Origin of the sequence: Pseudomonas chlororaphis (genome assembly GCA_001023535.1) — a bacterium.
GTDB lineage: Bacteria > Pseudomonadota > Gammaproteobacteria > Pseudomonadales > Pseudomonadaceae > Aquipseudomonas > Aquipseudomonas chlororaphis_E.
In genome coordinates this window covers 2,753,368-2,810,527 of the sequence record CP011020.1, presented here as the reverse complement: position 1 = coordinate 2,810,527, position 57,160 = coordinate 2,753,368, and the positions used below count along the sequence as shown (strand labels likewise).

The window sequence follows — 57,160 nt, the reverse complement described above, 5'->3', positions numbered from 1 at the left end:
ATCGCTATCTGTTGAGGGAAAAGCTGATCGCGGTGGACCCGACCCTGCGGGTGGAGATGCCGCAACTGGGGCGCCCGCTGCCTAAGTCCCTGTCGGAAGCCGACGTGGAAGCGTTGCTGGCGGCGCCTGACCTCAGTGAAGCCATCGGCCAGCGCGACCGGGCCATGCTGGAGGTCTTGTATGCCTGCGGCCTGCGCGTCACCGAGCTGATCAGCCTGACCCTGGAACAGGTGAACCTGCGCCAGGGCGTGTTGCGGGTGATGGGCAAGGGCAGCAAGGAACGCCTGGTGCCGATGGGCGAAGAAGCGATTGTCTGGGTCGAGCGCTACCTGCGCGAGGCCCGCCACGAACTGTTGGGCGGGCGTCCCAGTGACGTGCTGTTCCCCAGTCGTAATGGCGACCAGATGACCCGCCAGACCTTCTGGCACCGTATCAAGCATCAGGCCAAGGTCGCCGGCATCGGCAAATCCCTCTCGCCCCACACCTTGCGCCACGCCTTCGCCACGCACCTGCTCAACCACGGCGCTGACCTGCGGGTGGTGCAGATGTTGTTGGGCCACAGCGACCTGTCCACCACCCAGATCTACACTCACGTCGCTCGGGCACGGCTGCAAGACTTGCATGCCAAGCACCATCCGCGGGGTTGAAATCTGCCGCGATGTTGTCAGTGCTGCCGCCATCGCGAGCAAGCTCGCTCCCACAGGGATTGGTGGTGGATGCGTAATTGCGGACCGGCACCGACCAAAGTGTGGGAGCGAGCTTGCTCGCGATGGCGGTGTGTCAGCCTGCATCAATCCTCTAAGCGTCTTGCATCACCGGCATTCGGCCACGCGGGCCTTATGTGGTAGGCTTTGCCGGTTTGCACAGTGGGCGGCTGGAACCCGAATCCAAGGTCGGCGTTTCCCCGTCCCATTTGTTCGCCTCAGGAGTCCTCATGCGCTTGATCCAGATGTTCACCGCCGCCGCCATCGCGCTGGCCAGTACCTTTGCCATCGCCGATGACGCGGCCGACAAGGCTATCCGCAAGAGCCTGGAAAACCTTCAGCTCGAAGTGCCGATCGAAGCCATTTCGGCCAGCCCGATGTCCGGTCTGTATGAAGTCAAGCTCAAGGGCAGCCGCGTGCTCTATGCCAGCGCCGACGGGCAGTACATCGTCCAGGGCAACCTGTTCGAGCTCAAGGACGGCAAGCCGGTCAATCTCACCGAGATCACCGAACGCCAGGGCATCTCCAAGCTGATCAACGGCATTCCGGTTGCGGAAACCGTGGTCTACCCGGCCGTTGGCGAAACCAAGTCCCATATCACCGTGTTCACCGACACCACCTGCCCGTATTGCCATAAGTTGCACGCCGAAGTGCCGGAGCTGAACAAGCGCGGCATCGAAGTGCGCTACGTGGCGTTCCCGCGCCAGGGCTTGGGTTCGCCGGGTGACGAGCAGTTGCAGGCGGTCTGGTGCTCCAAGGACAAGAAGGCGGCCATGGACAAGATGGTCGATGGCAAGGAAATCAAGGCCGCCAAGTGCGAGAACCCGGTTTCCAAACAGTTCGCCCTCGGCCAGTCCATCGGCGTGAACGGCACACCGGCCATCGTTTTGGCCGACGGCCAGGTGATTCCGGGCTACCAGCCGGCGCCACAAGTCGCCAAACTGGCCCTTGGTGCCAAATGATCATGAATGATCCGTTTTTGAAGGTCACGGCTCGGCGAAAACCTTCGTCGGGCCGTTAAACACAAAGCCGCGTTGCTGCGCGGCTGTATTCACGGCCGACCCTTGCGTCGGCCGTTTCATGGGGAGTCAAGAGTGAATCCGGTCAAAGTAGGCATCTGTGGGTTAGGTACCGTCGGTGGCGGCACCTTCAACGTACTTCAGCGCAACGCCGAGGAAATTGCTCGTCGTGCCGGGCGTGGAATCGAAGTGGCACAAATTGCCATGCGCACGCCAAAGCCTCAGTTCCAGACGACCGGTATTGCGATTACCAACGATGTCTTCGAAGTGGCCACGAACCCTGAGATCGACATCGTCGTAGAGCTGGTGGGCGGCTATACCGTTGCCCGCGAGTTGGTACTCAAGGCCATCGAGAATGGCAAGCATGTGGTCACCGCGAACAAGGCGCTCATCGCCGTTCACGGTAATGAAATTTTCGCCAAGGCCCGCGAGAAGGGTGTGATCGTGGCGTTCGAAGCCGCCGTGGCCGGTGGCATCCCGGTAATCAAGGCGATCCGTGAAGGCCTGTCGGCCAACCGTATCAACTGGGTGGCGGGGATCATCAACGGTACCGGCAACTTCATCCTCACCGAGATGCGCGAGAAGGGTCGCACCTTCGAAGACGTCCTGGCCGAGGCCCAGGCCCTGGGTTACGCCGAGGCCGATCCGACCTTCGACGTGGAAGGCATCGACGCCGCGCACAAGCTGACGATCCTGGCGTCCATCGCGTTCGGTATCCCGTTGCAGTTCGACAAGGCCTACACCGAAGGCATCACCAAGCTGACCACCGCTGACGTGAACTACGCCGAAGCGCTGGGCTACCGCATCAAGCACCTGGGCGTGGCACGCAGCACCGCCAGCGGCATCGAGCTGCGCGTGCACCCGACGCTGATCCCGGCCGATCGCCTGATCGCCAACGTCAACGGCGTGATGAACGCGGTGATGGTCAACGGCGACGCGTCCGGTTCGACGCTGTTCTACGGCGCCGGTGCCGGCATGGAGCCGACGGCTTCCTCGGTGGTCGCCGACCTGGTGGACGTGGTCCGCGCCATGACCTCCGACCCGGAAAACCGTGTACCGCACCTGGCCTTCCAGCCGGATTCGTTGTCGGCCCACCCGATTCTTCCGATCGAGGCGTGCGAAAGCTCCTACTACCTACGGATCCAGGCCAAGGACCACCCGGGCGTACTGGCCCAGGTGGCGAGTATCCTGTCCGAGCGGGGGATCAACATCGAGTCGATCATGCAGAAGGAAGTCGAGGAACACGACGGCCTGGTGCCGATGATCCTGCTGACCCACCGTGTGGTCGAGCAGCGCATCAACGACGCGATTGCCGCGCTCGAAGCGCTCCAGGGCGTGGTAGGCCCTGTTGTCCGGATCCGCGTTGAGCATCTGAATTAATCAAAGCTGCAAGCCGCAAGCTGCAAGCTCCAAGTAAAAGCCGATCCGCTGTCAACTTGTAGCTTGCAGCTCGAAGCTCGAAGCTCAAACCAAAGGTTTGCCCCCATGCGCTATATCAGCACCCGCGGCCAGGCACCGGCCCTGAATTTCGAAGATGTCCTGCTGGCCGGCCTGGCCACGGACGGCGGCCTCTATGTGCCGGAAAACCTGCCCCGTTTCACCCAGGAAGAAATCGCCTCCTGGGCCGGCCTGCCGTACCACGAGCTGGCGTTCCGGGTCATGCGCCCGTTCGTCACCGGCAGCATCCCGGACGCCGATTTCAAAAAGATTCTCGAAGAGACCTACGGGGTCTTTTCCCACAACGCTATCGCACCGCTGCGTCAGCTCAACGGTAACGAGTGGGTGATGGAGCTGTTCCACGGCCCGACCCTGGCGTTCAAGGACTTCGCCCTGCAATTGCTCGGCCGCCTGCTGGACTACGTGTTGCAAAAACGTGGCGAGCGCGTGGTGATCGTGGGCGCCACCTCCGGCGACACCGGCTCGGCCGCCATCGAAGGCTGCAAGCATTGCGAGAACGTCGACATCTTCATCCTGCACCCGCACAACCGTGTCTCGGAAGTGCAGCGTCGGCAGATGACGACCATCTTCGGCGATAACATCCACAACATCGCCATCGAAGGCAACTTCGACGACTGCCAGGAAATGGTCAAGGCCAGTTTCGCCGATCAGGGTTTCCTCAAGGGCACCCGGCTGGTGGCGGTGAATTCGATCAACTGGGCACGGATCATGGCCCAGATCGTTTATTACTTCCACGCAGCCCTGCAACTGGGCGGCCCGGCCCGTTCCGTGGCGTTCTCGGTACCCACCGGCAACTTTGGCGATATCTTCGCCGGCTACCTGGCGCGCAACATGGGCCTGCCGATCAACCAGTTGATCGTCGCCACCAACCGCAACGACATCCTGCACCGCTTCATGAGCGGCAACCAGTACGTCAAGGAAACCCTGCACGCCACGTTGTCGCCGTCGATGGACATCATGGTCTCGTCGAACTTCGAACGCTTGCTGTTCGACCTGCACGGTCGCAATGGCGCGGCCATCGCCGGCCTGATGGACAGCTTCAAGCAGGGCGGCGGCTTCAGCGTCGAGCCCGAGCGCTGGACCGAAGCCCGCAAGCTCTTCGATTCCCTGGCCGTGGATGACGCGCAAACCTGCGAAACCATCGCCGAGGTCTTCAGCCAATGCGGCGAGTTGCTCGACCCGCACACCGCCATCGGCGTCAAGGCCGCCCGTGAGTGCCGTCGCAGCCTGGACATCCCGATGGTGGTCCTGGGGACGGCCCATCCGGTCAAGTTCCCGGAAGCCGTGGAGCAAGCGGGTGTAGGAAAAGCGCTGGAACTGCCTGCACATCTTTCTGATTTGTTTGAGAGAGATGAGCGTTGCACCGTGTTGCCCAACGACCTGGCTGCCGTGCAGGCCTTTGTCAGTCAGCATGGCAACCGCGGAAAGCCACTCTGACCGGCTGAACCTGTCACATTTTGAAGCCCGTCTCCTGACGGGCTTTCTTGTTTCTGCATGCCAAACTGATCGGGTTTTCGGCCCTGGGAGGGACGAGCGAGTCATCTCGAAGGAAAGTGCAGATGTTGTTTTTTATCAAATCCGAACCCTTGCGCAGTTGGGTGGCAGGCCTGGCGTTGATGTACTGGGCGCCGTGGGGCGGGGCGACGCCGTTGGCCACCGTCCAGGCGCCACCGCTCAACCCTGGCGAACGGCTGGTACTGGATGCCCGGGAATTGAAGTGGATCAGGGAAAACCCGCGGGTCGTGGTGGCCTCGATGCAGTTTCCGCTGTACCTGTTCAAGAATGAGCTGGGGCAGTGGGACGGCTTGAACCACGACATTCTCCAGCGCATTGCGCTGATGACCGGCCTTGAGTTCGTGCACCGGGAGTCGTTTTCCCCTGGCCAGTTATTGACCATGCTGGAGAATGGCGAGGCGGACATGACCGCTAATCTGGCGATGAATGACGAACGCCGGGACTTCCTCCATTTCAGCCATGCATTTGGCGGCTTCGGCTGGGTATTGGTCGGCCGGGCCGGGGAGACGGTGCTCCATTCGCTGGAGCAGCTCAAGGGCAAGGTCCTGGCGTTGCCCGCCCGGCATGCCCTGGAGGCGGAGATCCGGCGCGACTACCCGACCATCGAGTTGCGCACGGTCAAGACGTATGGGGAGGCGCGGGCGTTGGTGGAAAGCCGGGAGGCCTTCGCCACCATCGAGAACGAAACCAGCGTGCACCTCTACCCGGCGGGGCAGTTGCAGGTCGGCGCCAGCCTTGAGGGGCGCTGGGAACCGGACTACCTGGCGGTGCGCCAGGACCTCACCCCCTTGCTGGGGATCCTGAACAAGGCGCTGGAAGGGTTTCCGGCCGAGGACATGCGCGCACTGCGTGCCAAGTGGCTGACGGGCACGCTCCCCAGCCCTGCGCCTTCGCTGTGGCAGCGCGTGTCGACGTGGGGGTACTGGTGCGTGATCACGGTCGCGCTGTTCGGCCTGTTGTCCGTGCTGTGGAACCGTCGCCTGCAGATCCAGATCGATCAGCGCCTCCAGGCCGAGGCCGTGCTCAAGGACCAGTTGATGTTGCAGCGGGCCTTGATGGACGCGATTCCCGATCCGATCTTCATCCGCGACCTGGAAGGGCGCCTGATCATGTGCAACAAAAGTTACGAAGACCTGTTGGCGACGCGTTTCGAAAAGCTGCGGGGCACGCGATTGACGGATTCCAGCGTTTTCCCCCCGGCCACCGCCGAACAGCTGCATGGCGAAATGATGGAGCAGTTGCGCACCGGACAATCCCGATTTGCCGACCGGCAACTGCTGTTCAATGGCGGTTTGCGCAATATCTACCATTGGTCGGTGCCGTTCTACGGGGCCGATGGGCAGTTGCGCGGGCTGCTGGGCGGCTGGAAGGACGCAGGGCGCCGGTGGTGTCGTTCCGATGGCTTGCTGGCCTGATCCCGCAGCGTTCGCGATGCGCCGGCCTGTTGTTTGCCTGTCACATTGCACGCGCATGCTCGGTTGAACGAGGCCCAGGTGTGCCGCCTCGCTGCGCTGGCGAACTTTCTGTTGCGGCCCACGGTCATTTACTGGGTACACGCAGTTGTTTTCGGACTATTGAAGGGTGAGCGAATGGAAAGTATCAGCCTATTGCTGGGTGAGGCTTTGAGCCCGTATCAGGTCTCGCTGACTCCCTCTGGCGCCAAGGGCGAATGCCTGGTGACGCTGAAGAATGCCTCCGGGGCCATTATGGTCGAACGAGTGTTCAACCAAGCCCAATTGACCGACAAGCGTCAGCTGACGGACGTGGTCGACGGCCTGCACCGCGATGTACTGATTGCCGAGGGGCGCCTGGAGCCCTGTGTGATAGCGGCGCTGCGTAACCTGGCGGGCGACAAGGTCATGGTTGCCCCGAATTGACCCGAGTTCGTGGGAACCTTCCTACGCTTTGGTGAGTCAGACCTTTTACCAACAAGAGCGAGCATTGTGCTCCGGTGCTCGTCGCTTGTTGTACTAACCATGAATGGTTACGTTTAACCCCGAGTTGTCTCCCCACTGCTCGGGGTTTCTTTTTGCCTGGCGTTTGTGTTTTAGCGCGCAACCTTTGTGGGAGCAAGCTTGCTCCCACAACTTGATCTTCAGTGACGGCCCGCTGTGGTGTGTCAAATAGCGCCGTCGGTGCGCAGCTTGGCGATCTGCTGTGCATCGTAGCCAAGCTCGCCGAGCACTTGTGCGTTGTGTTCCCCCAACGTCGGCCCGACCCAGTCGCAAGTGCCCGGCGTGTCCGACAGTTTCGGGACGATACCGGGCATCTTGAACCCCTTGCCGTCTGGCAACTTGGCCTGCAGGAACATTTCCCGGGCGAGGAATTGCGGGTCGTTGAACATGTCCTCGGCGCTGAATATCCGGCTGGCCGGCACGCCGGCCTGGTTCAACTGTTCGATGACGACATCGAGGGGCAGTGAATTGACCCAGCGGTCGATGACGCCATACAACTCGTCACGGCGGGCGTCACGGCCATCGTTGCTGGCCAGTTGCGGGTCATTGGCCAGGTCGTCGCGACCGATGAGCTGCATGAAGCGCTTGAAGATCGCGTCACCGTTGGCGCCGATCTGCACGTGCTTGCCGTCGGCGCTGGTGTGGATCGACGACGGTGTGATGCCGGGCATGATATTGCCGGTGCGCTCACGGATGAAACCGAACACGTCGAACTCCGGCACCATGCTTTCCATCATGGCGAAGATCGCCTCGTACAACGCCACGTCCACCACCTGGCCGGTGCCGCCGTTGACTTCGCGGTGGCGCAGGGCCATGAGCGCGCCGATCACGCCCCAGAGTGCGGCGATGGAGTCGCCGATGGAAATCCCGGTGCGCACGGGCGGACGGTCTTCGAAGCCGGTGATGTAGCGCAGGCCTCCCATGGATTCACCCACCGCGCCAAACCCTGGCTGGTCTTTCATCGGCCCGGTCTGGCCGAAACCCGACAGCCGCACCATCACCAGCCTGGGGTTGAGCGCGTGCAGGACGTCCCAGCCCAGGCCGAGTTTTTCCAGCACGCCGGGCCGGAAGTTCTCGATCAGGATGTCGGCTTCGCCGATCAGTTTTTTCAGGATCTGCAGGCCTTCGGGGTGTTTCAGGTTCAGGGTCAGGGATTGCTTGTTGCGCGCCTGGACGAACCACCACAGGGACGTGCCTTCATACAGCTTGCGCCACTTGCGCAGCGGATCGCCGCCATCCGGCGATTCGACCTTGATCACCTCGGCGCCGAATTCACCGCAGATTCGCGAAGCGAAGGGCCCGGCGATCAGGGTGCCCAGTTCGATGACTTTGACGCCGGCAAGGGGTTTGGCAGTGAGCGACATGGCGGATCCTGTAGGACAAGGCAGAACGAATAGAGCGTTTTATCATAGGCCAGGGTCAGTCGCCGCAGGTTGATGGTCGGCAATTCGTGGATTGCCCGCGTCATCGGTTAGACTTGCCGCCTTTCCCCGTATCAAGAAGCCCTGTTCATGGCCCAGCCGTCCACGACCTACAAGTTTGAACTGAACCTCACCGACCTCGACCGTAATGTCTACGAGAACGTGAAGCAGACCATCGCCCGCCACCCTTCGGAGACCGAGGAACGCATGACCGTGCGTCTGCTGGCCTACGCGCTCTGGTACAACGAGCTGCTGTCTTTTGGACGTGGTCTGTCGGATGTCGATGAGCCAGCGTTGTGGGAAAAAAGCCTGGATGACCGTGTGCTGCACTGGATCGAAGTCGGTCAGCCCGATGCCGATCGCCTGACCTGGTGCTCGCGCCGCACCGAGCGCACCAGCCTGCTGGCCTACGGCAGCTTGCGCGTCTGGGAAGGCAAGGTGATTCCGGCGATCAAGAACCTGAAGAACGTCAACATCGCCGCGGTGCCCCAAGAAGTGCTCGAAACCCTGGCCCAGGACATGCCCCGGGTGATCAAGTGGGACGTGATGATAAGCGAGGGCACGGTGTTCGTGACCGATGACCGCGGTCAGCATGAAGTCCAGTTGCAATGGTTGCTGGGCGAGCGTGGTTGAGCCACCACGGCATCAAGCTCCCTCGCCACAAGTCATCAAAATTCCACAGCTTTATAGAGAAATGTCCGTCACTCCATGCGCATAGAACCCCGCCAGCTACCCGACACCCTGCCGTTTCTGGGGGACCTGCCGCCCTTGTTGACTCGCCTGTACGCCGCCCGTGGCGTGCAGTCCGAGGCCGAGCTGGACAAGAGCCTGGCGCGCCTGATTCCGTTCCAGCAGCTCAAGGGCATCGACGCGGCGGTTGACCTGTTGGTGGTGGCGCTGGAGCAGCGCCAGCGGATCCTGATCGTCGGCGACTTCGACGCCGATGGCGCGACCGCCAGCACCGTCGGCATGCTGGGGCTGCGCCTGCTTGGTGCGGCCCATGTCGACTACCTGGTGCCCAACCGCTTCGAGTATGGCTATGGCCTGACCCCGGAAATCGTCGAAGTCGCGCTGGCTCGCGAGCCGCAGTTGCTGATCACCGTCGACAACGGGATTTCCAGCGTGGAAGGCGTGGCGGCGGCGAAGGCCGCGGGGCTCAAGGTGCTGGTCACCGACCACCACTTGCCGGGCCTCGAACTGCCGGCGGCCGATGCCATCGTCAACCCGAACCAGCCTGGCTGTGAGTTTCCGAGCAAGGCGCTGGCCGGGGTCGGGGTGATCTTCTACGTGCTGATGGCGCTGCGGGCCCGCCTGCGCAGCCTGGGGTGGTACGCCAGCACGCCGCAACCGAACATTGGCGAGTTGCTCGACCTGGTGGCCCTGGGCAGCGTCGCCGACGTGGTGCCCCTGGACGCCAACAACCGCATCCTGGTGCACCAGGGGCTGGAGCGGATTCGTGCCGGGCGCGCCCGCCCAGGCATCAAGGCCATCCTGGAAGTGGCCAAGCGCGACCCTTCGCGCATCACCTCCACGGACCTCGGGTTTATCCTTGGGCCGCGCCTGAATGCGGCGGGGCGCCTGGATGACATGAGCCTGGGCATTGAATGCCTGCTCACCGACGACCCGGCCCTGGCGCGGGAAATGGCCGCGCAACTGGATGGCATGAACCAGGACCGCAAATCCATCGAGCAAGGCATGCAGCGCGAAGCCCTGGCCCAGCTCAAGGAGCTGCCTGTGGAGTCGATGCCGTTCGGCTTGTGCCTGTTCGACCCGCAGTGGCACCAAGGGGTGATCGGGATTCTCGCCTCGCGGATGAAAGAGCGCTATTTCCGACCGACCATCGCCTTTGCCGACGCCGGTGACGGCTTACTCAAGGGCTCGGGACGCTCGGTGCCGGGGTTCCACATTCGCGATGCGCTGAGCGTGGTGGCGGCGCAGCATCCGACCCTGATCAGCAAGTACGGCGGCCACGCCATGGCGGCGGGGCTGACGTTGCCGGAAGCGAATTTCCCGTTGTTTGCCGAGGCGTTCGACGCTGAAGTGCGCAGGCAACTGCGCGACGAAGACCTGACCGGGCGGCTGTTGTCGGACGGCACGTTGGCGGTCGAGGAGTTCCACCTGGAACTGGCCCGGGCGCTGCGTCATGCCGGGCCCTGGGGCCAGCATTTCCCCGAGCCGATGTTCCACGGCGTGTTTCAGTTGGTGGAACAGCGGGTGGTGGGCGAACGGCACTTGAAGGTGGTCCTCAAGAGCGAGTGCGGCTCGGTGAAGCTTGATGGCATCGCCTTTGGCATCGACCGCGAGATCTGGCCCAACCCTACCGTGCGCTGGGTGGAACTGGCCTATAAGCTCGACCTCAACGAGTTCCGCGGCCAGGAAACCGTGCAGTTGATGATTGCTCATATCGAGCCGCGGTAAACACACAGATTCCCAAGGCGATGATCTCCCTGTGGCGAGGGGATTTATCCCCGTTCGGCTGCACAGCAGCCGCAAATTGGCTGACGAGGTATGCCAGGTACACCTCGATGCCAGGTTTTGGGGCTGCTGCGCAGCCCAGCGGGGATAACTCCCCTCGCCACAGTAGCTTGTTTTAGATTCTGAACCCTGCCTTATCCCACGTTGTCGACTAGGCTCTAAGCACTGCTTGATAGCCCTTGTGACGTCTTGTCGATTTTCGTTGCCCGCGGGGGCGGGTGTTGCGCTTTTGTCACTCGTCGACTGTTCAAACAGAACCCTGGAGCCTGCCCACTGATTCGAGAGGTGCCCCATGAGTCTGCTGCTGGAACCCTATACCCTTCGTCAACTGACCCTGCCCAATCGCATCGCGGTCTCACCGATGTGCCAATATTCGAGCGTCGATGGCCTGGCCAACGACTGGCATTTGGTCCACCTGGGAAGCCGCGCCGTTGGTGGCGCCGGCCTGGTGTTCACCGAAGCCACCGCCGTCACGGCTGACGGCCGTATCACCGCCCAGGACCTGGGGCTGTGGAACGATGAACAGATCGAACCGCTGCAACGCATTACCCGTTTCATCACCGCCCAGGGGGCTGTGCCGGGTATCCAGTTGGCCCACGCCGGACGCAAGGCCAGTACCTGGCGCCCCTGGCTGGGCAACCACGGCAGCGTGAAGCCGGCGGATGGCGGCTGGGTGCCGGTCGGTCCGTCGCCGATCGCCTTCGACCCACAACACACCCAGCCGGTCCAGTTGGACGAGGGGCAGATCGCCGGCCTGATCCAGGCGTTCGTCGATTCGGCCAAGCGCGCCCTCACCGCCGGGTTCAAGGTGGTCGAGGTCCACGCCGCCCACGGTTACCTGCTGCATCAATTCCTGTCGCCCTTGAGCAATCAGCGCCGCGATCAATATGGCGGTTCGTTCGAAAACCGCATCCGCCTGGTGCTGCAAGTCACCGAAGCGGTCCGGGCGGTCTGGCCTGAAGAGCTGCCGGTGTTCGTGCGCGTTTCCGCCACCGACTGGGTCGAGGACGGCTGGAACCCGGATGAAACCGTGGAGCTGGCACGGCGCCTCAGGGCGTTGGGGGTGGACCTGATCGACGTGTCCTCGGGTGGCACCGCCGCCAACGCCGAGATCCCCACCGGCCCTGGCTACCAGACCCGCTTTGCCGAACGGGTGCGCAAGGAATCGGAAATCGCCACCGGTACGGTGGGCATGATCACCGAACCGGCCCAGGCCGAACACATCCTGCGGACCTGCCAGGCAGACATCATCTTCCTGGCCCGCGAATTGTTGCGTGATCCGTACTGGGCCTTGCACGCCGACGATGACCTGGGCGGGCGCAAGGCCGTGTGGCCGGCGCAGTACCAGCGGGCGACGCATCGGGACCAGCCGATTCATGAATCGGATTTGCGCGATTGAGTGTTTGGTAAAACAAAAAAGCCCCGGTCGTCATTGGCCGGGGCTTTTTGCTTATCTGAAATCGTGAGTGTTGGTACTGCCGTCTTCGCGAGCAAGCTCGCTCCCACAGTGGATTCGGGTTGTTCACACGTAATCTATGGGAGCGGGCTTGCTCGCGAAGGCGTCATCCCTGACGCAGCAGGGCTCAGGGATACTTGCGCTTGTCCGGCGCTGGCGGGAAGTACTGGTACAGCCAGGTCTCGCTCAAGGTCCGGTCCTTGGTGCGGATGAACAGGCGCATCTGCACCGGGTCGACGCGGTCGTCGGTCGGGTACCAGTCGAAGGTGATGCGGTAGCCCTTGATCGCGTCCAGCACCAGTACGTTGAAATCCTTCACCTCGCCATGGGAGCAGGTCACCACCGGTTCGATGCCAGTGCCCGGTGGCAACTGGTCGAGACCGCCGCCGCTGAAGTCCACGGCGAAGCGGCGGGCCCAGACGGTCGGGTAGTGTTCGCCCGGCGCCCAGCCTTCGATGAAGCCGCCCATGCCCGAACGGGTTGCATCGACATGGGCCAGGTCCGTGCTGACCGGGGGCAGGGCGCTCCAGTAGAGTTTGTAGCCGTAGTTCAGCGAGTCGCCGGCGGCCACCGGTTTCTTCGGTGTCCAGAACGCGACGATGTTATCCAGGGTTTCGCCGGTCGTAGGAATTTCCAGCAGGTCGACCGAGCCCTCGCCCCAGGCCGTCGTCGGCTCGACCCACAGGCTCGGGCGCTTGCTGTACCAGTCCACGGTGTCCTGGTAGCTGGCGAAGTCATGGTCGGTCTGTACCAGGCCGAAACCTTTCGGATTGTTGTCGGCAAAGGCGTTGAATTGCAGGGTGGCGGGGTTGTTCAACGGACGGCAGACCCACTCGCCGTTGCCGCGCCACATGGCCAGCCGGTCGGAGTCATGGATTTGCGGATGGATGGTGTCGCACATGCGCCGCTCGACGGTGCCGCAACTGAACATGCTGGTCATCGGCGCGATACCCAGTTGTTCGATGGCGGTGCGGGCGTTGATGTGCGCATCGATTTCCATCACCACACGGGTCGGTTGACAATCGATGTCGAACCGATAGGCACCGGTGGCGCTGGGGGAGTCGAGCAAGGCGTAGACCACGAAGCGGGTGCTGTTCTTGTCCGGGGTTTCGAACCAGAACTTGGTGAAGTCCGGGAATTCCTCGCGTTTCTTGGCGTAGGTGTCGATGGCCAGGCCGCGAGCCGACAGCCCGTACTGGCCGCTGGCATCGACGGCGCGGAAATAACTGGCCCCCAGGAACGACACGATGTCGTGGCGGGCCAGTTCTGGCGCCTTGAACACGCGAAAGCCGGCGAAGCCCAGGTCACCCGTCAGTTGCGAGGTGTTGACCGTGGTTTTCTCGTAGTTGAACAGCTCCGGGCGGAAGTGCACCTCACGGGCCATGCGGGTCTTCGGGTCGAGGCTGTACATGCGCACTGGCTGCTTGAAGCCCATGCCGACGTGGAAGAACTGCGCGTCCAGTTGCCGACCTTCCAGCTCATTCCACAGGGAGTGATTGGCGTCGTACTGAATGGCGTTGAACTGCAAGGGCGACATCTGCGCCAGGGTCGGCGGCAAGACTTGCTTGGTGTCGACGTAGCGGCTGGCGGCCAGTTTGCGGGCCTGGTCTTTCAGTGAATCGAAATCGAAGGGACGGGCTTCGCCGTCGGCGGTCTGATCAGCAGCCCAGGCGCGCGCGGCCATGAGCCCTGAGGCTGACAGCCCGGTGTAGGCGGCAAAGGCCATGGAGGCCTTGAGCAGGTTCCTGCGGTGCATAAATACAACCTTTCTCGAAACAATCCCGTGCCCATCCTGGCAACAGAAGACTGATGAAGGAGTTCGGACATGCCTTTGGCCAAACGCGACGAACGTTAGAACAGATGCCTGAGAGCTGGATCGGTTCACCGAGGCGCAAAATCATAGGGGATGAGCGGGTGCCGGGAGAACGGAAAGCGGGGCTAAGTCAAAATTTCTTACAGTTATTTCTTTTTTTATAAGGATTGCGGCATTTTTTGACTAATTACTCTAAAACTCCCTTCTCCCGGTTGGAAACCTCCCTATTCTCTAGCGTGACAGGCGATCCACGCCGGGATCCACACGCGCTATCAGTTACATTCGACGTACAGAAGGACATACGCTCATGACGAAAATACAGGGCATCGCTGAAATACTGGGGATCTTTCCAAACCTGACTCATGGGCGCAGGTCGCGGCGCTTGAGCCTGGAAGAACTGAAACTGGTGGAGCGCTATCGGGAACTGTCGGAAAGCGACCGGATCGCCATGCGCTACCTGGTGGATGCAATGAGGAGTGTTTCGAGGTTCTAAGGGCAGGATCGGCGGCCGGAGTGGACGGGCATCACCGATGTCATTCCGGCGACCAGTCCTGTGGACGCTCGTTGCGTTGGTGCAATATCCGCAGAATCTGCACTTGTGCATGCACCATACGGTAGGGGATAACGAACGGGTAGCGTGTCAGCACCAGCTCTCGGATATCGGGTGCGATCGAGGGGCGGCCCGAACCCGGAAAACGCTGCAGGCGTTGCAAGGTTTCCAGGATCGTGATGATGGCGGCATCTGCGCCGTTCTTGCCGAGGGCAGCTTGGTAGTGTTCGTGAATCGAGTCGAGGTCACTCTGTGCTTTGTTGGTCAGTACGATGCTCGGCACGCTTTGCCCACTTAGCCTTCACGGCGTCCAGGTCGGTCAGGTTTCCAGCGTCGGCATCTGCCACGCCTTCGCTGATGGCTTGCAGATGCCAGGATTCGGCCTCCACATATCGGACCAGTGCACGCTTGAGGTGGTATTGACGATCGCGGTCGGTGGCGATGGCCAACAAATCCAGCTGTTGGGCCAGACCTTCTTCCACGCGAAAGGATAAAACGGGCGAGGCCATGGCTGATCTCCTAGGGTGTATACGTTGTAGACACCCTAGGTTCTGCCAGGATTTCCGTCAACCGGCGAACGTGCATCGATCGACGAAAACCTTAGCAGGACCTCGACCCGGCAACCGTGGGCATGTGTTGCCAACGTTGTCTTGACTCAGTGCTTGAACATCACATGGCGCACCACCGTGTAATCCTCCAGCCCATACATGGACATGTCCTTGCCGTAGCCGGAGCGTTTCTGACCGCCATGGGGCATTTCGCTGACGAGCATGAAGTGGGTGTTGACCCAGGTGCAGCCGTATTGCAGGCGTGCCGCCAGGCGATGGGCGCGACCGACGTCGGCGGTCCATACCGAGGATGCCAGGCCGTAGTCCGAATCGTTGGCCCAGGCCAGCACTTGCGCTTCATCGAGGAACGGTGTGACGGAAACCACCGGCCCGAAGACTTCCCGGCGGACGATTTCGTCATCCTGCTGGGCATCGGCCAGCACGGTCGGCTCGAAGAAGAACCCGTTGCCCTCCACGGCCTTGCCGCCGGTGACCAGGCGAATATGCGCCTGGGCGATGGCGCGCTCGACGAACCCGGCCACGCGGTCGCGATGCTGGGCGGTGATCAGCGGGCCCATCTCGGTGTCGGCGGCGGTTTGCAGGCCGTACTTGATGCTGCTGACCGCCGCGCCGAGTTTTTCGACAAAAGTGTCATAGATGCCTTGCTGGGCATAGATACGGCAGGCGGCGGTGCAATCCTGGCCGGCGTTGTAGAAGCCGAAGGTGCGGATGCCTTCCACCGCGGCGTCGATGTCGGCGTCGTCGAAGATGATCACCGGGGCCTTGCCGCCCAGTTCCATGTGCGTGCGCTTGACGCTGTCGGCGGTGCTGGAAATGATGTTCGAGCCGGTGGCAATGGAGCCGGTCAACGAGACCATGCGCACTTTTGGGTGGGTCACCAGGGGCTGGCCAACGGTCGGCCCGCGACCGAACACCACGTTGAGCACGCCGGCCGGGAAGATCTCTGACGCCAGTTGCGCCAGGCGCAACGCCGTCAGCGGGGTCTGTTCCGATGGCTTGAGCACCACGGTATTGCCGGCGGCCAGGGCCGGGGCGATTTTCCAGGCGACCATCATCAGCGGGTAGTTCCACGGTGCGATGGAGGCGACGACGCCCACCGGGTCGCGACGGATCATCGAGGTGTGCCCCGGCAGGTACTCGCCGCCGGCCGAACCGTTCATGCAGCGGCTGGCGCCGGCAAAGAAGCGGAACACGTCGGCGATCGCCGGGATCTCATCGTTCAGCGCGGCGCTCAGGGGCTTGCCGCAATTGTCCGACTCCAGCTTTGCCAGCTCCTCGCCGTGGGCCTCGATGGCGTCGGCCAGCCGAAGCAGCAGCAAGGAGCGGTCCTTGGGGGCCACCTGGGACCAGCTGTCGAACGCACTGTCGGCAGCGCGCACGGCAGCGTCCACCTGGGCTTCGCTGGCCTCGTTGATTTCCACCAGCACCCGGCCCAGCGCAGGGTTGAACACGGCTTGACCAGGCCCTTCGCCGTCCACCAGATGGCCGTTGATCAGTAGTTTGGTTTGCATCTCCCTGTCCTCCTCTCGCTGTTTTGTTTTTTGTGGCAGAGAGCCGATCGCTCCCTCACTGGATAGTCGTCAGTGGCTGATTCATTTTCCCCCGCTGCCCGCCACGCTTTCGCCTCCTCGGGTCAGGTAATAGGCCCCCAGTATCGGCAGCATGGTCACCAGCATCACCAGCATCGCTACCACGTTGGTCACCGGCACGTCGCGGGGCCGGCTGAGTTGATTGAGCAGCCACAGCGGCAGCGTGCGTTCGTGGCCGGCGGTGAAGGTGGTGACGATAATTTCGTCGAACGACAGCGCAAACGCCAGCATTCCGCCGGCCAGCAACGCCGAGCCCAGGTTGGGCAGGATGATGTAGCGGAACGTCTGCCAGCCGTCGGCCCCCAGGTCCATCGACGCCTCGATCAGGCTGTGGGCAGTGCGGCGCAGGCGCGCGATGACATTGTTATAGACGATCACCACGCAAAAGGTTGCATGGCCGACGACGATGGTGAACATCCCCGGCTCGATCCCCAGGCTCTTGAACGTCGCCAGCAACGCGATGCCGGTGATGATCCCCGGCAGGGCGATCGGCAGGATCAGCATCAATGAAATGGCCTGCTTGCCGAAGAATTCACGCCGGTACAGCGCCGCCGAGGCCAACGTGCCAAGCACCATGGCGATCAGCGTGGCGATGGCCGCGACCTGCAGCGACAACTTGATCGCTTCCAGCACGTCGGGGCGTGCGAAGGCGACGCTGAACCACTTCAGGGTCAGGCCCTTGGGCGGAAAGCTGAACGCCGCGTCCTCGGTGTTGAACGCGTAGAGGACGATGATCAGGATCGGAAAGTGCAGGAATACCAGCCCGCCCCATGCCGCAAGACGCAGCCCCCAGGACGCTCGGGACAAGGAGTCAGAGTGCATCGAAAGCCCCCAGGCGCTTGACGATGGACAGGTACACGGCGATCAGCACGATGGGCACCAGCGTGAAGGCGGCCGCCATGGGCATGTTGCCGATGGCCCCTTGCTGGGCGTAGACCATGCTGCCGACGAAGTAGCCCGGCGGCCCCATCAGTTGGGGCACGATGAAATCCCCCAGGGTGAGTGAAAACGTGAAGATCGAGCCGGCGGCGATGCCTGGGATCGACAGCGGCACAATCACCTGCATGAACGTCTGGCGCGGTTTGGCGCCCAGGTCTGCCGAGGCTTGCAGCAGCGACGGCGGCAGGCGTTCGAGGGAGGCCTGGATCGGCAGGATCATGAAGGGCAGCCAGATGTAGACAAACACCAGGAAGCGCCCCAGGTGCGAGGTGGAAAGCGTGCTGCCCCCGACGCCGGGGACGCCAAGCACGAACTGCAGCGACGGTCCCAGGCCCAGTTGCTGGATGAACCACTGCGCCACGCCGCCCTTGGCCAGCAGGAGCGTCCAGGCATAGGCCTTGACGATGTAGCTGGCCCACATCGGCAGCATCACCGCGATGTAGAAAAACGCCTTGGTCTTGCCTCGGGTGTAGCGCGCCATGTAGTAGGCAATCGGGAACGCGACGATCGCGCTGGCGATGGACACGACGATGGCCATGCTCACGGTGCGCAGGATGATGTCGACATTCGAGGGTTGGAACAGGGCGACGAAGTTCGCCAGGGTCAGGTCCGGCGTGACGGCCATGGTGAAGTCGTCGAAGGTGTAGAACCCCTGCCACAACAGGGTCAGCAGCGAACCCAGGTAGACCGCGCCGAACCAGATCAGCGGCGGCACCAGTAACATCGACAGGTAGAGGTTGGGGCGTCGGTACAACAGGTTGGAGAACCGTCGCAGCGAGCCCGATGCGGTGGCGGAGCGCAAGGCCGGTGTGTTCATGTCACGCCTCGCCCGGGACGCTGTCGTGCAGGGGGATCATCGCCTCGCGGGCCCAGCGCACGGCCAGGTGCTGGCCGGCCTGGTGGCGGGTCCCCGGGTCGTCCCATTGGGTGTTGGCCTGGCTGAGGTTCAGGACCTGGCCGTTGGCAAGCTTCAACTCGTAGCGCGTGGCGCTGCCCTGGTACTGGATGTCGTGGAGCAGGCCGTGGACTTCGATCTCATGCGCGGCCAGCGGGCCGTCGGCAAACCGCAGGTGTTCGGGGCGGATCGAGAAGGGCTGTGGATAACCGCTCAGGGTTTGCGCCAGCTCGCCACGGATCACGTTGGAGGTGCCGACGAACTCGGCGACGAAGGTGGTCGCCGGCTTCATGTACAAATTGCGCGGGGTGTCGACCTGTTCGATGCGCCCCTTGTTGAACACCGCCACGCGGTCGGACATCGACAGCGCTTCGGTCTGGTCATGGGTGACGAAGATGAACGTGATGCCCAACTGGCGTTGCAGTTTTTTCAGCTCGCCCTGCATCTGTTCCCGCAGCTTCAGGTCCAGAGCCCCCAGGGGCTCGTCCAGCAGCAGCACCCGCGGGCGATTGACCAGCGCGCGGGCCAGGGCCACGCGTTGGCGCTGGCCGCCGGAGAGCTGGGCCGGCTTGCGCTCGCCGTAGCCGCCCAGGGCGACCATCTCCAGGGCGTCTTCGGCGCGCTTGATGCGCTCGGCCTTGGCCACGCCCTTGACCTTCAAGCCGTAGGCCACGTTGTCGCGCACGTTCATGTGCGGGAAGAGGGCGTAGTCCTGGAACACCGTGTTGACGTCCCGCTGGTAGGGCGCCAGTCCCGTGGCTTCCTCGCCGTGGATGCGGATCGAGCCTTCACTGGGCTGCTCGAACCCGGCGATCAGGCGCAGGCAGGTGGTCTTGCCCGAACCGGAGGGGCCCAGCATGGAAAAGAACTCGCCGTCCTGGATATCGATTGAAACCCGGTCAACGGCTTTCACATCGCCGAACTGACGGGATACCTGGGTGAATTGGACTGCAAGCGTCATGGTGCGGGGCTCCAAAAAGCGGGGCGGGTATGAACCTTCAATGATTGGCACGCGACCCCGTGGCGAGGGAGCTTGCTCCCGCTGGGTGGCGCAGCCGCCCTAAAACCAGGCGATGCGGTGTGTCAGCTAATACCGCGTCGCTCGGTTTTGGGCGCGCTTCGCACGCCAGCGGGAGCAAGCTCCCTCGCCACAGGGGCTGCTCCCATTTATGTACCGGGCCTTATCGCCCACCCATGATCGCAATGTAGTCCTGGGTCCAGCGGCTGTAGGGCACGTACTTGCCCCCCTCGGCCTGCGGGGTTTTCCAGAAGGCGATCTTGTCGAACTGATCGAAGCCGTTGGTCTTGCAGCCTTCGGCGCCGAGCAGTTCGCTGCCTTTGCACGCCGCCGGCACCGCCGGCAGGGATCCGAACCAGGCGGCCACGTCACCCTGGACTTTCGGTTGCAGCGACCAGTCCATCCATTTGTAGGCGCAGTTGGGGTGCTTGGCATCGGCGTGGAGCATCGTGGTATCGGCCCAACCGGTGGCGCCTTCTTTCGGGACGGTCGAGGCGATCGGCTGTTTCTCGTTCATCAGGCCGTTGACCTGGTACGGCCAGGCCCCGGACGCCACGACACCCTCGTTCTTGAAGTCACTCATCTGCACGGTGGTGTCGTGCCAGTAGCGGTGGATCAACGGTTGCTGCGCTCGCAGCAATTGCAGCACGGCCTTGTATTGCGCCTCGTCGAGCTGATAAGGGTCCTTGATGCCCAGCTCAGGCTTGGCGGTCTTGAGGTAGAGCGCTGCGTCGGCGATGTAGATCGGACCGTCGTAGGCTTGCACGCGCCCCTTGTTCGGTTTGCCGTCGGGCAGGTCCTGGGCGTTGAACAGCACGCCCCAGCTGGTCGGCGCCTGCTTGAACACCTCGGTGTTGTACATCAGTACGTTCGGGCCCCACTGGTACGGTGTGCCGTAGGTCTGCTGGTTGACCACGTACCACGGCGCATCCTTGAGGCGTGGGTCGAGGTTCTGCCAGTTGGGGATCAGCGCCGTGTTGATCGGCTGCACCCGCTTGCCGGCAATCAAGCGCAGCGAGGCATCGCCCGAGGCGGTGACCAGGTCGTAGCCACCCTTGGTCATCAGGCTGACCATTTCGTCGGAGGTCGCCGCGGTCTTCACGTTCACCTTGCAACCGGTTTCCTGCTCGAAACCGCTCACCCAATCGTAGGCCTTGTCGCTTTCGCCGCGTTCGATGTAGCCCGGCCAGGCCACGATATCCAGCTGGCCTTCGCCAGCGCCAATCGCCTTGGGCAGCTCGGCGGCCTGGAGGCTGACACCGGTCAGCAGCGCCGTGGTCATTGCGCTGAGCAATACGGTCTTGTGCGCGTACATGGGAATCCCTCTTGCTTTAATTGTGGTCGGGGCAGTGTCGGAACGGGGCGATACGCCATGGATGGCTAGCTATTAGCGTAGTCAGGCAACATCTGGAAGCAAACTTGCCGCTGTACAAGGGCACTTTCGATCTAGGCTGGTGGCCTTAATGATCCGGTTAACCCGAATGCGTGGAGGTGGTAAATGAACACCCGTGGATTGCTCGATCAACTCCTCAAGTCTGGCCAGGAGATGTTGCAGAACAAGGCCGGCGGCTCACAAGACAAGGCGTCCGGTGGCTTGGGCGGCTTGCTCGGGGGCTCCGGCAACCTGGGCGCAATGCTCTCCGGCAAGGGGGCCCTGGCCGCCGGGGCCATGGGGCTGCTGCTGGGAAACAAGAAAGCCCGCCACTTCGGCGGCAAGGCCTTGGCCTATGGCGGCTTGGCCGCGCTGGGCGTGATCGCCTACAAGGCCTATGGCAACTGGCAGGCCCAGCAGGGCCGCGCCCCGCAAACCGAACCGCAGACCCTGGACCGCGTGCCCCCGGCGCAGGTCGAGCAGCACAGCCAGGCGATCCTCAAGGCCCTGGTGGCGGCCGCCAAGGCCGACGGCCATGTGGATGAGCGTGAGCGCGAGCTGATCGAAGGCGAGTTCACCAAGCTCGACAACGACCAGGAACTGCAACACTGGCTGCACGCCGAACTCAACAAGCCCCTGGACCCCACCGATGTCGCCCGCGCCGCCGGCACCCCGGAAATCGCCGCGGAAATGTACGTCGCCAGCGTGATGCTGGTGGACGAGGAAAACTTCATGGAGAAGTCCTACCTCGACGAACTGGCCCGCCAGCTCAAGCTGGAGCCGGGATTGAGGGCTGAGCTGGAGAAACAGGTGCGCCAGGCCGCCTGATCCCCCACGCAAATACCCCTTCAGAAAACACCTCCTGTGGGAGCGAGCAGGCTCGCTCCCACAGTTTTTTGCAGGGCGCGCCCATACAGCCGTTCCCCGGCCCTCAGCTATACTCCCCAGCATTTTCAAAGTGCCTGAGGTTTTACTGTGAAGAACTGGACATTGCGCCAACGCATCCTGGCGAGTTTCGCGGTGATCATCGCCATCATGCTGCTCATGGTGGTTGTCTCGTACTCGCGGTTGCTGAAGATCCAGGACAGTGAAGAACGGGTGCGTGCCGATGCGGTGCCGGGGGTGTACTACAGCTCCATGATTCGCGGTGGCTGGGTCGACAACTACGTCCTGACCCAGCAGATCGTCGGCCTTTCCGGAAACCGCGAGCTCACCGCCGAGGACAAGGCCCGCTACCAGGGCTTCGAGCAGCACCTGCGCGAAGAAATAGAGAACTATGAAAAACTGATCCAGAACCCCGCCGACCAGGCGTCTTTCGACGAGTTCGAGGCCAACCACCAGGCGTTCAACCAAGCCATGGCCAAGGTCCTGGACTTGTACCAGCGCAAGGACTACGAAGGCGCGCGGCAGATCCTGGACAAGGAGCTGACGCCGGCCTGGATCGGCGGCCGCGGGCACCTGAACCGCATCATCGAACGCAATCGCGAGCTCGCGCAAAACGCCACCCAGACCATCGGCGATGCGGTGACGGCGGCCAAGGTGGCCATGGGCCTGTCATTTCTCGTCGCGCTCATCATCGCGCTGCTGTGCGGGCTGTTGCTGATGCGCGCGATCATGGCGCCGATGAACCGCATCGTGGAGATCCTAGACGTCATGCGCAGCGGCGACCTGAGCGGACGCCTGAACCTGGCGCGCAAGGACGAATTCGGCGCGGTGGAAACCGGCTTCAACGACATGATGGCCGAACTGACATCGCTGGTGGCCCAGGCCCAGCGTTCGTCGGTGCAGGTCACCACGTCGGTGACCGAGATCGCCGCCACGTCACGGCAGCAACAGGCCACGGCCACTGAAACCGCCGCCACCACCACCGAGATCGGCGCGACGTCCCGGGAAATCGCCGCCACGTCCCGCGACCTGGTGCGCACCATGACCGAGGTTTCCACCGCTGCCGACCAGGCCTCGGTGGCCGCCGGCTCCGGCCAGCAAGGCCTGGCGCGCATGGAAGACACCATGCATTCGGTGATGGGCGCCGCCGACCTGGTGAACGCCAAGCTGGCGATCCTCAACGAGAAGGCTGGCAACATCAATCAGGTGGTGGTGACCATCGTCAAGGTGGCGGACCAGACCAACCTGTTGTCCCTCAACGCCGCCATCGAGGCCGAGAAGGCCGGTGAATACGGGCGCGGCTTCGCCGTGGTGGCCACCGAAGTGCGTCGCCTGGCCGACCAGACCGCCGTGGCGACCTACGACATCGAGCAAATGGTGCGCGAGATCCAGTCCGCCGTATCGGCCGGCGTGATGGGCATGGACAAGTTCTCCGAAGAAGTGCGTCGAGGCATGGCCGAGGTGCAGCAGGTCGGCGAGCAGCTGTCACAGATCATCCATCAGGTCCAGGCGCTGGCACCGCGGGTGTTGATGGTCAACGAAGGCATGCAGGCCCAGGCCACGGGGGCCGAGCAGATCAACCATGCCCTGGTGCAACTGGGCGACGCCAGCAGCCAGACCGTGGAGTCCTTGCGCCAGGCCAGTTCCGCGATCGATGAACTGAGCCAGGTGGCCGTAGGGCTGCGCAGTGGCGTCTCGCGTTTCAAAGTCTGATGGGCGAATTCGAGACCCGGCATGGCACCGCGCCGACGGCCCGCCAGGCGCTGTTCCTGGTGTTTCGCATCGGCAACGAACGTTATGCGTTGCAGGCCATCGATGTGGTGGAGGTACTGCCGCGCCTGCCCCTCAAGCCCATTGCGCGAGCGCCGGCCTGGGTGGCGGGCGTGTTTGCCTGGCGCGGTACGGTGGTGCCGGTGATCGACCTGTGCGCCCTGACATTCGGCCAGGACGCCGAGGCCCGCACCAGCACGCGCTTGGTGCTGGTCCATTACCGGCCCGACAGCGGCCAAGCGGGGCATGTGCTGGGGCTGATCCTGGAACAGGCCACCGACACCTTGCGTTGCGATCCGGCGGACTTCCAACCCTATGGCCTGGAGAACCGGCAGGCGCCGTACCTGGGCCCTGTGCGCGAAGACGCCCAGGGGTTGCTGCAATGGGTGCGGGTCAATGACCTGCTCGACGCGTCGGTTCACGCCATGTTGTTCCCCACTCCGCCGCTCAACCCGCATGATTTCGAGGCGCGGCCATGAGCAGTGACCAACGCTTTTTCGACTTCCTCAAGGCGCGCATCGGCCTCGACGTGACGTCTGTTGGCACCGCCATCATCGAGCGGGCCGTGCGCCAGCGCATCCTGGCCGTGGTAGGACGAACCGCCGATGAATACTGGCAAACCCTGCAGCATTCGACCCAGGAACAGCAGGCGCTGATCGAAGCGGTGATCGTCCCGGAGACCTGGTTCTTTCGCTATCCGGAGTCGTTCGCCACCCTGGCCAGGCTGGCCATCAAACGCCTGGCCGAGATCAACCACCTGCGTGCGTTGCGCGTCCTCAGCCTGCCGTGCTCCACCGGCGAGGAGCCCTATTCCATCGCCATGGCCTTGTTCGACGCGGGCCTCAAGCCCCATCAGTTCAAGGTCGATGGCCTGGACGTCAGCCCGCTGTCGGTGGAGCGGGCCAGGGGGGCGCGCTACTACAGGAACTCCTTCCGTGGGGCGGACTTGGGTTTTCGCGAGCGGTATTTCGTCGCTGAAGATGACGGCTATCGCCTCGACGAACGGGTGCGCGAGCAGGTGCGCCTGCAAGTGGGCAACCTGCTGGATCCGGCGTTGCTGGTGAACGAGGCGCCTTATGACTTTGTGTTTTGCCGCAATCTGCTGATCTATTTCGACCAACCGATCCAGCAGCGGGTGTTCGAGGTGCTCAAGCGCCTGACCCACCAGGACGGCGTGCTGTTTATCGGCCCGGCCGAAGGCAGCCTGCTGGGGCGGCTGGGCATGCGTTCAATCGGCGTGCCCCAATCGTTCGCCTTCAGCCGCCAGGGCGTCGCCGAGCCACAACCGTTGCCGGCCTTGGCGCCGACCCCGCCACCGGTGCGCCAGCCGCCACCGCGGGTTGTCCCCCCGGTGGCGAGGCCCCGGCCGTTCGCCCCAACGGTGGCGCCGGTTGCCGAGCCAGGAAACCGCGAGGCTGACGCCTTGCTGGCGCAGATCGCGGCCCTGGCCAACGGTGGCAAAAGTGCCGAGGCCCGTGCGGCGTGCGAACAGTATCTGCGCAACCACGCGCCGGTGGCCCAGGTGTTCTATTGGCTGGGGTTGCTCAGCGACATGGCCGGCGACGCACTCCAGGCCCAGGGTTTCTACCGCAAGGCGCTTTATCTTGAACCGCAGCACGCCGAGGCCCTGGTGCACCTGGCGGCGCTGCTGGCTTCCCAGGGAGACGCGGCTGGCGCGCGTCGATTGCAGGAACGCGCCGCGCGCAGTGGGCGCGCGGCAGACAGTGAGCGTAAACAATGAGCGGTCCGGCTTCTTACCACGTCATCCATGACGAGGCCCAGGCAATCGACGATTGCTGGAACCGTATCGGGATCCATGGCGACAAGTCCTGCCCGCTATTGGTCGAGCACATCCACTGCCGCAATTGCGCGGTGTATTCGGCCGCCGCTACCCGGCTGCTCGACCGCTACGCCTTGCAGCAGGATGACCGGGCGCGGGTCCAGGCGCCGGTGGACAGCGACCTTGTCACCCGCTCGTTGCTGATGTTTCGCCTGGGTGAAGAGTGGCTGGGCCTGACCACCCGCAGCCTGGTGGAGGTCGCGCCGTTGCAGCCGATCCATTCGTTGCCGCACCAGCGTTCGCGGGCCTTGCTGGGCGTGGCGAACGTGCGCGGGGCGTTGGTGGCCTGCCTGTCGCTGGCGGAGCTGTTGGACCTGGAACCCGGCGGCATCACGGCGTCCGGCGCCCGGAGCCAGCCGCGCATGCTCATCGTCGCCGCCAAGGGCGGGGCGGTGGTGGTACCGGTGGACGAGGTGGACGGTATTCATGCCATCGACGAACGCATCCTGGCGAACGCTTCGCCGTCCGCCGGCAAGTACACCCGTGGCGTGTTGCCCTACAAGGGGCGCAGCCTGCGCTGGCTGGACGAAGAACAGTTGTTGTCTGCCGTGACCCGGAGCCTGTCATGACCCCTGACCAGATGCGCGACGCGTCGCTGCTGGAGTTGTTCAGCCTGGAGGCCGAAGCCCAGACCCAGGTGCTGAGTGCCGGGCTGCTGGCCCTGGAACGTGACCCGACCCAGGCCGATCACCTGGAGTCATGCATGCGCGCCGCGCACTCGCTCAAGGGCGCGGCGCGGATCGTCGGGGTGGACGCCGGGGTCAGCGTGGCCCACGTGATGGAGGATTGCCTGGTCAGCGCCCAGGAACGGCGCCTGGTGCTGACGGCCGAGCACATCGACGCCTTGCTGCAAGGCACCGACCTGCTGACGCGCATCGCCACGCCGGGCAACGACGTGGGCGCCGCGGAGATCGAGGCCTATGTCAGCCTGATGGGGCGTTGGCTGGATCCCAGCGTCGTGCAGGACGCGTTGGTGACGCCGGCCAGGATCGAGGTGCCGGTGGCGCCGGTCCGCGTCGAGTTGCCCGAGCCGCAAGCCCCGCAGCCCGCGGAGCCGGCCACCAAGGGCAAGCGGGTCATCGAAGGTGGCGAGCGGGTCCTGCGGGTGACCGCCGAGCGTCTCAACGGCTTGCTCGACCTGTCGAGCAAGTCCCTGGTGGAAACCCAGCGCCTCAAGCCCTGGCTGGCGACCCTGCAACGGCTCAAGCGCCAACAGGGCAATGGCTTGCGTGCCCTTGAGGCGTTGAACGTGCACCTCAAGGAGCACGCCCTGAGCCTGCAAGCCCAGGAAGCCCTCGACGATGCGCGGCGCTTATTGGCCGAGACCCAGCAACTGTTGGCGCAGAAAACCGCCGAGCTGGACGAATTCGCTTGGCAGGCCGGTCAGCGGGCGCAAGTGCTGTATGACACGGCGCTGGCCTGCCGCATGCGCCCGTTCGCCGATGTGCTCTCCGGCCAGGTGCGCATGGTGCGCGACCTGGGGCGCAGCCTGGGCAAGCAAGTGCGCCTGGAAATCGAAGGCGAGAAAACCCAGGTCGACCGCGATGTGCTGGAGAAGCTCGAGGCGCCGCTGACCCACCTCTTGCGCAACGCCGTGGACCATGGCATCGAAACCCCGGAGCAACGGCAACTGGCCGGCAAGCCCGCCGAAGGCCTGATTCGCCTGCGGGCCTCTCACCAGGCCGGGTTGCTGGTCCTGGAGCTGGCCGACGACGGTGCCGGCGTGGACCTGGAGCGGGTCCGTCGCAGCATCGTCGAGCGCGGCCTGTCCCTTGAGCAGACGGCCGCCAGCCTGAGCGAAGAGGAGCTGCTGACGTTCCTGTTCCTGCCCGGTTTCAGTCTGCGCGACAAAGTCACCGAAGTGTCCGGGCGCGGTGTCGGCCTGGACGCCGTCCAGCACATGGTCCGGCAGTTGCGCGGGTCGGTGGTGCTGGAGCAGACGGCGGGCGAGGGCAGCCGTTTCCACCTCGAAGTGCCGTTGACGCTGTCGGTGGTGCGCAGCCTGGTGGTGGATGTCGGCAACGAGGCCTATGCCTTTCCCCTGGCCCACATCGAGCGGATGTGCGACCTGGCGCCGGAAGACATCGTCCAGGTCGAAGGACGCCAGCATTTCTGGTACGAAGGTCGGCACGTCGGCTTGGTGGCGGCCACCCAATTGCTCAATCGCCCGGCGACGCAGAACAACCAACAGACCCTCAAAGTGGTGGTGATCCGCGAGCGTGAGGCGATCTATGGCGTGGCGGTGGAGCGTTTCATTGGCGAGCGGACCCTGGTGGTCCTGCCCCTGGACGAACGCCTGGGCAAGGTCCAGGACATTTCCGCCGGGGCCCTGCTGGACGACGGCTCGGTGGTGTTGATCGTCGACGTCGAAGACCTGTTGCGTTCGGTGGACAAGCTGCTCGACACCGGGCGCCTGGAGCGCATTGCCCGGCAGGACCAGGCCCAGGCCCCGCGCAAGCGCATCCTGGTGGTGGACGATTCGCTGACCGTGCGCGAGCTGCAACGCAAGCTGCTGCTGGGGCGCGGTTACGACGTGGCGGTGGCGGTGGACGGCATGGACGGCTGGAACGCCTTGCGTTCGGAAGACTTCGACCTGCTGATCACCGACATCGACATGCCGCGCATGGACGGCATCGAGCTGGTCTCCCTGCTGCGGCGCGACAACCGTCTGCAATCGCTGCCGGTGATGGTGGTGTCCTACAAGGACCGCGAAGAAGATCGCCGTCGTGGCCTGGACGCCGGCGCCGACTATTATCTAGCCAAGGCGAGCTTCCATGACGACGCCTTGCTCGACGCCGTGGTCGAATTGATCGGAGGAGCACGCGCTTGAAGGTCGCCATCGTCAATGACATGCCCCTGGCGGTCGAGGCCCTGCGCCGCGCCCTGGCATTAGAACCGGCGCACCAGTTGGTCTGGGTGGCCGCCAATGGCGCCGAGGCGGTGCAGCGCTGCGCCGAATACACCCCGGACCTGATCCTGATGGACCTGTTCATGCCGATCATGGACGGCGTGGAGGCGACCCGGCGGATCATGGCCGACACGCCGTGCGCGATCGTGATCGTCACCGGTGACAGTCAGCAGAACGTCCACCGCGTGTTCGAGGCCATGGGGCACGGGGCGCTGGACGTGGTCGACACGCCGGCCCTGGGCGTCGGCAACCCGGCCGATGCGGCGGCGCCCTTGTTGCGCAAGATCGCCAACATCGGCTGGTTGATCGGTGAGCGCGGCAACCGCGAGCGCTCGGCGCCGGCGTCGCAGCGTGCGGCGGTATCGCGCAAGCGCCTGGTGGCCATCGGCTCGTCGGCCGGCGGCCCGGCGGCCCTGGAGATCCTGCTCAAGGGTTTGCCGCGCGACTTTGCCCCGGCCATCGTGCTGGTCCAGCACGTGGACGAGGTATTTGCCGCGGGCATGGCCGAGTGGCTGAGCAGTGCCTCGGGGCACACCGTTCGCCTGGCCCGGGAAGGCGAGACACCCCAGGGCGGCACGGTGCTGCTGGCCGGGACCAACCATCACCTGCGGCTGTTGAAGGACGGCACCCTGGCCTACACCGCCGAGCCGGTGCACGAGATCTACCGCCCTTCCATCGACGTGTTTTTCGAGAGCGTCGCGCACTTCTGGAGTGGTGACGCAGTGGGTGTATTGCTCACCGGCATGGGGCGCGATGGCGCGCAAGGGCTTAAACTGATGCGCCAGCAGGGTTGCGTGACCATCGCCCAGGACCAGAGCAGCAGCGCGGTCTACGGTATGCCAAAGGCCGCCGCCGCCATCGATGCTGCCGCCCATATACTTGCCCTGGACCGCATAGCGCCAAGGCTGTTGGAGATTTTTGCCCCATGACGACCCCCGGCCGTCTTGCCTCAGGCCGTATTCAGGTAAGCCCCCATGCATGATTTACAGCTCGACGAATTCAAGAGCGACGAGAACGCCGCGATGGTCCTGCTCGTCGACGACCAGGCGATGATCGGCGAGGCGGTGCGGCGCGGGCTATCGAATGAAGAAAACATCGACTTCCACTTCTGCTCGGACCCGCACCAGGCCATCGCCCATGCAATCCGCATCAAGCCGACGGTGATTCTCCAGGATCTGGTGATGCCCGGCCTCGATGGCCTGAGCCTGGTGCGCGAATACCGCAACCATCCGGCCACCCGCGATATCCCGATCATTGTCCTGTCCACCAAGGAAGACCCGCTGGTCAAGAGCGCGGCATTCGCCGCGGGGGCCAACGACTATCTGGTCAAGTTGCCCGACAACATCGAACTGGTGGCGCGCATCCGCTACCACTCGCGCTCCTACATGATGCTGTTGCAACGCGACGCGGCCTATCGCGCCCTGCGCATCAGCCAGCAGCAATTGCTCGACACCAACCTGGTGCTGCAACGGCTGATGAACTCCGACGGCCTGACCGGGCTGTCGAACCGGCGGCATTTCGACGAGTACCTGGAGCTGGAATGGCGCCGGGCGATGCGCGACCAGAGCCAGCTGTCGCTGCTGATGATCGATGTGGATTACTTCAAGTCCTACAACGATAACTTCGGCCACGTGGAGGGCGACGAAGCCCTGCGCAAGGTCGCCACGGCGATCCGCGATGCCTGCAGTCGCCCCTCCGACCTGCCGGCCCGCTACGGTGGCGAAGAATTCGCCCTGGTCCTGCCTGGCACTTCGCCTGGCGGCGCCCGGTTGATGGCCGAAAAGCTGCGCCAGAGCGTGGTCGCCCTGAACATCCCCCACAACACCCCCGACGGCGGCGCGAACCTGACCGTCAGCATCGGCGTCTCCACCGTCACTCCGCAGCAGGGCGGCGACAGCCGGCAACTGATCTCGGCGGCGGACAAGGGCCTGTACATGGCCAAGCACAATGGGCGCAACCGGGTGGGTATCGAATAACGCCCAAGGCAACAGGGGGATTTTTGTGGCGAGGGGATTTATCCCCGTCGGGCTGCGTAGCGGCCCTGTAAGAGCGACTAGCGGGTAAGTCAGGTGAGCCGACTTGGCTGCTTTGGGGCTGCTTCGCAACCCAGCGGGGATAAATCCCCTCGCCACAAGGGCCGGAGTCTGGCCCTTACTCTGAATCTCCTTCCTCCAAAGCCGCCAGGCGGGCTGCCGCTGGCGCGTGATTACGTTATACTCGCCGGCTTTCAAAAGTTCGCCAACGAGTGCTGCCCGCCATGGAAATCAACCCGATCCTGAACACCATCAAGGACCTGTCCGAGCGCTCCGAAACTATTCGGGGGTATCTTTGACTACGATCAAAAGCATGAGCGCCTGACCGAAGTCAATCGCGAGCTTGAAGATCCGAGTGTCTGGAACAAACCTGAATACGCCCAGGAACTGGGTCGCGAGCGTTCTGCGCTGGCGCAGATCGTCGAGACCCTGGACGAACTGGCCAGCGGCCTGAGCGATTGCCGCGACCTGCTGGACATGGCCGTCGAGGAAAACGACGAAGGCGCGGTCGGCGATGTCGTCGCCGAACTGGCCCGCCTGGAAGAATCCCTGGCCAAGCTGGAATTCCGCCGCATGTTCAGCGGCGAGATGGACATGAACAACGCCTACCTGGACATCCAGGCCGGTTCCGGCGGCACCGAAGCCCAGGACTGGGCCAACATCCTGCTGCGCATGTACCTGCGCTGGGCCGACAAGCGCGGTTTCGACGCGACGATCATGGAACTGTCGGCCGGCGAGGTCGCCGGGATCAAGGGCGCCACCGTGCACATCAAGGGTGAATACGCCTTTGGCTGGCTGCGCACCGAGATCGGCGTGCATCGCCTGGTGCGCAAGAGCCCGTTCGACTCCGGCAACCGTCGCCACACCTCGTTCTCGGCGGTGTTCGTGTCGCCCGAAATCGACGACAAGGTCGAGATCGAGATCAACCCGGCGGACCTGCGCATCGACACCTATCGCTCCTCGGGTGCCGGTGGCCAGCACGTCAACACCACCGACTCGGCCGTGCGGATTACCCACGTACCGACCAACACCGTGGTCAGCTGCCAGAACGAACGTTCCCAGCACGCCAACAAAGACACCGCGATGAAAATGCTCCGGGCCCGCCTGTACGAGCAGGAGATCCAGAAGCGCAACGCGGCGTCCCAGGCCCTGGAAGACAGCAAGTCGGACATCGGCTGGGGTCACCAGATCCGTTCGTACGTGCTCGATGCCTCGCGCATCAAGGACCTGCGCACCAACATCGAACGCAGCGACTGCGACAAGGTGCTCGACGGCGACATCGACGAATACCTGGAAGCGAGCCTCAAGCAAGGCCTGTAACGCGACACCCATGCGCCGGGCAGGCCCGCTCCCAAGAGAGGCGCGAGGCTTGCCCGCCCACTCCGGCCCGGCGCTGGAGGCAACGAACCTGTGATGGAAACCTTAAAGACATGAGCGACCTAGAACTCGACCCGCAAGCCCTGCAACAGGAAGAAAACGCCCTGATCGCCCTGCGCAAGGAAAAGCTGGCTGCCGAGCGCGCCAAGGGCCAGCCTTTCCCGAATGACTTCCGCCGCGACGCGTATTGCGACGTGCTGCAGAAGACATACGCGGACAAGACCAAGGAAGAACTGGCCGAGGCGGCGATTCCAGTCAAGGTGGCCGGTCGCATCATGCTCAACCGTGGGTCGTTCATGGTGATCCAGGACATGACCGGGCGCATCCAGGTCTACGTCAACCGCAAGACCCTGCCGGAAGAAACCCTGGCCGCCGTCAAGACCTGGGACCTGGGCGACATCATTGCCGCCGAAGGAACCCTGGCTCGCTCCGGCAAAGGCGACTTGTACGTTGAAATGACCCACGTGCGCCTGCTGACCAAGTCCCTGCGCCCGCTGCCGGACAAGCACCACGGCCTGACCGACACCGAACAGCGCTATCGCCAGCGCTACGTCGACCTGATCGTCAACGAAGAGGTGCGCCAGACGTTCCGCGTACGCTCGCAGGTCATCGCCCACATCCGCAGCTTCCTGATGAAGCGCGACTTCCTCGAAGTCGAGACGCCGATGTTGCAGACCATCCCTGGCGGTGCGGCGGCCAAGCCGTTCGAGACCCATCACAACGCCCTGGACATGGAAATGTTCCTGCGTATCGCCCCCGAGCTGTACCTCAAGCGCCTGGTGGTCGGTGGCTTCGAAAAAGTCTTCGAGATCAACCGCAACTTCCGTAACGAAGGCGTTTCGACCCGGCACAACCCCGAGTTCACCATGCTCGAGTTCTACCAGGCCTACGCCGACTACGAAGACAACATGGACCTGACCGAGGAACTGTTCCGCGAGCTGGCGCAGCTGGTGCTCGGCACCACCGACGTGCCGTACGGCGACAAGGTGTTCCACTTCGGCGAGCCGTTCGTGCGCCTGTCGGTGTTCGACTCGATCCTCAAGTACAACCCGGACATCAGCGCTGACGACCTGCGGGACATCGACAAGGCCCGTGCCATCGCCAAGAAAGCCGGTGCCAAGGTGCTCGGCTTCGAAGGCCTGGGCAAGCTGCAGGTGATGATTTTCGAAGAGCTGGTCGAGCACAAGCTCGAGCAGCCGCACTTCATCACCCAGTACCCGTTCGAAGTGTCGCCGCTGGCCCGTCGCAACGACGAAGACCCAAGCGTGACCGACCGCTTCGAGCTGTTCATCGGTGGCCGCGAAATCGCCAACGCCTACTCCGAGCTCAATGACGCGCAAGACCAGGCCGAGCGCTTCATGGCCCAGGTGGCCGACAAGGACGCCGGCGACGACGAAGCCATGCACTACGACGCTGACTTCGTGCGTGCCCTGGAGTACGGCATGCCGCCGACCGCCGGTGAAGGCATCGGCATCGATCGCCTGGTGATGTTGCTGACCAACTCGCCGTCGATCCGGGATGTCATCCTCTTCCCGCACATGCGGCCGCAAGCGTAAGGGTTTCAAATAAAAAGCCGCCTGGAAGGGCGGCTTTTTATTGCCTGTCTGGTACAAACGTATCAATTGGTTACTTTTGAAAGAGCGAGGAAAGACCTGTCGTGAATCGTGCAATGGCTTCAGAAGGTGCCGCGGGCGTCGCCACGGCTGTCGCTGAAAGTGTTCAGTACCAGGGCCGCAAGGCCAGCCGACAGGGCAGTGAGCAGCGGCGCCAGGAGATTCTCGACGCAGCTATGCGCATTGTGGTGCGCGATGGCGTGCGTGCGGTTCGCCACCGCGCCGTGGCCGCCGAGGCGGGCGTGCCGCTGTCGGCCACGACGTATTATTTCAAGGACATCGATGACCTGCTCACCGATACCTTCGCCCAGTACGTGGAACGCAGCGCGGCGTTCATGGCCAAGCTGTGGACCAGCAACGAAGGCCTCTTGCGTGAAATGGTCGCCTACGGTGACGGCAGCGCCGAGTCCCGCTCGCAGTTGGCGGACGACATTGCCCGGATGACCGCCGACTACGTGCAACACCAACTGGACAGCCGTCGCGAGTACCTGATGGCCGAGCAGGCGTTTCGCCAGGAAGCACTGCTCAACCCGCGCCTGGCGCAACTGGTGCGTTCCCACCAGCAGATCCTGCTGCACGGCACCTGTCAGTTTTTCCAGGTATTGGGCTCCCGCGAACCGCAACAGGATGCCAAAGTGTTGACGGCGATTATCGGACGGATGGAATATCAGGGCTTGCTCAATGGCGCCGAGCCGGTCGCCGGTGAAGATATGCTCGGTATCCTGACCCGCTACATGCACCTGGTATTGGCGTCGGTGTAACCCATCTTGGGGGGCACCATTGTCCTGTGGCGAGGGAGCTTGCTCCCGCTTGAGTGCGCAGCACTCACAAAATGGGGCCGCTGCGCAGCCCAGCGGGAGCAAGCTCCCTCGCCACAGGGACCGGGCGTCTACCATAGGGAGTTCCAATGAAAACCTGGCGTGCCGTTGTACTGGCCGTGTCGTTGCTGCTGCTAAGTGGCTGCCTGGTGTCGTTCAAGACGCCGCTGCCCGACGCCGAGGCGGCGCCCAAGGGCCTGCTCGGCCAGTGGACCAGCACCAATGCCTGGGGCGAGCCGCTGAACCTGGAACTGACGAAGGTCGGCAAGCACCGCTACCAGGCCATCAGCTACTTCAGGGCCAGGCCCCAGGAACGCGAAGCCATCCCGCTCACGGTCTCGCGCCATGGCAGCCGCTGGTACCTGTCGGCCAAGGTGCCGGCCCGTTATGGCGGTCATTTCGTGATCGCCGGCTTCGAACTCACCGACAAGCACGAGCTGGTGGTCTACAACCTGGACCTGGAGCAGGTCAACCAGGCCATCGACCAGAAGATTCTCAGCGGCCAGGTGAACCAGAGCGAGGCCGGTGACGGCGTGCTGGTGGACAGCGACATGGACAAGGTCTTCAGTTACCTCGACGATCCGGCCAATTCCGACGTGTTCTCGGAGGCCGTGCGCTACCAGCGGCAGGCCAGATCCCAATAATCGCAGCAGGCAGATGTCTTTTCACAGGAGTTACGGGTGGACGATTACCAGCAGACGATACGCACCTTGTCCGATCGCATTGTGCTGGCGCAAACGCCGATCCGCGTCCTCGATGCGGTGAAGTGGGACGAGAACATCCGCAAAGGGTTTCTCAAGGCCAAGGGCAAGGAAATGCCCGCCGTGGACCGCGACTATTACCTCAATCGACCGCTGTCCTTCGATTCCAGCAAGGTGAAGCTGGAGTTCCAGAACATCGAGCGCGACATCACCCGCCAGCTCGGGCAGTTCAACCCGGTGGGCCAGATCATGCGCCGCATGTGCAAGGAGTACCGCATGGTGGTGCGCATGCTCGAAGCCCGGGGCACCGAGGATTTCGGGCTGATTTCCCAGGAGCTCTACGGCGCGGCCTCCGACGCCTTCCACGCCGGCGACCCGACGCTGGCCGACCTGGGCCTGATGCTGTCCGACTACCTGAACAACATCGACGGCCGTGGCGACCTGAAGGACGAGCCGAAGATCCTCAGCGCCCAGGACGCCGTCAGCCTGCTGCAACACCGGCTCAACCGGGTGTTCGGCGAGGCCGAGGAAACCATCCGCGTGTTCGAGTCCGATGGGATCGTCGCCGACGCGGCGGCGGGCGCGGACTACATCAAGATCCGCACCGATGCGATGTTCAATGAGCGGGATGTGCGGGCGTTGGAGGTCCACGAAGGGCTGGTGCATGTCGGCACCACCCTCAACGGGCTGAACCAGCCGATCTGCACCTTCCTGTCCAAGGGCCCGCCCTCGTCGACGGTGACCCAGGAAGGCCTGGCGATCCTGATGGAGATCATCACCTTCGCTTCCTATCCGAGCCGGCTGCGCAAGCTCACCAACCGCACCCGCGCCATCCACATGGTGGAGGAGGGCGCCGACTTCCTGCAGGTCTTCGAATTCTTCCGCGAGCAGGGCTTTGAGATGGCGGAAAGCTACGGCAACGCCAGCCGAGTGTTCCGTGGCTCGGTGCCGACCGGCCTGCCATTCACCAAAGATTTGTCCTACCTCAAGGGCTTCATCATGGTTTACAACTACATTCAGCTGGCCGTGCGCAAAGGCAAGCTGGAGCAGGTGCCGCTGCTGTTCTGCGGCAAGACCACCCTGGAGGATATGCGCACCCTGCGGCAACTGGTGGACGAGGGCCTGGTCGTGCCGCCCAAGTACCTGCCCGAGCAGTTCCGCGACATGAATGCACTCTCGGCCTGGATGTGCTTTTCCAACTTCCTGAACCACCTGAGCCTGGATCGGATCGAAGCGGATTATTCCAATATCCTTTGAATACAACACCCAACCTCTGTGGGAGCGGGCTTGCTCGCGAAAGCGGTGTGTCAGTCGACAGGATCATTAGCTGACACATCGCCTTCGTGAGCGAGCCCGCTCCCACAGGAGGGTGTTCCAACTCTGATTTTTTTGCGAGGCTTCACCGGATGCGAACCCTCGGCATCTTTTGCCTGTTGCTGGCCCTGAGCGGTTGCAGCTCGCTGCTGTTCTACCCTGAGCGGGGCCTGCCGTTCACCCCGGAGCGGGCCAAGCTCGACTACCGCGACGTGACCCTGGTCACCGCCGACGGCCTCAAGCTGCGGGGCTGGTGGCTACCGGTCAAGCCGGGTGTCGAGGTCAAGGGCACGGTGCTGCATCTGCACGGCAACGGCGGCAACCTGGCCTGGCACTTGGGCGGGAGCTGGTGGCTGCCGGAGCAGGGCTACCAGGTGCTGATGGTCGACTACCGGGGGTATGGCGTGTCCGAGGGCGAGCCGAGCCTGCCAGCGATCTACCAGGACATCGACGCCGCGTTCCAATGGCTCGACCGTTCCGCCGATGTCCAAGGCAAGCCACTGGTGTTGCTCGGCCAGAGCCTGGGAGGCGCGTTGGCGGTGCGTTACCTGGTGGAGCATCCGCAGCGCCAGCGACAGCTCAAGGCGCTGGTGCTCGACGGCGTGCCGGCCAGCTATCGCGATGTCGGGCGGTTTGCCCTGAGCACCTCGTGGTTGACCTGGCCGTTCCAGGTGCCGTTGTCCTGGCTGGTGCCGGACGGTGACAGCGCGATCAGCTCGATGGCGCAATTGACCGGCGTGCCGAAACTGATCTATCACAGCCTGGACGACCCGATCGTGCCCCTTTCCAACGGCATCCGCCTGTACCAAGCTGCGCCGCCGCCCAGGGTCCTGCAATTGACCCGTGGCGGGCATGTACAGACATTCGCCGACCCGACCTGGCGAACCGTGATGTTGCGCTACCTCGACGACCCCACGCATTTCGACGGCCTGCGTCGCCTGGGCGAAGTGCCGAATTATCCGAAATCACCCGATCAATCCCCAGAGAGTCCGCAATGAGCGAAGAACGTAACGCCATCCCCCTGATCATCACCGGTATCTGCAGCATCCTCGGCACTGTCGCGGTGTTGTGGTACTACGGTTACCTGCACTTCGCCAAGCCCGAGGACGCGTTGCTGCTCAACGAATTCACCATGCTCAAGACCGTGCCGGGCGAAGACTACAAAGTCTCCCTGGAGCCCGCGCCCCAAGTGGCCCAATGCATCGACGGTGTGTTGGTGCTGTTTGACACCGAGCAGAAAGGCCTGACCGGTGTGCTGGTCAACGAAAAGAAACGCGCCGTGCGCTGCATGGGCCAGGAGACGCCGCAGAAGCTGCAGCCTTGAAATAATCCATGACTTCCAGTGATCTCCTGTGGGAGCGGGCTTGCTCGCGAACACCATGTGTCAGTCGATGCACAGGTCACTGACACACCGCTTTCGCGAGCAAGCCCGCTCCCTCATGTGGGGAAGTGTTCAGCAATGAAAAAGCCCCGCCTGACTGGGTCAGGCGGGGCTTTTTCATTGCCGTCAACCGATCAGTTGGCGCTCATGCTCGAACGCGGGGCGACGGGTTGGTTGTCGTTGGAGATGGTCACCTCCACGCGACGGTTCATGGCACGGCCCGAAACGCTGTTGTTGTCGGCGACCGGGAATTCCTTGCCATAACCCTGGGTCACGATGCGGGCCGGATCGACGCCCATTTTCACCAGGGCAGTGCGCACGGAGCTGGCACGGCGCTCGGACAGCGATTGGTTGTAGGAGTCCGAACCGGTGCTGTCGGTGTAGCCTTCGACGATCACCTTGCGGTCCGGGTTTTCCTGGAGGAACTGTGCCAGTTTGTTCACGTTGACCAGGCCGCTGGAGCGCAGGTCGGACTTGTTGGTGGCGAACAGCACGTCACCGAAAGTCACCAGCGTACCGCGTTCGGTCTGCTTGGCGTTCAGGCTGTCCTGCAGTTGCTTGATCTGCGCATTGCGGGCATCGAGCAGCGCACGGGCGCGTTCGTCACCGGCGTTTTTCAGCGCGGCCTCGGCGTTGCGCAGGGCGATGGTCTGCTTGGCCACTTCAACACGCTGGTTGGTCAGGTAGGCCAGTTGGTCGACCTTGGCTTCGTCTTCCCGGTCCAGGTAAGCCTTGTCGGCCTTGGCCAGGAAATCGGCTGCGTCCTTGGTTTCCAGGGCTGCCACCTTGGTCGCCGCTGGGTCAGCCTGCAGGCCGTTGTAGTTGGTGCGGGCCTGTTCCAGGTTCGCGTTCGGGTCATGGGAGCAAGCGGCCAGGGCTACGCAGGCAGCGAGCAGGGCGGGCATCATCAAGTGTTTGTGCATCATAGTCTGTCGTCCTTTTATCAATGAGAAGTACGTCGTGGCCTGAACCGATTACTGAATCTTGTTCATGCCTTCCTGACGCAGTTCCTGAACCCCTTTCTGGGAATCCTTGAGTGCTTGTTCCGCTTTGGCGGCCTGGGCCTTGCGCTCGGCGACGCGAGCATCCCATTCGGCCTGTTCGGCCAGACGCTTGGCTTCGTCGTATTTCTTGTCGTGCATGGCCAGTTCGGCTTGCTTGAGCTTGTCCTGGGCCGATTTCATTTCCACCGCGGCGAATTCGGTACCACCGGCCGTCACGGCGCTGTTGACCGCCGATTGGGTCACCGCGTACTGCTCCGAAGGTGGGTTGCCCGCGCAACCGGCCAGGATGAAGCTGCTACCGATGGCCAGGGCAGCCAGCTTGAGGCCGCGCAGGCCCGCGGATGAGGGTTTCGCAGTGCAGGTATTCATAGGCTTCAACTCCATTGGAAAACTCCTGAAAAAAACTACAAATCCATGCTGGGACCGAAACCGTGACGTCTGTTTAGGCGCGGAGGCCAGGGCGCGTTTATTAAAACGGCCGTTCCAGTATGGTTATTCGGTGTGACCCGAAGCTTTTTTCAAAAGTTCAGCGGAGGTGGCCATTCGCCAAAAGAATTGCTGACTGATTGGTCAATGGCAAAAAAGCTGAACTTTCAAGGCGTGCAGCGGTATTCCCGGCGCCAGTCATGGCGTCCGGGAGACCACGAGCGGGAAGGGAGTCAGTGTTTCGGCTTGTCGTTCTGCGAGGAAAGCTCATGCAGATGCCTACGCGACAAGGCGAGGAATCTCGGCGTCGGGCCGACGTCTTCGTACAGCGGGTCACCTTCTTCATCGGTGGCGACCACCTGCTGCCCCTTGACGTACGGGAAGCTCGCTTCGAGTTCTTCCAGCGCGGCCCCGATCAGTTCGCCCAGCAGTTCCTCGGGCTGGCGCTTGGGGTACATGTCACAGATTGCCGCCAGTCGTGCCGCGGCTTCGACGTCCAGGTGAATCGTGTAGCCGGTCTGGGTCAGGCGACCCTTGGCGTTTTCTTCCCAATGCTGGGCAAGCTCACGGATTTTCATGATGGCCTCAATAAGTCTGCTTATGGCAGGCGTGGTGAGTGGCAAGCCGTTGTGTGGCCTATTCATCAGACTAGCTTTGTCCTACAAGGTTTAAAGACCCTTCGTCGCTTGTCATAAACGACCGGCATCGGCACTCTCTATGGCAACGCGTCTACCCCGTTCGCTGTCCGGACCTTTTGCTGGAGAACTGCTGATGACCGATATCGATGCCCGCTTGCGCGAGGACGTCCACCTGCTCGGCGAGCTGCTGGGCAATACCATTCGCGAGCAGTACGGCGACACGTTCCTCGACAAGATCGAGCAGATCCGCAAGGGCGCCAAGGCCGATCGGCGCGGCTCGGCGGATGCCGAACTCAGTGCCAGCCTCAACGCGTTGAGCGAAGACGAGCTGCTGCCCGTGGCGCGGGCATTCAACCAGTTTCTCAACCTTGCCAACATCGCCGAGCAGTACCAGCTCATCCACCGCCGCGAAGAGTCGCAGCCGGCTCCCTTCGAGGCCCGGGTGTTGCCCGAGCTGCTCGCCCGGTTGCGGGCCGAGGGCCACGGCGCCGAGGCCCTGGCGCGGCAATTGGGACGGCTGGAGATCGAGCTGGTGCTGACGGCCCACCCCACGGAAGTGGCCCGGCGTACGCTGATCCAGAAATACGACGCCATCGCCGCGCAACTGGCGGCCCAGGACCACCGCGACCTGACCAGCGCCGAGCGGGCGCAGATTCATGAGCGCCTGCAACGCTTGATCGCCGAGGCCTGGCATACCGAGGAAATCCGTCGCACCCGCCCGACCCCCGTGGACGAGGCCAAGTGGGGCTTCGCGGTGATCGAGCATTCGCTGTGGCAGGCCATCCCCAATTACCTGCGCAAGGCCGATCAGGCCCTGCACGCGGCCACCGGGCTGCGCCTGCCGCTGGAGGCCGCGCCGATCCGTTTTGCTTCGTGGATGGGCGGCGACCGGGACGGCAACCCGAACGTCACGGCGGCGGTAACGCGCGAAGTGCTGTTGCTGGCGCGGTGGATGGCGGCGGACCTGTACTTGCGTGACGTCGATCACCTGGCCGCCGAGCTGTCCATGCAGAACGCCAGCGACGTCTTGCGTGCCCTGGCGGGTGACAGCGCCGAACCCTATCGCGCCGTGCTCAAGCAGTTGCGCGAGCGCCTGCGGGCCACCCGCAACTGGGCCCACGCGGCCTTGAAAGGTGCCACGCCAGCGTCCGCCGATGTGCTGCAGAGCAACCGCGAACTGCTGGACCCGCTGGAGCTGTGCTACCAGTCGCTGCATGAGTGCGGCATGGGCGTGATCGCCGACGGGCCGTTGCTCGATTGCCTGCGCCGGGCAGTCACCTTCGGCCTGTTCCTGGTGCGCCTGGACGTGCGCCAGGACTCGACCCGCCATTGCTCGGCCATGACTGAAATCACCGACTACCTGGGCCTGGGTCGCTACGAGGACTGGAACGAGGAACAGCGCATCAGTTTCCTGCTGGAAGAGCTGAACAACCGGCGCCCGCTGTTGCCTGCCCATTTCAAACCATCGGCTGACACGGCCGAAGTGTTGGCCACGTGCCGTGAAGTGGCGGCGGCACCTGCGGCGTCCCTGGGCTCCTACGTGATCTCCATGGCCGGCGCGGCTTCCGACGTGCTGGCGGTGCAACTGTTGTTGAAAGAGTCCGGCGTGCTGCGCCCGATGCGGGTGGTGCCGCTGTTCGAAACCCTGGCCGACCTGGACAACGCCGGGCCGGTGATCGAGCGGCTGCTGCGGTTGCCGGGCTATCGCTCTCGGCTGCAAGGCCCCCAGGAAGTGATGATCGGCTATTCCGACTCCGCCAAGGATGCCGGCACCACGGCGGCGGCGTGGGCACAGTACCGGGCCCAGGAGCGGCTGGTGGACATCTGTCGCGAGCAGCAGGTCGAACTGCTGTTGTTCCACGGTCGCGGCGGCACGGTCGGGCGTGGCGGCGGTCCGGCCCACGCGGCGATCCTGTCCCAGCCGCCGGGCTCGGTGGCCGGGCGTTTCCGCACCACCGAGCAGGGCGAAATGATTCGTTTCAAATTCGGTCTGCCGGACATCGCCGAGCAGAACCTCAACCTGTACCTCGCCGCCGTACTGGAAGCGACTCTGTTGCCGCCACCACCGCCGACCCCCGAGTGGCGGCACCTGATGGACGAACTGGCCGCCGACGGTGTCAACGCCTACCGCGCGGTGGTGCGGGAGAACCCGCAATTCGTCGAGTATTTCCGCCAGTCCACGCCCGAGCAGGAACTGGGTCGCCTGCCGTTGGGCAGTCGTCCGGCCAAGCGTCGGGCCGGCGGGATCGAAAGCCTGCGGGCGATCCCCTGGATCTTTGGCTGGACCCAGACCCGCCTGATGTTGCCGGCCTGGCTCGGTTGGGAAACCGCCCTGGGCAAGGCGCTGGAGCGGGGTGAAGGGCAATTGCTCGGCCAGATGCGCGAGCAGTGGCCATTCTTCCGTACCCGCATCGATATGCTGGAGATGGTGCTGGCCAAGGCCGACGCCGATATCGCGCGCTCCTACGACGAACGTCTGGTGGAACCTGAGTTGCTGCCATTGGGTGCGCATTTACGCGACCTATTGTCGCAGGCCTGTTCGGTGGTGCTGGGGTTGACCGGTCAGTCGCAGCTGCTGGCACATAGCCCAGACACGCTGGAATTCATCCGCTTGCGCAACACCTACCTCGACCCGCTGCACCTGTTGCAAGCCGAACTGCTGGCCCGCTCGCGGCAACCCGAGGTCGCCCAGGGCAGCCCCGTGGAACAGGCGTTGCTGGTGTCTGTGGCAGGGATTGCCGCCGGTTTGCGCAATACCGGCTAAGCTCCAGCAGCGCACCGAAACGGCCCGTCCGGGGTTCCCGGACGTCGGCCGCGGGGGGAGGGAAGAGGTCGACCAGGCGACAGTTTGTTGTTCGGTTGCGACTCTCGCCACCTCCGCCAAAGGTCGCATCAGGCGCCGGTTCCTCCGACTTTTGGCGGCTTGTGTGGGTCGGGCCTGCTGTGTATCTTGATCAGCCTTTGGCCGTTTGGGCGGTCACGATTCCAGATTTTCCGAGATTGGCCCCACGAGGCGAATCCGAGCGTTTTACATAAAAAATTGAGGAGCACATCGATGCGCGTCATTCTGCTGGGAGCTCCCGGGGCCGGTAAAGGTACTCAGGCAAAGTTCATCACCGAGAAATTCGGTATCCCGCAAATCTCCACGGGCGACATGCTGCGTGCCGCGGTCAAGGCGGGCACCGAGCTGGGCATCAAGGCCAAGAGCATCATGGATGCCGGTGGCCTGGTGTCGGATGACCTGATCATCGCCCTGGTCAAGGATCGCATCGCTCAGGCCGATTGCGCCAAGGGCTTCCTGTTCGATGGTTTCCCACGCACCATTCCCCAGGCTGAAGCGCTGGTAGAAGCTGGCGTGGAACTCGATCACGTGGTCGAGATCGCTGTCGACGACGAAGAGATCGTCCAGCGCATCGCCGGTCGCCGCGTCCATGAGCCGTCCGGTCGTGTCTACCACACCGTCTACAACCCGCCGAAACTGGCCGGCAAGGACGACATCACCGGCGAAGAGCTGGTGCAGCGCAAGGACGACACCGAAGAAACCGTGCGTCATCGCCTGTCGGTCTACCATTCCCAGACCAAGCCGCTGGTGGCGTTCTACCAGAACCTGTCGGCCGCCAAGGGCAAGCCGAAGTACAGCCACATCCCGGGCGTTGGCTCGGTCGATGCGATCACCGGCAAGGTGCTCGAAGCGCTCAGCTGAAAAGTCTGATTCGCTGTGACAACTACGGCCCGCTTGCGGGCCGTAGTTGTTTATACTGGCGCCCTTTTTCCTCCACCTGATTCGGACACATCGATGAGCACCTTGCTGGCCCTGGACACCGCGACTGAAGCTTGCTCCGTTGCCTTGCTGCACGACGGCAAGGTCACGAGCCATTACGAGGTGATTCCGCGCCTGCATGCCCAGAAGCTGTTGCCGATGATCCAGCAGTTGCTCAGCGACGCCGGGACAACTTTGCAAGCGGTGGACGCCATTGCCTTCGGGCGTGGGCCCGGGGCGTTCACCGGCGTGCGCATCGCCATCGGCGTGGTCCAGGGGCTGGCGTTCGCGCTGGAGCGTCCGGTGTTGCCGGTGTCCAATCTGGCGGTGCTGGCCCAGCGTGCGTTGCGCGAGCACGGTGCACGGCAGGTCGCTGCCGCCATCGACGCCCGCATGGACGAAGTGTACTGGGGCTGCTACCGCGAAACCGACGGCGAGATGCGCCTGGTGGGTGCAGAAGCCGTGTTGCCGCCGCAGGTCGCGGCTTTACCAGGCGAAGCCGCTGGCGAGTGGTTCGGAGCCGGGACCGGTTGGGGCTACGGCGAGCGGATCGCCGTCAACCTCTGCGGCCAGGACGCGGCCATGTTGCCTCACGCCGAAGACCTGCTGACCCTGGCACGCTTCGCCTGGGCCCGGGGCGAAGCCGTCCCGGCGGACGACGCCCAGCCGGTGTATCTGCGCGACAAGGTGGCGGTACCGAAGGCAGAGCGCTAGATCCTCTCCCTCGCCACAGGCGTAGAGCTCGAAAGTCATTTCCCTACTCAAAAGTCACACCCTTTATTGCCAGTCGTCACTTTTTTCCGCGGTTTTTAAACCTTTTTGGCTTTATGTGTTCTAGTTATCACTTGCGCATTTGCGCGGCTACGAAAGTGCCGCTAAATTGCCATCATTGATACCGAGCATTCTGTCATGCGTATAGACGGCGTTTCCTCACAGTCCTATCCCATCAAGCGCAAGCCGCGTGCAGGCAAGGCTGTCGAGCCTGAGTCGCTCGATGATATCGATGGCGAACTGGACTCCCCGTCCGAAGAACAACTGGCTGCCCGCGCCGCCAAATCCGCCGCGCAGCGCCTGAGCAACCTTCCCGCCCGCCAGCAAGACATGCTGTATCACCGCGCCATGAAGCGCAGCGTCGCCACGGCCCTGGCCAGCTACCTGAGCACCGCCGGTTTCGTCGATTGGGATATGGAAGTGCTGGGCCTCGACCTTTACATCTGATGGGCTTGCCTTACTACCTGGGCTGCCCCTCCTGGAGCGAAAACGCCTGGCGTGATTACCTCTATCCGCAAGACGCCAAAAGCGCCGATTTCCTCAGCCTCTACTGCCAAGTGTTCAATGCCGTGGAAGGCAATACGACGTTCTACGCCAGCCCGTCTGCCGCCATCGTGCAGCGTTGGGCCGATGCCATGCCCGAACACTTTCGTTTTACCGCCAAGTTGCCCGGTGACATCAGCCACAATGGCGATTTGCGTGAGCAGTTAGCAGCCACCGAAACCTTCGTGCAGTTGCTCAGCCCCTTGGGCGAGCGGGTTTCGCCATTCTGGTTGCAGTTGTCCAAGGCCTTCACCCCGCATCGGCTCGGCGAACTGGCGGCGTTCATCGACGCCTTCGAGCGGCCACTGGCCGTGGAAGTGCGCCACGATGAGTTCTTTGCCAAGGGTGACGCCGAGCGACAGCTCAATCGCCTGCTGCTCGACCGTGGTGTCGAGCGCATCTGCCTCGATCCGCGGGCCCTGTTCAGTTGCACCTCCACCGAGCCTTCGGTGCTCCACGCGCAATCGAAAAAGCCTCGGGTGCCGCCTCGGCCAACAGCCTTTACCCAATGCCCACAAGTGCGCTTCATCGGTCATCCGGTACTGGAAGCCAACGAACCGTTCCTGACGCCTTGGGTGGAGAAAGTCGCCGGCTGGATCGAAGAGGGGCGCACGCCGTATGTCTTCCTGCACACCGCCGATAACCTGCTGGCGGCCAAACTCGCGCAGCACTTTCACCAGCGATTGATGCGTCGATTGCCTGGCTTGCCGGCCCTGCCTGAGCTATACAGAGAGCCCGCCGCCGAGCAACTGGGTTTGCTCTGAGGCCTACCCCTTTCTGCTCAGGAGCGAACTACATGGATGCGCAAACCCGTCGAGCCCAGGCGTTCAAGGCCTTGCACGCACGCGAAGGGGCTTTCGTCATTCCCAACCCGTGGGATGCCGGTTCCGCCAAGATGCTCGCCACCCTCGGCTTTGAAGCCTTGGCGACCACCAGTGCCGGTCACGCGTTTTCCCTGGCGCGGCCGGACGGAGGCCTGGGGCTGGAAGCCACCCTGGCCAACGTGCGGGCCATCGTCGCCGCCACCGACTTGCCGGTGGCGGTCGACCTGGAGAATGGGTTTGCCGATGACCCCGAAGCCTGCGCTCAAAACCTGCTTCGGGCCGCGGAGGCCGGGGCGGTGGGGGGATCGATCGAAGATGCCACGGGGCGTGAAGACAGCCCGATCTATTGTTTCGAACAGGCCGTGGCACGGGTCAAGGCGGCCGCCGAAGCGGTGGCCAGCCTGCCGTATCCCTTCCTGCTCACGGCCAGGGCGGAAAACTTCCTGCATGGCAATCCTGACTTGGATGACACGATTCGACGCCTGAAGGCGTTCGCCGATGCCGGTGCCGATGTGCTCTACGCCCCTGGGCTCAATACGGCCGAGCAAGTGCTCGCGGTGGTCCGGGCCGTGGCGCCGAAACCAGTGAACGTGTTGATGTCCGGGGCGCTGGACCTGACCGTCGCGCAGTTGAGCGAGATGGGCGTCAAGCGCATCAGCGTCGGTTCGGCCCTGGCCCTGGCCGCGTATGGCGAGTTCTTCCGCGCCGCCGAGGAAATCCAGCAGCAGGGCACGTTCACCTTCACTCGGCGCTCGATGCCGTTCAAGCAGGCCAACGAATTGTTCAAGGGTTGATGGCCGAGGCAATGTCGTGCGGGTCCTGAAAGGTTTCCTGTGGCTGGGATTGATCGCCGGTGTGGCCGGGGTGGGGGTGTGGCGCGGTTGGCTGTCGCTGCCTCCCCAGTGGAATCCCTGGGCGCCGCTGGACGTCAACCTGGCGCCGAACCTGCTGACCCGCTACAAGCTCATGGCCCTGCGCAACGACCCGCAACTGTGCGACCAGGCCCTCGCCACGTCGGGGCTGCGGGTCGCTCGGCAGGCCGACAGCCCTGGCAATGCCGATTGCCCGCTGACCAATGTGTTGCGGGTGCAGGGCGGCGAGATTGGGTTGAGCAGCAGTTTCCTCGCCAGTTGCCCGTTGGCGGTGGCTTTCGCGCTGTTCGAGCGTCATGCGTTGCAGCCGGCGTCGGCGGCGGTCTATGGACAGAAGGTAACGCGGGTCGATCACCTCGGCAGTTTCGCCTGCCGGAACATGTACGGCCGTGAAAGTGGCGCACGCAGCCAGCATGCCACGGCCAGCGCCCTGGACATTGCCGGGTTTCGCCTGGCCGATGGCCGCGCGGTCAGCGTGCTCAAGGACTGGCCCCGGAACAACGCCGATGCGCAGTTCCTGCGACAGGTGCGCGACGGTGCCTGCGACATGTTCAGTGTGGTCCTGAGCCCGGACTACAACGCGGCGCACCGCAACCATTTCCATCTGGATGTGGGGCCCTGGTGGATCTGTCGCTGATCAGGCGGCGATGCGCAGGTTCTGCAGCACGATAGGGCGAGCCCAGCGCGTGTCGAAGTCCAGTGCTTTCTGCTGGGCCACGATGTCGTCTTCCGGGAACGGCGGGAACGGCTTGTCCAGCAAGTCGAGTTCCAACTCGGCAATCGGCAGGTGCAAGGGCCGTGGTTGCGGTGCCGGGCCCGGTTCTGGCAGCGGTTGGCCGGCGGTAAGGACGAGCGGGCGAACCCAGTGGCTCTCGAAATCCTGCTGCTTTTGCTGGGCGACGATTTCGTCTTCCGGGAACGGCGGGAAGGGCTTGTCCAGCAGGTCTAGCTCGAATTCGGCGATCGGCAGGAACAGCGGCTCCGGCGGTGCGATCGGGGTGTCTTTCACGTCACAGGTGCGCTGGCTGACGATGTGGTCCAGCAGTTCGGCGCCGAGGGTCGGTTCAACGGCCTCATCGAGGGCGACGGGCTGGTAGCTGCCCGGCGCCGGCGCGGCATCACCCAGTTGATCGGCCAGGGCCTGGGCAAAGAAATCCTGCCACAGGTGACTGACGCCGCTCAGTGCTTGGGTGTTGCGCAGGCGGTAATCCCCGTACGGGGAGATCACGCCTATCGATGTGGATTGAATGTCTGACATTTTTCTCGGTCGACGCTCAGCTCTGGCAAAATGCCGTTCACTGTTGTTATCGGCGGTTTTTGCCGATCCTTAATTTTTTGAGCGTGTTTTCATGATTGAGCAACCCGCGGCCTGCCGCATCCACGTCGAGGCCTTGGCCCCGGCCTTCGAGTCGCAAGCGCAAGCATGGGCCGAGCGCCTCGACCTGCCCCGGCAGGTGGACGACGGCGAGTTCGCCTTGCAGGTCGGCGAGCAAGGGCTGCAATTGCAGCAACTGGGCCCGGACGCGCCGGGCCCGGTGCGTGTCGACTTCGTCGAGGGTGGTGCGGCCCATCGCCGGTTGTACGGCGGCGGCAGCGGCCAGATGATCGCCAAGGCGGTCGGTATTGCCCAGGGCGTGCGTCCAAGGGTGCTGGATGCCACGGCCGGGTTGGGCAAGGATGCGTTCGTGCTGGCGAGCCTGGGTTGTGAAATGAGCCTGATCGAGCGCCAGCCGCTGATCGGCGCCTTGCTTGAGGATGGCCTGGCCCGTGGGGCGGAGGATTTCGACGTGGCGCCGATCGTCGCGCGGATGCGCCTGCTCAAGGGCAACTCCATCGAGGTGATGCGCAACTGGGAAGGCGAGCCGCCCCAGGTGATCTACCTGGACCCGATGTTCCCTCATCGGGAAAAAACCGCTCTGGTGAAGAAGGAGATGCGTCTGTTCCGGCCCTTGGTCGGCGACGATCCGGACGCGCCGGCGCTGCTGGCCGCGGCCTTGGCCCTGGCAACCCACCGGGTGGTGGTCAAGCGCCCGCGCAAGGCGCCGTGCATCGAGGGGCCGAAGCCGAGCCATGGGCTCGATGGCAAGTCCAGTCGGTACGATATCTACCCCAAGAAAGCGCTCAAGGCCTGAAACCGCGTCGGGCCCATCGCGGGCTTGCTCGCGATGGCGGTGGGTCAGTGGGTGCAGATGCTGAATGTTCCGGCCCCTTCGCGGGCAAGCCCGCTCCCACAGTGGCCAGCGGCGGATGTGGATTTCGAGTACACCCACGATCCATTGTGGGAGCGAGCTTGCTCGCGATGGCGATGGGTCAGTGGGAGCAGATGCTGAATGTACCGGCCCCTTCGCGGGCAAGCCCGCTCCCACAGTGGCCAGCGGCGGATGTGGATTTCGAGTACACCCACGATCCATTGTGGGAGCGAGCTTGCTCGCGATGGCGATGGGTCAGTGGGAGCAGATGCTGAATATTGCGACGTCTTCGCGGGCAAGCCCGCTCCCACAGGGGCCAGCGGCGGATGTGGATTTCGAGCACACCCACGATCCATTGTGGGAGCGGGCTTGCCCGCGAAGAGGCCCGCCCCGCCAGCGAAGCTCTGCCGGATGATCTAAGGCCGATAAGCCCGCACAAACAACCCCACCACTTCTCGCACATGGGCTTCGGCGGCTTCTGGCTCCAACGGCGCGCCGCAGCCATACAGCAGCCGGAAATTCGCCGCGCCCTTGATCAGGCAAAAGAAGTGTTCCGCCGCGTTGCGCGGTTTATCGATGCTCAAGGCGCCGCTCTGGTTGACCTTGCTCAACAGGCGTTCCATCCCTGACAACATCCGCTGCGGACCGGCCTCGAAGAAAATCGTCGAGAGCTTCGGGTCCTGGCTGCCCAGCGCCATGATCACTCGGTGCAGGTTCACCGATTCCTCGCTGCTGACCAGTTGGTGAAAGCCGCGGGCGATGTTCAGCAATACTTCCTCGATCGCCACGCCTTCGGGCCATTCGAAGAACAGCGGCGGCACCTGCTCTTCGCACTTGGCGATCACCGCGGCGGAGAACAGCGTTTCCTTGTCGTTGAAGTGGCTGTAGACCGTCAGCTTGGAAACCCCGGCCTCGGTGGCCACGGTGTCCATGCTGGTATTGGCGTAGCCCATGTTCACGAACAGGCGTTTCGCGGCGTCGAGAATGGCCTGGCGCTTGGCCAGGTCCTTGGGACGGCCGGGGCCGCTGGGAGATGCAAGATTGTTCGACATTTTTCCGCTTTAATACTGGACTGGTGAGTTTGCTATTAATAACATACTGGCCAGTATAATTATTCCAAGCACCATTCGCGAAAGGTCAGCCGCCATGTTCCGCTCTGCCTTGCCCCTCGCCATGCCAGTCTGCCTGGCTTTTTTATTGTCTGCGTGTGGTCATGACGAGCCGGCGCCCGTCGCCGTGCGCCCGGCCATGGTGGTCAAGCCAGAGCCTTCGGCCCAGGCCATGGAAAGCTATCCTGGTGAGGTGCGAGCGCGTTTCGAGCCCGACCTGGCCTTTCGCATTGGCGGCAAGGTGAGCCGACGGCTGGTCGAAGAGGGGCAGCGGGTCAAGGCCAACCAGCCCCTGGCCGAGCTCGACCCCGAGGACGTACGTCTGCAACTGGAAGCGACCCGGGCCCAGGTGGCCGCCGCCGAGGCGAACCTGAACCTGGTGCGTGCCGAGCGTGACCGCTACAAGACGCTGATGGAGCGGCAGATGGTCAGCCGCTCCCAGTACGACAATGCCGAAAACCTCTATCGCTCCGGCGCCGCGCGGCTCAAGCAGATCAAGGCTGAGTTCGACGTGGCCAACAACCAGGCCAGCTATTCGGTGTTACGGGCACCCCAGGACGGCGTCGTTGCCAGGCGTGCGGTGGAAGTCGGGCAAGTGGTTTCGGCCGGACAGACGGTCTTCACCCTGGCCACCGACGGTGAGCGTGAAGTGCTGATCAGCTTGCCGGAACAGGGTTTTGGTCGCTTCAAGGTCGGCCAGCCGGTTTCGGTCGAGTTGTGGAGCCAGCCTGACCAGCGTTTCAGTGGCCGCATTCGCGAATTGTCGCCGGCCGCCGACCCCAGGTCCCGTACCTTCGCCGCTCGCGTGGCGTTCACCGCCGGCAGCGTTCCGGCCGAGTTGGGCCAAAGTGCCCGGGTGTTCATCCAGACGGCCGACAAGGTGTCGCTGGCGGTGCCTTTGTCGGCCCTGACGGCCGAGAACGGCGCGACCTACGTCTGGGTGGTCAACGCCAACAACACCCTGAAAAAGGTCCCGGTGCGGGTCGGCGCGTTCGGCGAAAAAACCGTCCCGGTGCTGGAAGGCCTGAGCCCGGATGACTGGGTGGTGGCGGCCGGCGTCCATGTGCTTCTCGACGGCCAGCAGGTGCGGCCGGTGGATCGCTCCAACCGCGTGGTCAACCTGGCGGCCAAGGAGTAATCCCCGATGGGTTTCAATCTTTCCGAATGGGCGCTGCGTAATCGCCAGATCGTACTGTTCCTGATGCTCCTGCTGGCCATCGTCGGTGCGCTTTCCTACACCAAGCTGGGCCAGAGCGAAGACCCGCCGTTCACGTTCAAGGCCATGGTGATTCGCACCCTCTGGCCGGGTGCGACGGCCGAGGAGGTTTCGCGCCAGGTCACCGAACGCATCGAGAAGAAGCTGATGGAGACCGGCGATTACGAGCGTATCGTCTCGTTCTCCCGGCCGGGCGAGTCCCAGGTCACCTTCATGGCGCGCGACTCCCTGCATTCGGCGCAGATCCCCGAGCTGTGGTACCAGATCCGCAAGAAAGTCAGCGACATCCGCCATACCTTGCCGCCGGGCATCCAGGGACCGTTCTTCAACGATGAATTCGGCACCACCTTCGGCAACATTTACGCGTTGACCGGTGACGGTTTCGACTACGCCGTGCTCAAGGACTACGCCGATCGCATCCAGATCCAGCTGCAACGGGTCAAGGACGTGGGCAAGGTCGAGCTGCTCGGCTTGCAGGACGAGAAAATCTGGATCGAGCTGTCGAACGTCAAGCTGGCGACCCTCGGCCTGCCCTTGGCGGCGGTGCAGCAGGCCCTTGAGGAGCAGAACGCGGTATCGACCGCAGGCTTCTTCGAGACCGGCAGCGAGCGCTTGCAGTTGCGGGTGTCGGGCAATTTCCAGACGGTCGAAGAGATCCGCAACTTTCCGATCCGGGTGGCCGACCGAACCTTTCGCATCAGCGACCTGGCGGACGTGCGTCGTGGCTTCAACGACCCACCGGCGCCGCGCATGCGCTTCATGGGCGAAGATGCCATCGGCCTGGCCGTGGCGATGAAGGACGGTGGCGACATCCTGGTCCTGGGCAAGGCGCTGGAAGCCGAGTTCGCCCGGATCCAGAACAACCTGCCGGCCGGCATGCAACTGCGTAAGGTGTCGGACCAGCCGGCGGCGGTGAAGACGGGCGTCGGCGAGTTCGTCCAGGTGCTGGTGGAGGCCCTGGCGATCGTGTTGCTGGTGAGTTTCTTCTCCCTGGGACTGCGCACCGGGATGGTCGTGGCGCTGGTGATCCCGCTGGTGCTGGCGATGACCTTCGCCGCGATGTATTACCTGGGAATCGGCCTGCACAAGATCTCCCTTGGCGCGCTGGTGCTGGCATTGGGGCTGCTGGTGGACGACGCGATCATTGCGGTGGAGATGATGGCGATCAAGATGGAGCAGGGCTTCGACCGCATCAAGGCCGCCAGTTATGCCTGGACCAGCACCGCCTTCCCCATGCTCACCGGTACGCTGATCACGGCGGCGGGCTTCCTGCCGATCGCCACGGCGCAGTCGGGCACGGGTGAATACACCCGCTCGATCTTCCAGGTGGTGACCTTGGCATTGCTGGCGTCCTGGGTGGCCGCGGTGGTGTTCGTGCCGTATCTGGGGGAAAGACTCCTACCAGACCTGGCGAAAATTCATGCCGCCAAACACGGCACCGCCGACGGTGAATTCGACCCTTACGGCACGCCGTTCTATCAACGCGTGCGGCGGCTGGTGGGCTGGTGCGTGCGTCGGCGCAAAACCGTCATCGCGCTGACCGTGCTGCTGTTTATCGGCTCGGTGGTGTTGTTCCGTTTTGTGCCTCAGCAGTTCTTCCCAGCCTCCGGGCGGTTGGAGCTGATGGTCGACCTCAAACTGGAGGAAGGCGCCTCCCTGAGCAACACCGCCGAGCAGGTCAAGCGCCTTGAAGCGCTGCTCAAGGACCACGCCGGCATCGACAACTATGTGGCCTACGTCGGTACCGGATCGCCGCGTTTCTACCTGCCGCTGGATCAGCAACTGCCCGCGTCCAGCTTTGCTCAGTTCGTGGTGCTGGCCAAGACCATCGAAGACCGCGAACCGCTGCGCAGTTGGCTGATCAGCACCCTGAACGAACAGTTCCCGACCCTGCGTTCGCGGGTGACCCGCCTGGAAAACGGGCCGCCGGTGGGCTACCCGGTGCAGTTTCGCGTGACGGGTGAGCACATCGAGGAAGTCCGGGCCTTGGCGCGGAAAGTGTCGGCCAAGGTTCGGGAAAATCCCTACGTGGCCAACGTGCATCTGGATTGGGAAGAACCGAGCAAGGTGGTCTACCTCAATATCGACCAGGACCGCGCCCGGGCCCTGGGCGTCAGCACGGCGAACCTGTCCAGCGCCCTGCGCAGTTCCCTGACCGGGTCGAGTGTCAGCCAGTACCGCGAAGACAACGAGCTGATCGAGATCCTGCTACGGGGCACGGTGCACGAGCGCACCGAACTGTCGCTGCTGCCAAGCCTGGCCGTGCCGACCGACAGCGGTCAGAGTGTGGCGTTGTCGCAGATCGCCACCCTGGAATACGGCTTCGAAGAAGGTGTGATCTGGCACCGCAATCGCCTGCCGAGCGTGACCGTGCGGGCAGACATCTACGGCAAGGAGCAGCCGGCCACCCTGGTGCAGCAGATTTTCCCGACCCTGGAGCCGATCCGCGCTGAACTGCCAGACGGTTACCTGCTGGAAGTGGGCGGGACGGTGGAGGATTCGGCCCGTGGCCAGAAATCGGTGAATGCCGGCGTGCCGCTGTTCATCGTGGTGGTGCTGACGTTGCTGATGCTGCAACTGCGCAGTTTCTCGCGCACGGCGATGGTGTTCCTGACGGCGCCCCTGGGGTTGATCGGCGTCACGCTGTTTTTGCTGGTGTTCCGTCAGCCGTTCGGCTTCGTGGCGATGCTGGGGACCATCGCGCTGTCGGGGATGATCATGCGTAACTCGGTGATCCTGGTGGACCAGATCGAGCAGGACATCAAGGCCGGGCTCGCACCCTGGCAGGCAATCATCGAAGCCACCGTGCGCCGCTTCCGCCCGATTGTGCTGACCGCGCTGGCGGCGGTGCTGGCGATGATCCCGCTGTCGCGCAGCCTGTTCTTCGGCCCGATGGCCGTGGCGATCATGGGCGGGTTGATCGTGGCGACGGCGTTGACGCTGTTGTTCCTGCCGGCGTTGTATGCGGCGTGGTTCAGGGTCAAGAAAGCCTGATCAACAGGTGCACACTGGCCCTGTGGCGAGGGGATTTATCCCCGTTGGGCTGCGAAGCGGCCCTAAAGCAGTGAACTCAATCTTTCTGACACACCGAGTTTTCTGGTTTAGGGGCTGCTGTGCAGCCCAACGGGGATAAATCCCCTCGCCACAGGGTTTTGCGCTAAGTCTTAAAGCGCGCCGAACACCTTCTTCGCCAGGCTGGTCGCGGCGGCGGCCGGGTTCTGGCGAATGGTGGCTTCCTGCTTGGCGATCATCTCGAACAACCCGTCCAGCGCCTGCTCGGTCACGTAGTTCTCGATGTTGGCGCTTTTCGCATCCAGTACGCCGAGCGTCGCGGCCTGGCCGGCGAAGGCGTTGTATTTCTGGGCCAGGCCGACCTTGTCGGTGGCTTGCTTGACGATTGGCAGGAACTTGGCGCGGATCTGCTCGCGGCTGCTCTTGTTCAGGTACTGCGTGGCCGAGTCGTTACCGCCGCTCAGGATGCCCTTGGCGTCGTCCACGCTCATGTTCTTCACGGCATTGACCAGGATCGGCTGGGCCTGGACCACGGCGGCTTCGGCGGCCTGGTTCATGCTGGTTTCCAGCTGATCGACCTGGTCACCCATGCCGAAGGCCTTCATCTTGCCGGCGACCTTGCCGAGCTTGCCCGGCAACTCGATCTTCACCTCGGGGTTGTTGTTGAAACCGCCGGGCTTGCCCAGTTGCTGGACCGCCACCTGCGCGCCTTGGGTCAGGGCGTCCTTGAGACCGCCGGTGGCATCCTTTTGCGACAGGTCGCCCAAGGACAGGGCCATGGCATTGGCGCAGATCAGCAGGCCCGCGCACAGGCCGGTGAAACGGAGAGGGAAACGGAGCATGACGGCATCCTTGAAAAAGTGGAAAACGGAATCAGCGCGCAGGGTTGACGCGGATCTTCAACGGCTGCGGGTCTTTGCCATCCAGGTGTACGGCGTGCTGTTGGGTGGTGATGAACAGCAGCTGGCCGTCTACTTCGATGCGGGCGCTCACGGCATAACGATGACCGGGCTTGACCTGGGCTGGATCATAACTGAGGTGGAACGGCAGCGGGACCTGGCCTTTGACCGGCCCGCTGTGTTCATCGAGCACCACCGCCGGGGCATCGGCCAGGGAGACGTCCTGCAGGCTCACGCTCAAGGTGGCGCTGGGGGGCAGGGCGATACGTTGCAAGTAGAAGACTTCGCCATCCAGGGACGCGGCGGATGGAGTGGGTGGGGTTGTGGCTTGGCACGCGGCCAGTAAAGCCATGGAGGCAAGCAAAACGAGTTTTTTCATCGGGATCACCTGGTGCGTCGACGCCCGCGACACGGCGGGCGCCGACGAACATTCAGCGAAGTGGCGTCCAGGCAAGCCCTTGTAGCGTCACGGTTCAGGAACCGAACGCGGGTGCCTGGACCGTTTCAGCCAGCGATCCTGGCGTCAGGTTCAGGGGGATGTCAACGTGCTGGTTGCTGCCATCCCAGGTGAATGTCTGTTCGGCATCGAGGAACAGGGCGGTCTCGCCCAGGTACATTTGGACCTTGACCGAGAGCGCTTCTCCCACAGGCGTTACCTTGGGGTCGATCAGGAAGCGATATTGCCAAGGTTGCCTGGCCGCTGGCACCTGCGATGCCACGTTGGAACCCTGGCCACCGCTGGCGCTGATCTGCTCACCGGCTGCATTTCGCACACTGATTTCGGCGCGGCCGGCTTCCGGGAGTTGATAGCCATCGGGCAATTGCAGGGTCAATGTGATGATGTTCATGGTGAATTCCTTTTCAGTACGTCGTTATTGACGCGAGTCCATCCTAGAAGTCTGCTCCACGGTTTTCTGTAGGTTTTTTCTTCGTTTGATGTCGCCTCAGCCGCTCCAGGGTGTCGGAGACCGCTGTCGATTGCCCCGTCGACTCACCGCTAACGTCCCTGTTCACGGTGAGTGGGCCGAGCCTTGTCAAAGGTCAAAGGTCCGGACTGAGGGCGACCTCGGCTGCGTCTTCGCTGCGATGCAGCGCCACCTGGCGGATCGACAGGCGAATTTCCGCCGGCAGTACCCGCTTGGCCGCGCCCTCGGCCAGTTCTCCCAGCAGCGGGTGGTAACTCAGCTTGCCAGCCTCGTCACGGCGCAGCACCTCAAGGTCCAGCAGGGTCTGGATGAAGTGGCGGAACAGGCTCTTGTCGAAGAACTCCGGAGCGTTCAGGCCATGCAGGATCGACAGGCGCTGGGCCATGACCGTGCAAAGGTCTTCCAGTTCTTCGGCGCTGACGGTGTTCTGGCCGCTGTTGAGCAGCAGTGAGACGGTCATGTAGAAGCGTTGCAGGGTCTGGGCGATGCTTTTGGACAGCAGGGTCAGCAGCACGAAGTGCCGCGAGCTTGGGGCCGGACGCAGGTACAGGTCTTTTTCGAAACGCAGCAGGCCTTGCTCGACGAACGCTTCGAGCCACTGGTCGACCACGTCGTCCAGTTCCTCCAGCGACCAGCGAATGAACAGCTCCGATTGCAGGTACGGGTACAGCGCGCGGGTGTAGCGCAGGATCTGCTCGCGGCTCATGCGCGAGGTGCTCTGGAAGAAGCTCGCCAGCAACGCCGGCAAGGCAAAGATGTGCAGCACGTTGTTGCGGTAGTAAGTCATCAGTACCGCGTTCTGTTCATCCAGGTACAGGATCTTGCCCAGGGCGTCGCTCTGTTCCGAGAGCAGGTCCATGCCCTTCACGTGCTCGATCAGCGCCCGTCCGTCGCCTTCGGGCAGGGTGGTGTGGGGCGAGTATGGGACTTTGCGCAGCAGCGCCAGGTACAGGTCGAGCACCCGGGCCATGGCGCGGTCGTCCAAGGCCAGGCGGCTGGTGGACAGCAGCGCCAGGGCCACGAGGTTGACCGGGTTGATGGCCGCCGCTTCGTTCAGGTGCCGGGCCACGCGCTCGCCGAGGCGGTGGGTGGTGGGGTTGAGCCAGGCCGGTTTGAACTGCGGCCCCAGTTCCTGCTCCCGCCAGCCGGGCTGTTCGCCGTCGAGGAAGTCGGCCAGTTTGATCGGTTCGCCGAAGTTCACCGCCACCTGCCCGAAGCGTTGCTTGAGGGCGCCGATGACCTTGAAGATGTCGAAGATCGATTCTTTCTTCTTGCTGGCCCCGCGCAGTTCCCCCAGGTAGGTGCGACCTTCCAGGACCCGCTCGTAGCCGATGTAGACCGGCACGAAGACGATGGGCGTGCGCGACGAACGCAGGAAGCTGCGCAGGGTGATGGCGAGCATGCCGGTCTTGGGTTGCAGCATGCGCCCGGTGCGCGAGCGTCCACCCTCGACGAAGTACTCCACCGGAAAGCCCTTGGTGAACAGCGTGTGCAGGTACTCATTGAACACAGCGGTGTAGAGCGGGTTGCCCTTGAAGGTACGGCGCATGAAAAATGCCCCACCCCGGCGCAGCAGGCCGCCG

At 63.4% G+C, this 57,160-nt stretch carries 53 protein-coding genes (2 of these 53 running past the window's edge); 35 read left to right on the top strand and 18 right to left on the bottom strand.

Annotated elements, in window-relative coordinates:
* The 6 genes from VM99_12380 to VM99_12355 form a co-directional block, all read left to right on the top strand.
* Window positions 1-647 carry the 3' portion of a tyrosine recombinase XerD gene (locus tag VM99_12380; protein ID AKJ98824.1) on the top strand. 250 nt of this gene lie to the left of the window's left edge, so the window shows 647 of its 897 coding nt (coding positions 251-897); its start codon lies off the left edge, out of view; the stop codon is at window positions 645-647.
* A gap of 287 nt (window positions 648-934) precedes the next feature.
* Complete coding sequence (locus tag VM99_12375; protein AKJ98823.1) at window positions 935-1,666, top strand: protein-disulfide isomerase; 732 nt, start codon at window positions 935-937, stop codon at window positions 1,664-1,666.
* A gap of 132 nt (window positions 1,667-1,798) precedes the next feature.
* Window positions 1,799-3,103, top strand: coding sequence for a homoserine dehydrogenase (locus tag VM99_12370; protein AKJ98822.1), 1,305 nt, complete (start codon window positions 1,799-1,801; stop codon window positions 3,101-3,103).
* A gap of 105 nt (window positions 3,104-3,208) precedes the next feature.
* Entirely contained in the window at window positions 3,209-4,618 is a 1,410-nt protein-coding gene (locus tag VM99_12365) for a threonine synthase (protein AKJ98821.1), read from the top strand.
* A 122-nt stretch (window positions 4,619-4,740) separates the two neighbouring features.
* Window positions 4,741-6,111 (top strand): histidine kinase, encoded by a 1,371-nt coding sequence (locus VM99_12360; protein ID AKJ98820.1) that lies wholly within the window; start codon window positions 4,741-4,743, stop codon window positions 6,109-6,111.
* A 174-nt stretch (window positions 6,112-6,285) separates the two neighbouring features.
* A complete protein-coding gene (locus VM99_12355; GenBank protein ID AKJ98819.1) occupies window positions 6,286-6,573 on the top strand; it encodes a hypothetical protein in 288 nt (95 codons plus the stop codon).
* 242 nt (window positions 6,574-6,815) lie between these two features.
* Here VM99_12355 and VM99_12350 read toward each other — a convergent pair whose 3' ends face one another.
* The gene (locus VM99_12350) at window positions 6,816-8,015 is read right to left on the bottom strand and encodes a CoA-transferase (GenBank protein ID AKJ98818.1); all 1,200 of its coding nucleotides are present in this window, start codon (window positions 8,013-8,015) and stop codon (window positions 6,816-6,818) included.
* Window positions 8,016-8,162: 147 nt separating this feature from the next.
* On the opposite strand from VM99_12350, the gene VM99_12345 reads away from it, so the two are divergent.
* The 3 genes from VM99_12345 (at window position 8,163) to VM99_12335 (ending at window position 11,946) form a co-directional block, all read left to right on the top strand.
* Window positions 8,163-8,705: a hypothetical protein gene (locus VM99_12345; GenBank protein ID AKJ98817.1), complete on the top strand. Its 543-nt coding sequence runs from the start codon at window positions 8,163-8,165 to the stop codon at window positions 8,703-8,705.
* Between the two features lie 75 nt (window positions 8,706-8,780).
* Window positions 8,781-10,490 carry an ssDNA exonuclease RecJ gene (locus VM99_12340; GenBank protein ID AKJ98816.1) on the top strand — a complete coding sequence of 570 codons (1,710 nt, stop codon included), beginning with the start codon at window positions 8,781-8,783 and terminating at the stop codon, window positions 10,488-10,490.
* Window positions 10,491-10,839: 349 nt separating this feature from the next.
* Window positions 10,840-11,946 carry an oxidoreductase gene (locus VM99_12335; GenBank protein AKJ98815.1) on the top strand — a complete coding sequence of 369 codons (1,107 nt, stop codon included), beginning with the start codon at window positions 10,840-10,842 and terminating at the stop codon, window positions 11,944-11,946.
* Between the two features lie 184 nt (window positions 11,947-12,130).
* Here VM99_12335 and mdoD read toward each other — a convergent pair whose 3' ends face one another.
* Window positions 12,131-13,759, bottom strand: coding sequence for a glucan biosynthesis protein D (mdoD, locus tag VM99_12330; protein AKJ98814.1), 1,629 nt, complete (start codon window positions 13,757-13,759; stop codon window positions 12,131-12,133).
* 364 nt (window positions 13,760-14,123) lie between these two features.
* Here mdoD and VM99_12325 point away from each other — a divergent pair, with 364 nt between their 5' ends.
* On the top strand, window positions 14,124-14,309 hold the full coding sequence (locus VM99_12325) for a hypothetical protein (protein AKJ98813.1): 186 nt from the start codon (window positions 14,124-14,126) through the stop codon (window positions 14,307-14,309).
* Window positions 14,310-14,349: 40 nt separating this feature from the next.
* Here the strand turns inward: VM99_12325 and VM99_12320 are convergent, their stop codons facing one another.
* The 7 genes from VM99_12320 to VM99_12290 all read right to left on the bottom strand — a co-directional run bounded on the left by VM99_12320 (window position 14,350) and on the right by VM99_12290 (window position 20,691).
* Window positions 14,350-14,649 (bottom strand): plasmid stabilization protein ParE, encoded by a 300-nt coding sequence (locus VM99_12320; GenBank protein ID AKJ98812.1) that lies wholly within the window; start codon window positions 14,647-14,649, stop codon window positions 14,350-14,352.
* Window positions 14,612-14,875 (bottom strand): transcriptional regulator, encoded by a 264-nt coding sequence (locus VM99_12315; GenBank protein AKJ98811.1) that lies wholly within the window; start codon window positions 14,873-14,875, stop codon window positions 14,612-14,614. Before VM99_12315 ends, VM99_12320 begins: the two co-directional genes overlap by 38 nt.
* A 146-nt stretch (window positions 14,876-15,021) precedes the next feature.
* Window positions 15,022-16,446, bottom strand: a complete 1,425-nt coding sequence (locus VM99_12310; protein AKJ98810.1) for a gamma-aminobutyraldehyde dehydrogenase — start codon at window positions 16,444-16,446, stop codon at window positions 15,022-15,024.
* Between the two features lie 81 nt (window positions 16,447-16,527).
* Window positions 16,528-17,346, bottom strand: coding sequence for a spermidine/putrescine ABC transporter permease (locus VM99_12305; protein ID AKJ98809.1), 819 nt, complete (start codon window positions 17,344-17,346; stop codon window positions 16,528-16,530).
* Entirely contained in the window at window positions 17,336-18,280 is a 945-nt protein-coding gene (locus VM99_12300; protein AKJ98808.1) for a spermidine/putrescine ABC transporter permease, read from the bottom strand. Before VM99_12300 ends, VM99_12305 begins: the two co-directional genes overlap by 11 nt.
* A 1-nt stretch (window position 18,281) precedes the next feature.
* The gene (locus VM99_12295) at window positions 18,282-19,319 is read right to left on the bottom strand and encodes a polyamine ABC transporter ATP-binding protein (GenBank protein ID AKJ98807.1); all 1,038 of its coding nucleotides are present in this window, start codon (window positions 19,317-19,319) and stop codon (window positions 18,282-18,284) included.
* Window positions 19,320-19,539: 220 nt separating this feature from the next.
* Window positions 19,540-20,691 (bottom strand): spermidine/putrescine ABC transporter substrate-binding protein, encoded by a 1,152-nt coding sequence (locus VM99_12290; protein AKJ98806.1) that lies wholly within the window; start codon window positions 20,689-20,691, stop codon window positions 19,540-19,542.
* Window positions 20,692-20,874: 183 nt separating this feature from the next.
* On the opposite strand from VM99_12290, the gene VM99_12285 reads away from it, so the two are divergent.
* From VM99_12285 to VM99_12215, 15 genes are all read left to right on the top strand, one after another.
* On the top strand, window positions 20,875-21,576 hold the full coding sequence (locus tag VM99_12285) for an Inner membrane protein yebE (GenBank protein AKJ98805.1): 702 nt from the start codon (window positions 20,875-20,877) through the stop codon (window positions 21,574-21,576).
* 147 nt (window positions 21,577-21,723) lie between these two features.
* Window positions 21,724-23,346, top strand: coding sequence for a chemotaxis protein (locus VM99_12280; GenBank protein AKJ98804.1), 1,623 nt, complete (start codon window positions 21,724-21,726; stop codon window positions 23,344-23,346).
* A complete protein-coding gene (locus VM99_12275; protein ID AKJ98803.1) occupies window positions 23,346-23,882 on the top strand; it encodes a chemotaxis protein CheW in 537 nt (178 codons plus the stop codon). Before VM99_12280 ends, VM99_12275 begins: the two co-directional genes overlap by 1 nt.
* On the top strand, window positions 23,879-25,144 hold the full coding sequence (locus tag VM99_12270) for a chemotaxis protein CheR (protein AKJ98802.1): 1,266 nt from the start codon (window positions 23,879-23,881) through the stop codon (window positions 25,142-25,144). The genes VM99_12275 and VM99_12270 overlap by 4 nt, the downstream gene beginning before the upstream one ends.
* Window positions 25,141-25,812, top strand: a complete 672-nt coding sequence (locus VM99_12265) for a chemotaxis protein CheW (GenBank protein ID AKJ98801.1) — start codon at window positions 25,141-25,143, stop codon at window positions 25,810-25,812. Before VM99_12270 ends, VM99_12265 begins: the two co-directional genes overlap by 4 nt.
* A complete protein-coding gene (locus VM99_12260; GenBank protein AKJ98800.1) occupies window positions 25,809-28,073 on the top strand; it encodes a chemotaxis protein CheA in 2,265 nt (754 codons plus the stop codon). Before VM99_12265 ends, VM99_12260 begins: the two co-directional genes overlap by 4 nt.
* The gene (locus VM99_12255) at window positions 28,070-29,080 is read left to right on the top strand and encodes a chemotaxis protein CheY (GenBank protein AKJ98799.1); all 1,011 of its coding nucleotides are present in this window, start codon (window positions 28,070-28,072) and stop codon (window positions 29,078-29,080) included. The genes VM99_12260 and VM99_12255 overlap by 4 nt, the downstream gene beginning before the upstream one ends.
* 45 nt (window positions 29,081-29,125) lie before the next feature.
* Window positions 29,126-30,127, top strand: a complete 1,002-nt coding sequence (locus tag VM99_12250) for a diguanylate cyclase (GenBank protein ID AKJ98798.1) — start codon at window positions 29,126-29,128, stop codon at window positions 30,125-30,127.
* A gap of 495 nt (window positions 30,128-30,622) precedes the next feature.
* The gene (locus tag VM99_12245; GenBank protein ID AKJ98797.1) at window positions 30,623-31,504 is read left to right on the top strand and encodes a peptide chain release factor 2; all 882 of its coding nucleotides are present in this window, start codon (window positions 30,623-30,625) and stop codon (window positions 31,502-31,504) included.
* A 110-nt stretch (window positions 31,505-31,614) separates the two neighbouring features.
* Entirely contained in the window at window positions 31,615-33,117 is a 1,503-nt protein-coding gene (locus tag VM99_12240; protein ID AKJ98796.1) for a lysyl-tRNA synthetase, read from the top strand.
* 101 nt (window positions 33,118-33,218) lie between these two features.
* Window positions 33,219-33,935 carry a TetR family transcriptional regulator gene (locus tag VM99_12235; GenBank protein AKJ98795.1) on the top strand — a complete coding sequence of 239 codons (717 nt, stop codon included), beginning with the start codon at window positions 33,219-33,221 and terminating at the stop codon, window positions 33,933-33,935.
* Between the two features lie 146 nt (window positions 33,936-34,081).
* Window positions 34,082-34,636, top strand: a complete 555-nt coding sequence (locus VM99_12230) for a lipoprotein (protein ID AKJ98794.1) — start codon at window positions 34,082-34,084, stop codon at window positions 34,634-34,636.
* A 36-nt stretch (window positions 34,637-34,672) separates the two neighbouring features.
* Window positions 34,673-35,950 carry a membrane protein gene (locus VM99_12225; GenBank protein ID AKJ98793.1) on the top strand — a complete coding sequence of 426 codons (1,278 nt, stop codon included), beginning with the start codon at window positions 34,673-34,675 and terminating at the stop codon, window positions 35,948-35,950.
* 149 nt (window positions 35,951-36,099) lie between these two features.
* Window positions 36,100-37,005 (top strand): alpha/beta hydrolase, encoded by a 906-nt coding sequence (locus VM99_12220; GenBank protein ID AKJ98792.1) that lies wholly within the window; start codon window positions 36,100-36,102, stop codon window positions 37,003-37,005.
* On the top strand, window positions 37,002-37,331 hold the full coding sequence (locus VM99_12215; protein ID AKJ98791.1) for a lipoprotein: 330 nt from the start codon (window positions 37,002-37,004) through the stop codon (window positions 37,329-37,331). The genes VM99_12220 and VM99_12215 overlap by 4 nt, the downstream gene beginning before the upstream one ends.
* A gap of 191 nt (window positions 37,332-37,522) precedes the next feature.
* Here the strand turns inward: VM99_12215 and VM99_12210 are convergent, their stop codons facing one another.
* From VM99_12210 to VM99_12200, 3 genes are all read right to left on the bottom strand, one after another.
* Window positions 37,523-38,311: a membrane protein gene (locus tag VM99_12210; GenBank protein AKK01739.1), complete on the bottom strand. Its 789-nt coding sequence runs from the start codon at window positions 38,309-38,311 to the stop codon at window positions 37,523-37,525.
* A 51-nt stretch (window positions 38,312-38,362) separates the two neighbouring features.
* The gene (locus VM99_12205) at window positions 38,363-38,776 is read right to left on the bottom strand and encodes a chromosome partitioning protein ParA (GenBank protein ID AKJ98790.1); all 414 of its coding nucleotides are present in this window, start codon (window positions 38,774-38,776) and stop codon (window positions 38,363-38,365) included.
* Between the two features lie 275 nt (window positions 38,777-39,051).
* Window positions 39,052-39,396: a pilin assembly protein gene (locus tag VM99_12200; GenBank protein AKJ98789.1), complete on the bottom strand. Its 345-nt coding sequence runs from the start codon at window positions 39,394-39,396 to the stop codon at window positions 39,052-39,054.
* 193 nt (window positions 39,397-39,589) lie between these two features.
* Between VM99_12200 and VM99_12195 the strand changes: the two genes are divergently transcribed.
* The 7 genes from VM99_12195 to VM99_12165 all read left to right on the top strand — a co-directional run bounded on the left by VM99_12195 (window position 39,590) and on the right by VM99_12165 (window position 46,863).
* Window positions 39,590-42,220 (top strand): phosphoenolpyruvate carboxylase, encoded by a 2,631-nt coding sequence (locus VM99_12195; protein ID AKJ98788.1) that lies wholly within the window; start codon window positions 39,590-39,592, stop codon window positions 42,218-42,220.
* A gap of 291 nt (window positions 42,221-42,511) precedes the next feature.
* Complete coding sequence (locus tag VM99_12190; GenBank protein ID AKJ98787.1) at window positions 42,512-43,159, top strand: adenylate kinase; 648 nt, start codon at window positions 42,512-42,514, stop codon at window positions 43,157-43,159.
* 93 nt (window positions 43,160-43,252) lie between these two features.
* Window positions 43,253-43,930, top strand: a complete 678-nt coding sequence (locus VM99_12185; GenBank protein ID AKJ98786.1) for a peptidase M22 — start codon at window positions 43,253-43,255, stop codon at window positions 43,928-43,930.
* 195 nt (window positions 43,931-44,125) lie between these two features.
* Window positions 44,126-44,434, top strand: a complete 309-nt coding sequence (locus VM99_12180; protein AKJ98785.1) for a hypothetical protein — start codon at window positions 44,126-44,128, stop codon at window positions 44,432-44,434.
* Window positions 44,434-45,294, top strand: coding sequence for a hypothetical protein (locus VM99_12175; GenBank protein AKJ98784.1), 861 nt, complete (start codon window positions 44,434-44,436; stop codon window positions 45,292-45,294). Before VM99_12180 ends, VM99_12175 begins: the two co-directional genes overlap by 1 nt.
* Window positions 45,295-45,326: 32 nt before the next feature.
* Window positions 45,327-46,148 carry a 2-methylisocitrate lyase gene (locus VM99_12170; protein ID AKJ98783.1) on the top strand — a complete coding sequence of 274 codons (822 nt, stop codon included), beginning with the start codon at window positions 45,327-45,329 and terminating at the stop codon, window positions 46,146-46,148.
* A 16-nt stretch (window positions 46,149-46,164) separates the two neighbouring features.
* The gene (locus tag VM99_12165) at window positions 46,165-46,863 is read left to right on the top strand and encodes an extensin (GenBank protein ID AKJ98782.1); all 699 of its coding nucleotides are present in this window, start codon (window positions 46,165-46,167) and stop codon (window positions 46,861-46,863) included.
* Here the strand turns inward: VM99_12165 and VM99_12160 are convergent, their stop codons facing one another.
* Complete coding sequence (locus tag VM99_12160; GenBank protein AKJ98781.1) at window positions 46,864-47,484, bottom strand: energy transducer TonB; 621 nt, start codon at window positions 47,482-47,484, stop codon at window positions 46,864-46,866. It lies immediately after the preceding gene.
* 91 nt (window positions 47,485-47,575) lie between these two features.
* Here VM99_12160 and VM99_12155 point away from each other — a divergent pair, with 91 nt between their 5' ends.
* Window positions 47,576-48,358 (top strand): SAM-dependent methyltransferase, encoded by a 783-nt coding sequence (locus tag VM99_12155; protein ID AKJ98780.1) that lies wholly within the window; start codon window positions 47,576-47,578, stop codon window positions 48,356-48,358.
* Between the two features lie 473 nt (window positions 48,359-48,831).
* Here VM99_12155 and VM99_12150 read toward each other — a convergent pair whose 3' ends face one another.
* Window positions 48,832-49,467: a TetR family transcriptional regulator gene (locus VM99_12150; protein ID AKJ98779.1), complete on the bottom strand. Its 636-nt coding sequence runs from the start codon at window positions 49,465-49,467 to the stop codon at window positions 48,832-48,834.
* A 94-nt stretch (window positions 49,468-49,561) separates the two neighbouring features.
* On the opposite strand from VM99_12150, the gene VM99_12145 reads away from it, so the two are divergent.
* Together VM99_12145 and VM99_12140 are read left to right on the top strand one after the other, a co-directional pair.
* The gene (locus VM99_12145) at window positions 49,562-50,662 is read left to right on the top strand and encodes an RND transporter (GenBank protein ID AKJ98778.1); all 1,101 of its coding nucleotides are present in this window, start codon (window positions 49,562-49,564) and stop codon (window positions 50,660-50,662) included.
* 6 nt (window positions 50,663-50,668) lie between these two features.
* Entirely contained in the window at window positions 50,669-53,734 is a 3,066-nt protein-coding gene (locus VM99_12140) for a multidrug transporter AcrB (protein ID AKJ98777.1), read from the top strand.
* 170 nt (window positions 53,735-53,904) lie between these two features.
* Here VM99_12140 and VM99_12135 read toward each other — a convergent pair whose 3' ends face one another.
* The 4 genes from VM99_12135 to VM99_12120 form a co-directional block, all read right to left on the bottom strand.
* The gene (locus tag VM99_12135; protein ID AKJ98776.1) at window positions 53,905-54,594 is read right to left on the bottom strand and encodes a hypothetical protein; all 690 of its coding nucleotides are present in this window, start codon (window positions 54,592-54,594) and stop codon (window positions 53,905-53,907) included.
* 31 nt (window positions 54,595-54,625) lie between these two features.
* The gene (locus tag VM99_12130) at window positions 54,626-55,030 is read right to left on the bottom strand and encodes a lipoprotein (GenBank protein AKJ98775.1); all 405 of its coding nucleotides are present in this window, start codon (window positions 55,028-55,030) and stop codon (window positions 54,626-54,628) included.
* A 94-nt stretch (window positions 55,031-55,124) separates the two neighbouring features.
* A complete protein-coding gene (locus VM99_12125) occupies window positions 55,125-55,499 on the bottom strand; it encodes a hypothetical protein (protein ID AKJ98774.1) in 375 nt (124 codons plus the stop codon).
* Between the two features lie 193 nt (window positions 55,500-55,692).
* Window positions 55,693-57,160, bottom strand: the 3' portion of a protein-coding gene (locus tag VM99_12120) for a glycerol-3-phosphate acyltransferase (GenBank protein AKJ98773.1). Its footprint extends 1,031 nt past the window's final position; only the last 1,468 of its 2,499 coding nucleotides appear in the window; its start codon lies off the right edge, out of view — the gene reads right to left on this strand; the stop codon is at window positions 55,693-55,695.

Excerpts from the sequence above, each read along its gene's own strand:
- VM99_12305 (AKJ98809.1), bottom strand. The coding sequence starts at position 17,346 with ATGCACTCTGACTCCTTGTCCCGAGCGTCCTGGGGGCTGCGTCTTGCG.
- VM99_12290 (AKJ98806.1), bottom strand. The coding sequence starts at position 20,691 with ATGTACGCGCACAAGACCGTATTGCTCAGCGCAATGACCACGGCGCTG.
- VM99_12185 (AKJ98786.1), top strand. The coding sequence starts at position 43,253 with ATGAGCACCTTGCTGGCCCTGGACACCGCGACTGAAGCTTGCTCCGTT.
- VM99_12125 (AKJ98774.1), bottom strand. The coding sequence starts at position 55,499 with ATGAACATCATCACATTGACCCTGCAATTGCCCGATGGCTATCAACTC.
- VM99_12345 (AKJ98817.1), top strand. The coding sequence starts at position 8,163 with ATGGCCCAGCCGTCCACGACCTACAAGTTTGAACTGAACCTCACCGAC.
- VM99_12360 (AKJ98820.1), top strand. The coding sequence starts at position 4,741 with ATGTTGTTTTTTATCAAATCCGAACCCTTGCGCAGTTGGGTGGCAGGC.
- VM99_12365 (AKJ98821.1), top strand. The coding sequence starts at position 3,209 with ATGCGCTATATCAGCACCCGCGGCCAGGCACCGGCCCTGAATTTCGAA.
- VM99_12145 (AKJ98778.1), top strand. The coding sequence starts at position 49,562 with ATGTTCCGCTCTGCCTTGCCCCTCGCCATGCCAGTCTGCCTGGCTTTT.
- VM99_12200 (AKJ98789.1), bottom strand. The coding sequence starts at position 39,396 with ATGAAAATCCGTGAGCTTGCCCAGCATTGGGAAGAAAACGCCAAGGGT.
- VM99_12375 (AKJ98823.1), top strand. The coding sequence starts at position 935 with ATGCGCTTGATCCAGATGTTCACCGCCGCCGCCATCGCGCTGGCCAGT.
- VM99_12215 (AKJ98791.1), top strand. The coding sequence starts at position 37,002 with ATGAGCGAAGAACGTAACGCCATCCCCCTGATCATCACCGGTATCTGC.
- VM99_12175 (AKJ98784.1), top strand. The coding sequence starts at position 44,434 with ATGGGCTTGCCTTACTACCTGGGCTGCCCCTCCTGGAGCGAAAACGCC.
- VM99_12265 (AKJ98801.1), top strand. The coding sequence starts at position 25,141 with ATGAGCGGTCCGGCTTCTTACCACGTCATCCATGACGAGGCCCAGGCA.
- VM99_12355 (AKJ98819.1), top strand. The coding sequence starts at position 6,286 with ATGGAAAGTATCAGCCTATTGCTGGGTGAGGCTTTGAGCCCGTATCAG.
- VM99_12180 (AKJ98785.1), top strand. The coding sequence starts at position 44,126 with ATGCGTATAGACGGCGTTTCCTCACAGTCCTATCCCATCAAGCGCAAG.
- VM99_12300 (AKJ98808.1), bottom strand. The coding sequence starts at position 18,280 with ATGAACACACCGGCCTTGCGCTCCGCCACCGCATCGGGCTCGCTGCGA.
- VM99_12250 (AKJ98798.1), top strand. The coding sequence starts at position 29,126 with ATGCATGATTTACAGCTCGACGAATTCAAGAGCGACGAGAACGCCGCG.
- VM99_12315 (AKJ98811.1), bottom strand. The coding sequence starts at position 14,875 with ATGGCCTCGCCCGTTTTATCCTTTCGCGTGGAAGAAGGTCTGGCCCAA.
- VM99_12350 (AKJ98818.1), bottom strand. The coding sequence starts at position 8,015 with ATGTCGCTCACTGCCAAACCCCTTGCCGGCGTCAAAGTCATCGAACTG.
- VM99_12155 (AKJ98780.1), top strand. The coding sequence starts at position 47,576 with ATGATTGAGCAACCCGCGGCCTGCCGCATCCACGTCGAGGCCTTGGCC.
- VM99_12335 (AKJ98815.1), top strand. The coding sequence starts at position 10,840 with ATGAGTCTGCTGCTGGAACCCTATACCCTTCGTCAACTGACCCTGCCC.
- VM99_12160 (AKJ98781.1), bottom strand. The coding sequence starts at position 47,484 with ATGTCAGACATTCAATCCACATCGATAGGCGTGATCTCCCCGTACGGG.
- VM99_12325 (AKJ98813.1), top strand. The coding sequence starts at position 14,124 with ATGACGAAAATACAGGGCATCGCTGAAATACTGGGGATCTTTCCAAAC.
- VM99_12170 (AKJ98783.1), top strand. The coding sequence starts at position 45,327 with ATGGATGCGCAAACCCGTCGAGCCCAGGCGTTCAAGGCCTTGCACGCA.
- VM99_12135 (AKJ98776.1), bottom strand. The coding sequence starts at position 54,594 with ATGCTCCGTTTCCCTCTCCGTTTCACCGGCCTGTGCGCGGGCCTGCTG.
- VM99_12285 (AKJ98805.1), top strand. The coding sequence starts at position 20,875 with ATGAACACCCGTGGATTGCTCGATCAACTCCTCAAGTCTGGCCAGGAG.
- VM99_12340 (AKJ98816.1), top strand. The coding sequence starts at position 8,781 with ATGCGCATAGAACCCCGCCAGCTACCCGACACCCTGCCGTTTCTGGGG.
- VM99_12150 (AKJ98779.1), bottom strand. The coding sequence starts at position 49,467 with ATGTCGAACAATCTTGCATCTCCCAGCGGCCCCGGCCGTCCCAAGGAC.
- VM99_12190 (AKJ98787.1), top strand. The coding sequence starts at position 42,512 with ATGCGCGTCATTCTGCTGGGAGCTCCCGGGGCCGGTAAAGGTACTCAG.
- mdoD (AKJ98814.1), bottom strand. The coding sequence starts at position 13,759 with ATGCACCGCAGGAACCTGCTCAAGGCCTCCATGGCCTTTGCCGCCTAC.
- VM99_12140 (AKJ98777.1), top strand. The coding sequence starts at position 50,669 with ATGGGTTTCAATCTTTCCGAATGGGCGCTGCGTAATCGCCAGATCGTA.
- VM99_12195 (AKJ98788.1), top strand. The coding sequence starts at position 39,590 with ATGACCGATATCGATGCCCGCTTGCGCGAGGACGTCCACCTGCTCGGC.
- VM99_12240 (AKJ98796.1), top strand. The coding sequence starts at position 31,615 with ATGAGCGACCTAGAACTCGACCCGCAAGCCCTGCAACAGGAAGAAAAC.
- VM99_12270 (AKJ98802.1), top strand. The coding sequence starts at position 23,879 with ATGAGCAGTGACCAACGCTTTTTCGACTTCCTCAAGGCGCGCATCGGC.
- VM99_12230 (AKJ98794.1), top strand. The coding sequence starts at position 34,082 with ATGAAAACCTGGCGTGCCGTTGTACTGGCCGTGTCGTTGCTGCTGCTA.
- VM99_12310 (AKJ98810.1), bottom strand. The coding sequence starts at position 16,446 with ATGCAAACCAAACTACTGATCAACGGCCATCTGGTGGACGGCGAAGGG.
- VM99_12220 (AKJ98792.1), top strand. The coding sequence starts at position 36,100 with ATGCGAACCCTCGGCATCTTTTGCCTGTTGCTGGCCCTGAGCGGTTGC.
- VM99_12205 (AKJ98790.1), bottom strand. The coding sequence starts at position 38,776 with ATGGAGTTGAAGCCTATGAATACCTGCACTGCGAAACCCTCATCCGCG.
- VM99_12275 (AKJ98803.1), top strand. The coding sequence starts at position 23,346 with ATGGGCGAATTCGAGACCCGGCATGGCACCGCGCCGACGGCCCGCCAG.
- VM99_12210 (AKK01739.1), bottom strand. The coding sequence starts at position 38,311 with ATGCACAAACACTTGATGATGCCCGCCCTGCTCGCTGCCTGCGTAGCC.
- VM99_12130 (AKJ98775.1), bottom strand. The coding sequence starts at position 55,030 with ATGAAAAAACTCGTTTTGCTTGCCTCCATGGCTTTACTGGCCGCGTGC.
- VM99_12260 (AKJ98800.1), top strand. The coding sequence starts at position 25,809 with ATGACCCCTGACCAGATGCGCGACGCGTCGCTGCTGGAGTTGTTCAGC.
- VM99_12295 (AKJ98807.1), bottom strand. The coding sequence starts at position 19,319 with ATGACGCTTGCAGTCCAATTCACCCAGGTATCCCGTCAGTTCGGCGAT.